Here is a 57,671-nt window from a genome sequence, read left to right as displayed (position 1 = left end):
GTCGCACCCGCTCGTCGCTGATGAGACCTGCCTTGAGTGGCGAGGGCGCAGCGGTGCCGTGCGTCGCCGTCGATCTCCTCTCAGAGTTTTGCGACCAGCCGCCGGGTGGCCTCACGGTCACCGCTGTGACCCGGCGCAATACCCTTTCTGATCTTGAATCCTGTGAACAGATCCACAGGCTGGAGCCCGGATCGGCCACTACATGATCATCGCGGCATATGAGGTCGAGTAGCTTCTCGCAGCTCACTTTGGCACCGACTCACTGCGGCGGATCGAGGACGGGTCCGCCGTCTTGTTCGACGCCCCCACATATGATGCGATCGCGGGACGAGCCGGGCCGACGCTGTGACAGCGGCTGTCCATCGGGCGGCCCGTCTTGTCCGCGACAATTTCCGTAAGGGGCTCCCGACGTACGTTCATAACGCACTTCTGATCGCGCCTATACCATCTGCCACGGTGGTATCGGGCATCGCCCGCCGTGGCGTGGAAGAGAGGACAAGTATGTCCAACGAGCATGAATGTGAGCCCCACATGGTGGTTGCCTCATGGCCGGACGAAGCCCCGCTAGCCCGCGAGAGGAACCGGGTCCGGCGTGGAGTCGTCGAGATGGACTTGATTGAAGACGCCGACGAATATGAACCGCCGCCGCCCGTCTTGCCGCCGCCCGTCTTGCCGCCGCCCGTCTTGCCGCCGCCTCCGCCGGTCGGCGGTCGTGACACGGTCGGCGAGTAGGCCCACGCCGTGCCGGACGGAGCCGCCCAGGTGCTAGTTTTCCTGTTTGGTGTGGCACCCGGCTATCTATACCATCAGGCGCTCAACAGACGTGTGACCCGGGACGAACGAACCGGGTTGCGGGAGGCGGCTGAGATCTTCTCCGCCGGCGCTTTCGCCAGCTCGGTCTCGACATTGGTGGTGCTGGGTTGCGCGCAGTGCACCACCGTGTTCATTCGGCTTGGGGATCTGATCCTTGGCATGGCCTACATCCGAGTCCATCCCTGGCAGCTCATTTGGTCCGGTCTGGCCGCAGCGCTGGTTGCGGCGGGCTTGGCCTGGCTCGCCGGCACGCTTCTTGCTATTACGGCCGCCCGGGGCATGGCGATACGGGGGGGAACGGTGTGGACGCGGGTGCTGCCCATGAGCCGTAAGGGCCGGCGTCCGTATCTCGCCGTCGAACTCCTCGATGGCCGCGTCGTCGAGGGATTCCTGCTTCAGGCGTCGATCGACGCGGATCACGAACGCCGTGATCTCGCTCTCCAGCCGCCGATCATGTGGTCGGCCCCGGGCACGGAACGCAGAGCAAGCCCGGCAGGATTCGTAGTTCTTCCTGGCCGGGAAATACGGGTGATTCAGGCAAGCTACCCGACTTTACGTCGTGCGTCCCCGAGCCCTCCCATAAGGCCGGAGGAACAATCTGGTGTCCCTGGTCCCCGATGATGAGTGGCTGGGTGTGATGTCGCCATCCAGTGATTATCGGCAACGCAACAGCGCCGGCCGAGCTACGCGTCCGTGTCCGGTTTATACATTCGCAGCGATGGTCGACTATTAGGCGCATTGACTATGTTTAATCCGTCTCGGACGTCAATTTTGGAGGTATATATGGTGCATTTTGTTCCTAAGCGAGCCCACCTGAGGATCAGTGGCAGTGAAGCGCTGTACACCTCGGCGGCGGGTTCAGCCATTTCCGTGAACGCGGGGCTTGCGTACCAGGCGGTCGAGGAGATATGGGAGGTCGAACGTCGCAGGAAGACGTTCAGACCGTCGTACTCGGCCATGCTGGAGTTCGGTTCGCAGCTGGGTAATTCGATGCTTGGGGGCGCTGCGGCTGCGGCGCTATTCGCTGATATTGAGAACGCGGAGTTGGCCGGCAGTCGTTTGCGTCTCGGCATAGAGATCGACGGTTCGGGTCTGCTCGATTTTCCCTGGGAAGCCCTCGTGCCTCCTGGAATGGATAGCCCGCTGGCATTACTGCCCAACGTCGAAGTTTATCGTAGGATCGGAGGTCGTGCCCGCATGCGAGCTGAACCTCCGACGTCGGGTGTGCTGCGGGTGGTCGTGGTCATTGCGTCACCAGAGCGGGGCGGCGGGCAGTTGCTCGACTATGAATACGAACTGGATCGAATCATCGATGCCCTGGGCTCGTTGCCGGAGAGAGGAATGATCGACCTCGAGATCCTGACCTGGGGGTCGCTTAACGCTATCAGGAATGCGCTCGCGGAGCGGCCAACGCACATTCTTCATATCTCTTGCCACGCGGCTCCGGGAACACTCTTCCTGGAGACAGACGCTGGTGATGTCGATCCTATCGGGCTTGGACCTCTAGTCGCGGCGTTCCCTTCGCACTACGTTATTCCGCTGACCATACTCGCGGGATGTTCAACAGCGATTGCCGGCTCCCAGCCCGGTTCGGATGCGACGGCTAGCGCAAGTGAGCTGCCCAGCCTCGCGCGCGGGCTCGTACGCCACAGCGAAACCTCTGTGATCGCGATGACGGCGGCCGTTGGAGACGCCTACGCGACGGAGCTCGTCTCCGGGATTTATCAGGCGGTCGCCGACTCGCCTTCCGTCGACACGCTCACCGCTTTCACCGCAGCCCGTCTAGGTGCCATGACGGATCATGCCCAAGCGGACTGGTCGGTTCCAGCATTCTTCTGCACCGACGAGCCTACAGTAATCGAAGCATCCACCGCTGATGCGTTTACTGATCGACCGAGGGTCAGACCAGCCAATCGCCCGCGTTCTACGTTCATCGGGCGGCGCGCCGAACTAAGGGCCCTGCATGGAGATATTAGCGCCTCGGGGCGACCAATCCTGCTAACCGGGATGGCAGGTTCGGGGAAGACGGCGCTGATCACGAAGGTTCTCGCCGGTTTGACTGACGAGAACGTCGTGGTCCTGATACGCGGTGCCACCGAGTCGACCGAGGTGATTGCCGTGGTTTTGAACCGGGTTGAGGAATGGTGTCGTGCCAGGAGCCGTGTGGACATGGCGGAGACGATTGAGAATCTGCGCGATCACGGACTCCCGCACTCGCGTCAATTCACTGCCTTGAATCGAATACTCGGCGACGTGCGTGTGCTACTGGTCCTTGATGAGTTCGAGGAAAACCTCAGGTTTTGTGGATCGGGGTTTGACATCCGTGATCAGAATCTTCAGGAGTTGATCATTGAATGGATGCGCCTAATTCCACGCACTGGCCTGATCCTGGTCAGCCGTTTGGCGTTCACGCTAGCCAAAGCGGGTGGCGACGAGTTCTTAGTCCGTCGTCTGGGACCATTGTCTGGCTCCGAAACTCAGAAAATGATCTGGCGTCATCCCAACATCATGTCCACGATCGACACCCATCAAAGCGACGTAACGTCCCGGGTTGAAGCCAGGGATCGCAGTCGCGGCCGCCGGATCGTGTTGGGACATCCGGGCGCGATCGTCCATCTCGAGGAGGATCTCGCTGCGGCCAAGCAACCAATTGGCGAAGCCGTGAGGCGAACGTTGGCGAGTTTGAGTGCGCGGTCCGGGTTAGACTTCCTACGCCAGGTTCTAGCGGTGCATCCGCTGGGCCGAAAACTGCTTGACGGTGCCGTAGCCTATCGCCGTCCCGTTCCGCTCCTAGCGTTGTACTGGCAGGTATCGGCCGTACCCGAGGCCCGAACGCTTGACCCGGAGTTACTTGCTCGTTTGGATGCGGCACTCACGACCGGTCCTGGTATCGCGCAAGCCGCGATTGATATTGAGGCGATTACCCAAGAGATCTCAGTGGCCAGGCGTCCTGTGCTGGACCCGGACTTTCTGGCCGCGGTGGAGTTCGCCATCGACCTCGGTCTAATCTGCCAGGTTGAGACCGGCGGCCAGGAACCCGAGTATGTTGTCCACGGCTGGATCAGAGAAGTGCTTCGCGTTGAAATGGCGGGGCAGGATGCCGTCGAGCATCATATTCGTGCCGGCAGGTACTGGGAATGGGTTTACGACGATCCAGCGGGTTATCTCAATGACCCGAATGGCTATGTCTGCTTACTTGACGCTTATCATCATTATTCGCTTGCGGATCCCGTCGCTGCGGAACGGCTCGTTCCGGATCTCGCCTTCACGCTTTTGGGTCTCAACAGAACCGAAGAAGCGGAAAAACTGGTACGGAATAGGGCCGGTTCGTGGTCAGCTGCCAGCCAGCGCATCGACGCTGACGGGATCCTCGCCCATATCCTGGTGAACCGAGGGGCCTTCGGAGAGGCGGCGGACGTGCTATCAGCCAGCTTGGCCGGTGGAGGCGAGGACGCTCCGGACGCCTTTCAGGCACTCAGCCTGAATCTGCTTCTCAGTAACGCGCTCCTTGGCGACGCAAGGCCGGACGAAGCTGTGATCGCGGTAGACACCGCGGGCCGTTGGGCGGACAATCTCGGCGACCTCGGCGCGAAGGCCGCAATATACAGAGCTCGGGCAGCGGTCAGCGTATCTACTGGCGATTACGTTTCTGCCCGCCGAGACGCAGGTCGGGCGGTGGCGATATGGGAGGACAATCTGTCGCGATTCAGGAGCGAGTTTCTTCAGGCAGCCCTGCGCTTCGACGTGCAGGTGCTGACTGGTTTTCGGGGAGCGCCCGGTCTGAAAGGTGTCGTCATCCGACACGGGCGTGCCGCCATGCTCGGCTTCGATGCCTATATCCAGGCCCAGATAATCATTGCGGCTCTTGCTGCGACCGCAGGGAAGTGGCAGGTTGGCGTGTCGGCGCTGGATCAGGCCATGGAGCAGGTCCTTCAGATGGGGCCCCTCCTGGCGTCGATCTACGAACCCGGAATACACTTGCAGCGAGCGGTGTTGGCGTTTAACTGCGGCACTCTCGATCAAGCAGACCGGAACGCGCGACGGGCGCTCGAGACGGCCGAATCGAGAGGTTCATGGGCCGAAGCCGCGAATGCCGCGCTACTGCTTGGGCAGCTTGCGGCGGTGCGAGGTGCGTACGATGTCGCGATACGGTGGTTTGGATACATATTTGCCATGCGGAACCCTCCTCCGAATATTCGGACTATGGCATTGCTGGCCCTAGCGGGTGTCGGTATTTCCGTCGGTGATGTTGCCCACACCGCTGACCTTCTCAAGCGAGCGAATAGGAACTCTCAAGCGACAGACAACCCCACATTTTTGATCATTGATAAGATGGTTCGCGGTATGCAGGCGTGCCTTGAAGAGGATCTCGATCGCTTCACGCGTTTCACCGACGAAGCGAAGGCAATCGCGACGGACGCTGGCTCGTCCGCACTGTTCGCTTTCTGCATGGTTCTGGACATAGTTGCACTACTCGAGGCCGGAGCGCCATTGCCCCAGACCCGCGACGAATGTGACTCCCTCATCGCCGTCGCGGAGCAAATGGATCAGCTTATTCTTCTCGCAATGGCCAAGCTGCTGTTGGCGATGGCGATCGTCGAAAGCAACTCTCCTGACTTGGACGAGGCGGAGAGCGCATGCAGGGAGGCTCAACGGCTGGCAGAGCATGCCGGAATGCACAGCCTCGTCGCTCAGTGCGCAGACACGCTGGGAGAGATCGCGACCCGAGGAGGTTTGCCGGCCAGCGAGGTCGTTGTCTGGCGCAAACTGTCGGTACTCGTCGGACGAAGAGTTGGTGACAGATCGTCAGAGCTTGGCGACCTCGTGACGCCGTTGTCCAAAGCTATCAGTCGAGGTGACGAAGCTGAGGCGGACCGCATATTTGCTGAGATGCGATTGAGGTCCAAAGCGAACAGCCGTGAGGCGGCGATCACAGGTCTTATTGCAGCGGGTCGCCTCGCGCAACGCGGGAACTGGCCGGAAGCCAACGATCGGCTTCTCATTGCCTTCAGAACGGCCCGGCTCGCCGGCGATCGCCAGCTGGCGGGTTACGCATCAATCGAGCTAGGCAGGATCGCTTACAGGATGAAGGATCTTGAAGGCGCGGAGAAGCATTTCATTGCTGCTGTGAAGGACCTCGGATGCAGCGATCTGGAGGAGGTCGCGAGGGTGCTCGCGTTCTTGAGCGTCGTCTTGTGCGATCGAGCGGTTGCCGACCCAGAATGGTGGAAGCCGCTGTTACATCTATCGAATCGGGTCGATGACCCTGGAATTCGAGCAGTCTGCCTGGAGCAGGCTGGACGAGTCGCACTTCTGCTGAAAGACTATGCCCGCGCTGAGCCGTGGCTCGCCGAAGCTGTTGATCTTGGCGAACTCAATCCGGCTCTGGGCTCTGACCTCAATGGCCGGAGGCGCCTTCTAGCAAATGTACTAATTAATCTCGACGGTCGGACAGTTGACGCCGCTACCAAATATATGATGAACGTACTCGACTCAGTATCCGATGACACGGAGCGGGATGTGCATGACGTTCTCGGGCTTCTTTCCCTGCGCCTGCGAGTCGGCGATGAACGCTTCGCCGCGATGACGCGCCAGATTCTTGGCATGCTCGTCGACGGTGAGGAGGTCGATCGGGCGGCCGAATTCTTCGAGAGTATCACGAGGTAGGCCGTTTCGCGCCTGACTAATCCACACTGAGCAATACCGTGCGTTGGAGATAATTGACTATCTTATGGTTGTCGAGAGCTGGAAGGTGTTCGCAAGCGCGATGTGGATAGCATCGGAAACGGCGATGCCGCCTGCCGCGAGCTCAAGCCGGAGTTGTCTAGTTAATTCGATCTTGTGTGTTCATTGGGCTGGCTGGCGCGTCGCCTTACCCCGTCCGACCTAGGCCGATAGGTGCGCCCTCGATCGACAATTTGGCCCTCATTGTGTATGACCTAAAGGTGGCCAGCCTCTACCCCAAGAAGGTCAACGGGAGTACCTACTACTACCTGCGGGAGATGGCCCGCATCGACGGCAAGCCGAAGATGGTCAGCGAACGCTACCTGGCCGCGGCCGCGGACATCGCCGCGGCCGTGGAAGCCCGGGAGGCAGCTTCCCTTCTGGAGCGGACTCGCCACCTCGCCTTCGGCGACGTGGTCGCGGTGTGGGGCGTGCTGACCCGCCTGGACGTCGCCGGCACGGTCGACGAGGTCGTCGGGGCACAGCGCTCGGATGCCGGGGCCAGCGTGGGCACCTACCTGGCGCTGGCCGCACTCAACCGCATCGTCGCGCCGTGCTCGAAGGCGGCGTTCGCCGACTGGTGGGCCACCACCGCCGCCGACCGGTTCACAAAGATCCCTACTCGGGTGCTCGACCACCGCCGGTTCTGGGACGCCATGCACGCGGTCACCCAGGCCGACCTGGCGACGGTCGAACGCTGGCTCGCGCTGCGGCTGGCCGACACCTACGAGATCGACATTTCCGCGGTGGCCCTCGACATGACCAACTTCGCCACCTCCATCGACAGCACCAACACCAAGGCGTCCCTGGCCCAGCGAGGCAGGGCCAAACAGAAACGCTATGACCTGCGCATCGTAGGCCTGGGCCTGGTGGTCACCCGCGACGGCGGGATCCCTCTGGTCTCCCACACCTACCCCGGCAACCGGCCCGACGTCACCCAGTTACCACCTTGGTCGACGAGCTGGTGACCCGCCACACCGCGCTCGCCGCCGCCCACGGCACCCCCACAGCCGACGTCACCGTGGTCTTCGATGCCGGACAGAACTCCACCGATAACTTCGCCCACCTGACCACCATTCTGCCCGGCAACACCCCGCCGGAGCACCGGCTCACCTGGGCCGTCGAGGGCGGCGCCCGCGCCGCCCTCGAGACCGAGGTGTTCGGCAAGCGGGTGCTGGTCACCGACCGCGACGACTGGCCGGTGGCCGAGGTGGTGGCCGCCTACCGTTCCCAATCCGAGGCCGAGTTCGGTTTCCGCCAGCTCAAAGACTCCTATACCGTCTCGTTCAGTCCTATGTACCACTGGACCGACCACACCATCCGCGTCCACACCTTCACCTGCGTGCTCGCACTGCAGGTCGCCCACCTCATGCGCCGCCAAGCCGAGCAGGCCGGGCTGCACCTGTCGGTACGCGACCTACTCGGCCAGCTCGCAGGCATCGGCGAGACCATGCTGATCTACCCCACCGCCGGGGGGCGACCCAAGGCCCGCCGTATGCTCACCGAGACGAGCGCCACCCAGGAGGACCTCGCCGATATCTTCGGCCTCGCCCGGTTGGCGCCCCGCTCTTAGAGGGCGTTTGATATGAGTTAATCGCGTCTTATATCCTAATACGTTCCTCGCCAGATTGGTGTCGTCTCGTCCGTTATGCGCTTGGCAACGTTGTCGATCATAGCGATATGGATCATTGATTCGGAGCTGACGGGCAAAGTCTCGTAGTCGCGGGCCAAGCGGCGGTGGAGCATGAGCCAGCCCAAGGTCCGTTCGATGATCCAGCGCCGTTTCACGACGTGAAAGCCGCGGGTTCTGGTTTTTCTGGGGACGACTTCGACATCGATGCCACGGGCGGCTCCGTGTTCGACCACGGTATTTTTGAAGCCGGTGTCGATCCAGGTTTTCGAGAGTGTCCGGTATATTTTCTTGGCCTGGTCGAGCAGGTGTATTCCGAGGGTGTTGTCCGACAGGTGTGCGGCGGTGACGGTCACGGCGAGCAGCAGGCCGAGGGTGTCGGTGACGATGCCCCGTTTCCGTCCGACGATCTTCTTGCCGGCGTCGATGCCTTGGCTGGCCTGGGGAACGTCGGTGGAGGTCTTGACGTTCTGGGTGTCGAGGATGCATGCGGTCCGGTCGGGCTTGCGACCCTGCGTGACGCGGGCCAGGCTGGTCAGGTCGTAGTTAAGGCGGGCGAAAACACCCGCGTCCCGCCAGGCCGCATAGTAAAAGTAGACGGTGCCGTGCGGGGGAATTCGTGGGGCAGGTATTTCCACGGAATGCCGGTCCGGTTGACGTACAGGATTGCGTCGAACACGTCGCGGAGGTCGACCTGGGCGGGCTGGCCGGTGGGCCGGCGGTCGAGCCGGGCCTGCCGCCAGGCGTGCAGGGTCGGAGCGATCAGCGCCCACCGGTCATCGGATAGATCGCTGGGGTACGGCTTACGCGGGCTCATGACAGACGCTCCTACCTGGCCTGCCTGGCCCTAAACCCGCCAGAGGGCCGGGACGTGGCTCAGCCGGAAGGGAGTTTTCGTCCCCTCGCTATATCAGACGGAATCCGGGCCGCATATGCGGACTAAACATGTGCCCCGATCGTCGCCCCCGGGGTGCGTGAATATGGTCCAGCATCGCGAATAGTATCAAAAGCCGCCGGTCCTATAGGCGACGTATCGTTACCAGGGCTACGTAAACGCCCTCTAAGGGTCTTGACCGGGCGACGAGGTACTGGCGGCGCTGACCCGGTCGGTGGCGATAGCGTCGCGACCATGAGCCGGACCCGCGGTGACCAGATCCGCATGAGCCCGCAGGAGATCGACGACTTCCTGCATGGCCACTGGAGCGCTGTGATCGGCAGCAACGGGCCGCATGGCATCCCGCATCTGGCGACGGTCAGTTACGGGCTGATGGATGGCCGGATCGTGTTCAGTTCGTACGCGAAGGCCCAGAAGATAGTGAACCTGCGCCGTGACAGCCGGGTCACCTGCCTGGTGGAGGACCTGGGCGAGAACTACGGTTCGGTCCAGGGCGTCTTGGTCTACGGTCGGGCGCGGCTCATCGATGATCCCGAGGAGATCCGTCCGATGATGGACGCGGTACTCACGCGGATCGCTGCCGCGGGCCGGGCCATCACGACCGACACGATGGCCGAGCGCGTCGTCGCGAAGCGGACCGCCGTGCTCGTCGAGCCCGACCGTGTCCTGTCCTGGGATCACCGTCGCCTCGACGGCGCCTACTGACGGTCGGGCGCCTACTGGCGGTCGGGTGCCTACCGAGAGTCAGGCCCCTACTGAGATTCAGGCGCGGATGGGGGCGTTGACCAGCGTGCGTGTGGTCGGCTGCGCGGAACCGCCGGCCGGCTCCGCGGTGACCGCGATGGCGCGGGCTGCCCCGGCCCCGGTGAGCAGGCGGTCCACCGCGACCGCGCGGCCGTCGGCGGTGCCGGCGGAGCGCACCCCGTCCGCGCCGACGAACCAGAACTGGTAGACCCGCCCGCCGGGGAGCGCAGGCAGGTCCCGCGCCGAGACCAGCGCGCTGTCGGCCACGGCCACCACGGCCAGGCTCCCGCCGCCGTCCAGCGGCATGCCCGCCGAGCGTGACAGCGCCACGGACGCGAGCGCGCTCAGGCGGTCGGCGCGTTGGCGCTCGTCGTCCAGACGCCGGTGCTGATCGGCCACCGTCAGGCCGGCCGCGGTGACGGCGACCACCGCCGCCGCGGCGGCCGCGGTTACCGGACGCAGCCAGCGCGGGCGGCCTTGCCTCTTTTGGGACCTGTCGGCCTGCGCCGGGAGCTGCGGGGTGGTCGCGATTCGCCCGAGCACCGCCGACCGTAGCGACGCGGGCGGTTCCAGTGCGTCAGCCTCGGTCAGGGCTGCGGCGGTCGCCCGCAGCCCGGCCACCTCCTCGGCGCAGAACTCGCATCCGGCGAGGTGCGCCTCGACCTGTGCCCGCTCGCCGGCGTCCACTGCGTCGAGGGCGTATGCACCGGTCAGCGCGTGGACGTCCGGGGGAGTCATCGTCCAACCCCCAGGCAGTCACGCAGCCGGATCAAGCCGTCGCGCATCCTCGTCTTCACCGTTCCCACCGGGACTTTCAGGTACTCGGCAACCTCACGGTAGGTGTATCCGCGGTAATAGGCCAGTGTGATCGATTCCCGTTGGATGCCGGTGAGGCGGTCCAGACAGCGGCGAACACGCTCACGCTCGAGTCTCGCCTCGACCTGTTCGACCACGTCATCGACGCCGTCGTCGTCCCGATAGTCGAGCAGGGCAACCCTGCGTTCACGGTCGGTCGACGCTTGTACCGAGCGGACGCGATCGACGGCCCGGCGGTGCGCGAAGGTGCAGACCCAGGTCGAGGCGCTGCCCTTGGCCGGATCGAAGCGGGCGGCGGTCCGCCACACCTCGACGAACACATCCTGGGTCACTTCTTCGGACTGCGCGGGGTCGCGCAGCACCCGCCGGACGAGCCCCAGGACCCGCGGGGCGAGCAGGTCGTAGAGGGTGGCGAACGCATCGGCGTCACCGCGGCCGGCGCGTTGGAGGAGGTCGTCCGCGCGTCCTGTGGCATCGGACCCGGTGCGCGGCGCGGCATCGGGCGCACTGCCCGGCCCGCTATGCGGTCCGATGGCTGGCGCGAGGCGCAGCACACGGCGTGGATTCTCGTCGGCTCGCATCGACACCCGTTTCCGGTGCTGTTCGGAGCTTTCCGGATCGCGCTCCGAACGTGTGATCGTGTTCTTCGCATTGTGCCGCTGGCAGTGTCATCGCGGTAACATCTAACTCATTGATCCGTATTGGGTCGGCTTCGGCGAGGAGATCATCACGTGGGAGCGCGGCTGGAGCTGGCGGATGCTTACCTGCACACTCCGGGCTCGGACCCGACGTGGAGCGAGAGCCGCTACGTCGACTTCTACGACGCCACCGCGCGGGTCGGCGGCTGGCTGCGGCTGGGGATGCGGCCGAACGAGGGGCATGCCGAGGTGTCCGCGTGCGTCTACCTGCCCGACGGCCGGGTCGCCTTCGCCTTCACCCGCGCGCCCATCGGTGCCAACGGTCTCGCAGCGGGCGGCCAGGAGTGGTCGGTCGGCGAACCATACGTAGCCGGGCGGGTGCGCGTCGCGGGCGAGGCTCTGCTGCTGGACGACCCGTGGCTGCTCACCGACCCCAGACGGGCGTACGCACAGTGCCCACGGATCGAGTGCGAACTGGACCTCGTGACGTCCACGCAGGGCCTGGCCGCGGTGATGGGATCCGATCAGGAGCACATCGAGAAGATCTTTTTGCCCGGTCAGGCCGACTTCCACTACCAGCATCTTGCTCACATCACCGGGACGGTCCGCGTCGGCGACATGATGTGGCAGCTCGACGGCCGGGGCGGCAAGGACCACTCGTGGGGCCCGCGTAACTGGCAGGCGAAGATCTACATGCGTTGGCTCATCTGTTCCCTGGACGACGACACCGGGTTCATGCTGCTTCGCGCTGTCGGCCCGACCAGGAGCACCCGTAGCGGACATGTCTGGGTGGGCGGTGAGTTCGCGGTCGTCGACGACTTCGAGATGCACAACGCCTACGCCGGTGCACCCCACCATGAGCTGCGGTCGGTGTCGGTACGGATCTTCGCTGCCGGCCGGGAGTGGTCCGCGAGCGGGCAGCCGGCGGCATGGCTGCCCGCTCGGCACCGGCGAACCGCAGCGGACGGCGTCGAGAGCATCCTGCGCATCGTCAAGTCACCGACCATGTGGACGTGGCCGGACGGGCGCGTCGGTGTCGGACACTGCGAGTACCATGACCTGCTCCAGGCGGGCGTGCCCGTCGGATTGGCCGACTGATGCCGGACGGGTCGCGGGAAACCCCGGGTCTGGCCGCGCGGGCAGTCGAGGAGTGGTTTGGCGAGCATGTCCCCACTGCCGCGGGACCACTTCGGTTCGACGTGGTCGTCGGAGGTGGCCACTCGAACATCATCTACCGGGTGACGGACTCGGGTGGCCGGAGCTTCGCGCTGCGTAGGCCTCCGCTGGGCGCCTACCCACCGGGCGCCCACGACGTCATCCGGGAGGCCCGGGTTCTCTCCGCGCTCGGGCCGAGCGCCATACCGGTGCCGCGGGTCCTCGCCGTGTGCGATGACGCTGAGATCACCGGCGCGCCGTTCGTCGTCATGACCTGGGTCGACGGGCACGTCGTGGCGACACCGGACGACGTCGAACGGATCATGCCCGATCCGTCCACGCGGCAGCGGGCCGCATGGGAGCTTGTTGACACCCTCGCCGACCTGCACGGGGTCGACGTCACCGCCGTGGGTCTGGGCGACCTGTCGCCGCGAGGGGATTTCATCGCGCGAGCGTTGCACGGGTGGTTGCGAGTCTGGGACCGCGTTCGAACCCGCGACCTGCCGGTCGTGACGGAGCTGGCCGACCGCCTCGGGCGGAGCCGCCCGCAGCGGTCCCGGACCGGTCTGGTGCACACCGACTTCCGTTTCGGCAACGTGATGCTCGGTTCCGACGGGCGCGTGGTGGCGGTCCTCGACTGGGAGCTCGCGAGCGTCGGTGACGTTCTGGCCGACATCGGCGTGCTGCTCAACAGCTGGGAGCTACCGGCGGACGCAACGCCGCCGGTGTGGATGCAGACGCCGCCGACCCGCGCGGCCGGATTCCCGGACCGCACGGCGATCATCGACCGGTATGCCGAGCGCACCGGGTTCGACCTGGCGGACGTGGCGTACTACCGAGCCTTCGCCTACTGGCGGATGGCGGTGATCGCCGAGGGCGTCAAACGCCGCTACGAGTCCGCGAGTCTGGCCGGTAGCCCGGTCGACTTCGCCCATCTCGACCGCCGGGTGATCGACCTGACGGAACTGGCCGACATCCATCTGCGGGCGTCTACCGCCTGAGGGGCCGAATTCGTCCGATTGATCTATTGACATGTGACGACGCTCACATGTTTTGATGTCCGTGCGGGTCATCCATGCCTGCGGGTCGCGACGAACCACCCTCGCGAGCACGCTTGGCCAGCCGAGCTCGGAGCCTGGTCGGCCGGAGCCCTGCCGGTCGGGGGTGCACCGTCCAAACGCTTTGTAACCATCCAAGGGGGAGAAGGCACATGCCCAGCAACACTGACGTCATCAACGGTGCGTACGAGGCGTTCGGGCGGGGTGACGTCGCCGCGGTCTTCGCAGCGTTCGCGCCCGACCTCGAGTGGACTACTCCGGAGGGCATGAAGGCCCACGGCATCGGCGGCACCCGCAAGGGGCACGCCGAGATCGGCGCGTTCTTCGGCCAGCTGCAGGCCGTTTTCGCCGAGCTGCGCCTTGAGCCGCAGGAATTCGTGGAGTCCGGCGATCGGCTCGTCGTGCTTGGCACCCACCACATGCGCGCTCCCGGTGGCACGATCGGCACAATCCGGTTCGTACACTCCTGGACCGTGGTCGACGGTAAGGCCATCCGGTTCGAGGAGTTCTACGACACCGCCGAGGTGAACCGCCTGCTCGCGAGCTGACCTGTGTTTGTCGCTTCGCGCGACGAGGCTGGCGTCTTCAGTGGTTACGCAGGCGTTCCATGGCGCGTCGGTCGTGTTTGGTCGGGCGCCCCGTGCCCCGGTCGCGGACAGCCACCGAAGCGGTAGCCTCGCGCGTCGGCGGTGGGCTCTGATCGATGAAGCATTCCCCGGCGACAGTGGCGCTGGTCCGTTTGCTGAGGATGCGGGTGACGACGACGATCCGCTCGTGCCCGTCATGGCGTACCCGAACCGTGTCCCCGACGCGCACCGCGTGGGCCGCCTTGACACGTTCACCGTTGAGATGGACGTGCCCGGCACGGCAGACGGCGGTCGCCTGCGACCGCGTCGCGAGCAGCCGCACAGCCCAGATCCAACTGTCGACCCGCGCGGTCAGTTCCTGCGACGCCATACCACGACTCTACGAATCCGGCGGCGACGTTGCGGTACCCGGGCGCTGTGTTGCGGTATCGGGCGTCGCTGCACAGCTATGGCGGACGCTGATTCTCCCGGCCGTAGACGGCGGCGGGGGTCAGGCCGCCGTGACCGGCGGTGCGGCGTCATCCGGTGCGGGGCGCGCCACCGGGCAGCCGCGCGGGAAGGTGCCGAGCTCGGCGATCTCGTAGCCGTCGGGGTAGCTGCGGATGTTGGCTCGCTGGCGGGTGTACAGCGGTTCGGCGCGTGGCGGCAGGAACCGCACCACCCGCCCGCGCAGCCGCACCGCCGCGGCGCACGCGGCCTGTTCGGCCCGGGATATCCGCGGGTAGCCCAACGCGGCGCGCAACGCGTCGTCCATCAGCCCCAGCGCGAACCGTCTGATCAGCGCGGCGGGTGCGTGTTGGGTGGGTGGGAACGTGGTGAACAGCCTGAGCGTGGCGTCGGCGACGGCGCGCCCGCCCGGGTCGGGGGCGAAGTGTTCGGCTTCGTAGGCGTCGAGATAGGCGGCGAACTCCTGGTAGGTCGCCGGGATTGCCGTCATCCCCATGTGCCGCCCGAGTTCGCGGTAGTAGTGGGCGTTCGCGACCTTCTCCGTCTCGCTCAGGCGCCGCCAGCCGAACCGGTCGATCCACCGGATCGGGACGACGACGAACGTGGACAGCACGTACACGAAATCGTCGTTGGCGATCGGGTAGGCGCCGTGCATCTGGTTCATGCGGCGGATCGCGGTGCGTCCCCCCGGGCCGGTGAAGCCGTGTTCCAGAACCGCGTCGAGGATGAGTGACGTGTCGTCGTAGCGCTTCTGGACGCGTTCGGTGAGTTCGCCCGTACCGGCGAGCAGGCTCCCGATGGATGGAACGGCGTAGGTGCGGAACAACGCGAATGACAGTGACTGGTTGTAGTCCCAGGGGAATTCGTGCGTGAAGCTGATCCGGTAGATCTCGAGGAAGTCCGTCGTCGGGTCGAGCTGTTCGATGCGGTGCAGCCAGTCGAAGCGCTTCATCCGGGCTCCTCCCATGGGGCCGAAAGAGGATGTGAATCTGATGCTGCTCCAGTAGCAGTGGATTCACATCGTTGAGAGCGCCCGAGGCTAGGGGCGTGGATCAAGGAGTGGGGCTGGGGTGCGTGCATCGCGAGGCGGACGGCTGGTCACGGGCCGGACAACGCCGGGGCGAGCGCAAGCAGCCTGCGGCCGAGCAGATCGTCCCCGGTGATGACGACGTCGAGGTCGTCGATCCTTCTACGGTCGCCGACGAGCAGGCAGAATTCCACCGTGTCAAGGGTGATCTCGGCTGCGGACGGTGTTCGCGCGGCACCCTCAGCGCCGCCGGCATGCGCGGCACCCTCGGCACGGTCGTCGGTGGCGCCGACGTGCACCAGCCAGGACCCTCCACCCGGCCCGGTGAGCGTCAGCTCGACGTCACCGGTCGGTGGCTCGCACGCCCCTGGGATGTCGAGGGTGGACAGCCCGTCGAGCAGCCGCGCGGCAAGGTCGGACATGACGTGCAGGTCGTGGGCGACCGGGTCGGGCAGACGCAGGCGCACGGCGTGGGCGATGTCGCGGGCGTGGATCCAGGTCTCGAAGGCCCGGGCGGTGAGCTGGTCGGCCACGGACAGCCCGATGCCACCGACCTGGATGGACCGGCCGGCGAGGTCCGGCTCGGCACGCAGCCGGGCAGCGATCGCGTCGATACCGTCGCGCCACAACGCGCGGGCATATTCCGCTGGTCGGGTGCGGGCATGGGCGATCAGCGCCTCGCTGTGGGCGACGACGTCCTGACGATGATCCACCGGCGGATCCGCGGGGATCCCGATCGCGGCGGCGAGCAGGCCGTCGGTGGCGGCGACGTGAGTGACCAGGTCGCCGATGGTCCAGCCGAGCACCGGGCTCGGCGCAGCCCGGGCAGCGCCGTCGAGTTCGGCGAGCGCGGACTCGAACAGACCCGCCGCCGCCGCGAACGGCGCGGCAAAGGCGGGTACCGACGGCGCCGGCCGGCGCCGCGCCAGCGCCGCGGTCAGGACCTGGGCGATCGGCGGTGGCGACTCGGCGTAGGCGTCCGCAGTGTCAGTGTCGGCGGTGTCGGCGGTGTCGGCTACCGCCCGGCCGGTGAGCGTGGCGAGTGCCACCGCGGCCCGGCGCAGCGTCGTCGCCTCCTGCGCACACGCCGCGCAGCAGTGGACATGCGCCGTCACCGCCGCGGCCTCCTCGGCGTCGCAGGCGTCGAGCGCCCACGCCCCGAGCAGGTCGGTCACGTGCCCACCGCCTGCGCTCACCTGCCCGCGCCCTCCCGTGTACCGACCTCGACCGTTACCTGGAGGGCCAAAGGCGATGCGATCGTGGTTCTGGCGCATCGCCGGAGGCGAAGTCCCCTGGCCACTAACGGTAGGTCCCGCCGCCGCCGAAAGCCAGCCGTGTGACATCCGGACATCGGGGACCTGTGATCGTTTAAACGATCATGAGGTCAGGTTGCGGTACTGATGCACGGCAAGCGGTGCGAACACCGCAGCGATGCCCACCGACCAGACCACCGACTGCCACGCCCAGTGGAGCGCGGGGCCGCCCTCCATGAGTGCCCGCACGGCGTTGATCGTGACGTTGGTCGGCTGCACCGTCGCGTAACCCTGCAGCCAGCCGGGCATGGTGCTCACCGGCACGAACGCCGAACTCGGGAACACCATCAGGAAGAACGGCAGGATCGAGGCGACCTGCGCCGTCTCGGGATCCTTCACGGCGAGGCCGATGGATGCGAACACCCACGACATGGCGTAACCGAACAACAGCACGAGCCCGAGCCCGGCGATGATCGCGGCGGCGGAGTTGTTGAAGCGGAACCCGATCAGGAGCCCGACCGCGATCATAATCGGCAGTACCACGACGGCGCGGCACAGATCGGCGACGGTCCGTCCGGCGAGTACGGCCGAGCGGGCCATCGGCAGGGCACGGAACCGGTCGATGATCCCGCTCTTGAGGTCTTCGGCCAGCCCGACCGAGGTCGCCGCGCCGCCGATGAGCGATGCCTCCACGAATATGGCCGGGACGATGTAGTTGACATAGACACCGCCGGGGACGGCAATGGCGCCACCGAGGACATAGCGGAACAGCAGCAGGATCAACAGTGGCTGGGCGCTGGAGATGAGGAGCAGCTGGGGCGTGCGCACGAGCCGGACCAGATTGCGCCGGGCGATCCCGGCGATGTCGCCCAGGGCGACGGTCGGGCTGAGCGACGCCGTGCGCGCCGCCGGTTGGTCGAGCGTGACGACGTTCATGCGCTCCTCCGCGGGGTTCCGGAGATCGCGGCTATCGGAGCTGGCGGAGCCGTTTCTGCCTGATCGGCCGCGCCGACCGTTTCTGCCTGACCGGCCGCGCCGACCGTGGTCGCGGACCGAGCGGCGGACCCCTCATCGGTCGGCTCGGTCGCGGCGTGGCCGGTCAGCGAGAGGAAGACGTCGTCGAGGGATGGACGCCTGATCCCGAGATCGTCCAGGGCGACACCGCCGTCGTCGAGACGGCGTCCCGCGGCCAGCAGGACCTTGGCCCCGCCGCCCGTCGGGACGGCGACCCGGCGTCGCTCGGCGTCCAGCTGGGGCGGACCGTCGCCGAGGTCCGCCAGGAGAGCCGCGACCCGTCCGAGGTCGGCGGGGTCGACGACCCGGGCTTCGAGCACGGCGCCGCCGGCGCGGGACTTGAGCTCGTCGGCGGTACCGGCGGCGACCACCCGGCCCCGGTCGATGACGACGATCCGGTGCGCGAGGCGTTCGGCCTCCTCGAGGTACTGGGTCGTCAGGACGACGGTGGTGCCGTCGGTGACCAGATATTCGATGAGCGTCCACAGCTCGTTGCGGGTCCGCGGGTCCAGGCCGGTGGTGGGTTCGTCCAGGATCAGTACGGACGGGTGTCCGACGAGGCTCGCGCCGAGGTCGAGACGTCGTCGCATCCCGCCCGAGTAGGTCTTCACCTGGCGGTCGGCGGCCTCGGTGAGCGAGAAACGCTCCAGTACCTCCTGCGCCCGTCGGCGCCGTTCGGCCTTTCCGACGTGGTAGAGCAGCCCGACCAGTTCGAGGTTCTCCCGCCCGGTGAGCATCTCGTCCACGGCGGCGTACTGGCCGGCTAGCCCGATCATGGACCGCAGCCGCTGCGCATCCCGCACGACGTCGTAGCCGGCGATCGTCGCCAGGCCGCCGTCCGGTCGAAGCAGTGTCGCCAGGATCCGCACCAGGGTGGTCTTCCCGGCGCCGTTGGGGCCGAGCAGCCCGAGGACCGTACCGGCGTCGGCCGTCAGGTCGACGCCTGCCAGTGCGTCGATGGACCCGAATCGCTTGGTGACCGCGCGTACTTCGATCATCGGCGTTGTCATCGTCCTCCCACTCTCCTCGTCCGGTGGCAGCCTTATCGTCGACGGCTCCCGGCCCGTTGTCTCCACCGGGCCGGGAGCCGTCGTGGGCCATCGAGCCGAAACCGCCGCAGAGCAGGCCACCGAGCGGGGTCACAGAGTCGGCGGCCGAGCGGTTCAGCCGACGGCCCGGGACGTCTGGAACATGGTGTCCAGGGTCACCGGTTCCAGCTTGCGGTCGGCGATGAGCTGCTGGATCTGGTCGAACAACCCGAGGATCGTCTGGTGGTTGGCGTGACCGATCATGATCGTTCCTGGTTGCAGGTAGCGGCGGGCCAGGTCCATGAGCTGTTCGGGGCTGATCAATGTCGAGTCGCCGAAGCTGCCGTTCCACAACAGGATCCTGGTGAAGCCGAGTTCGCCCACCAGGGCGTTGACATGTCCGTTGTGTGCACCGTAGGGCGGTCGGAACCAGGGACGGGAGGCGATGCCGAAGGTCCGCTCGATCCAGTCCTCGTTTTTGTCGATGTCCGCGCGGATCGCGTCGTCCGGGCGACCGAGCAGGTTCAGGTGGGTCCAGGTGTGGTTCGCGATCTGGACCTGGCCGGCTTCGATCAGCGGACGCAGCACGTCGGCGTGGCGATCCCAGATCGCCCGATAGGCGCCGTTGGGCGCGAACGTGATTGGAATGCCGGACCGCCGGGCGAACTCCACGTAGCCGGCCACGGTCTCCGGCGAATAGCCGTCGTCAATTGTGATCGCGATGCGTCGGGTCGGTGCGGGTGCGCCGAATACCACCGACGGGCTGCCGGGCCGGGCCGCCGGGATCGGCGGGAGTGCCCGCTGGGTTGCTGCTCCGGCCTGCGGCGCGGTGGTCTGAACCTCGATGGTCCGCCCGGGTGCGGATGCGGATGCGGATGCGGGTGCGGGTGCGGGTACCGGTTCCGAAATGGGACGCGGCCCGCCGGCAGCGCTGGGTTCCGGTCTCGCAGGGTCGGCCGAGCAGCTGGTCAGGGCCTGCGCCGCGCCGACGGCCAGCAGGGTGAACAGTGTCCGGCGATCCATGGCCGGAACGGTACAAGCAGTTCGAAGAGGGTGTAGTACCGCCGGCGTTCCCCGTGCCGCGGCGAGACGAAGACTTCATCATCGCTGGTCGGCTGGTCGGCTGGTCGGCCGTGGCCCGACGCGGGGTCCCTTGCCCCCGCTGAAGGCCATCTCAAGTAAGTAGTGCGGCTGGCGCGAGGCTGCTGCTATTGTGACGTGCGTCCCATACTTTATTGATTTCGACTCAATAAAGTCAGGCCACGTTCCCGGAGGAGCGCATGGACCGGCGCATGGACCGAAGGACCGGGCTCTACATCGACGGCCGCTGGCGGGCACCGAGCGGTGACGGGACGATCGAGGTCGTCGAGGCTGCGACCGAGGAGACCATCGGCGTGGTGCCGGCGGGCGAGGCTGACGATGTCGCCGCCGCCGTCACCGCCGCCCGGGCGGCCTTCCCGGCCTGGTCGACGAGCCCGATCGAGTCCCGAATCACGCTGCTGCGGGCGCTCGCCGACGGGCTGGACGCACGCGGCGGGCAGCTGGCGACGCTGATGAGCCGTGAGGTCGGCACGCCGCTGGTCACCTCCGAGCGGGTCCAGGTCGGCCTTGGCGTGTCGGTCATCCGCTCGATCGCGGACGCCGCCGAACGGCTGCCCGCCCAGGAGCGGATCGGGTCGTCGATCGTGCTGCGGCTCGCCGCCGGAGTGGTCGGTGCGATCACGCCGTGGAACTACCCGCTGTACCAGCTGACCGCCAAGGTCGCGCCGGCACTCGCGGCCGGATGCACCGTGGTGGTCAAGCCGAGTAGCGTTGCGCCGCTGGCCGCGTTCGTGCTCGCGGACATCGCCCACGAGATCGGTCTGCCCGCCGGTGTCCTGAACATCGTGACGGGCCGTGGGGCTGTGGCCGGGGAGACCCTCGTCAGTCATCCCGAGGTCGACCTGGTCAGCCTGACCGGGTCGAGCGCCGCGGGCGCCCGGGTCGCCCAGCTCGCCGCGCCCGGTATCAAGCGGCTGACCCTGGAACTCGGCGGCAAGTCCGCCTTCATCCTCTGCCCGGACGCCGACCTCGACCGCGCGGTGGACAGCGCCGTGCGCGGCTGCTTCGTCAACAACGGCCAGACCTGCTCGGCGACGACCCGGCTGCTGGTCCCACGCGAACTGCTTGACGAGGTGGAGGAGCGCCTGGTCGCTCTGGTCGGGGCGCACGTGGTGGGCAACCCGCTGGACCCGGCCACCACGATCGGGCCGGTCGCCTCGGCCGCGCAGGCGCGTTCGATCGCGTCCTACCTGGATAAGGCCGCGCACGAGGGCACCGTGCTCGTCGGCGGTCCAGGCCCCGTGCCCGGACTCGACCGCGGGTACTTCGTGCGTCCCACCGTGGTGAGCCGCCTCGGCAACGACGCCGTCCTCGCCCGCGAAGAGATCTTCGGCCCGGTGCTCGCGGTCATCCCGGTCGCGGACGTCGACGAGGCTGTCACCGTCGCCAACGACTCCGACTACGGCCTGTCCGGTGCGGTGTTCGCCGCGGACGACGCCGCCGCGGTTGCGGTGGCGCGCCGGTTGCGCACCGGCCAGGTCGCGATCAACGGCGGCCGGTTCAACGTGCGCGCCCCGTTCGGCGGCTTCCGGCGCTCCGGTGTCGGACGTGAGCTGGGCGAACATGGCTTGGCGGAGTACTTCGAGCTGATGTCGCTACAGCTGCCGGAGGATGCCGGCCGTGCGTCGGGACCGGCCGTGGCATGACCGACGGCGAGTTACAGCATGGGGTTGGGGTTCTCGGCGTGGTACGGGCGCACCCGGGATGTGAGGCCGCGCTCGGCGCGGCGCTCCGGGCCCTGGTCGAGTTCGCCCGCAACGAGCCCGAGACCGTCCTGTTCGCCCTGCATGCCGTACGCGACCGGCCGGGTTCATACGTCCTGTTCGAGCGGTACCGCAACGAGCAGGCGTGGCTGCGTCACCGGCGCAGTTCCGCGATGGAGAGCTTCAAGGACGACATGGAGCGGCTCGTGGCCGAACGTGAGATCACCGTTCTCGTTCCCGACGCCACCTTCGGGCTACCCGACACAGGTGCGCCGAGCAAAGGAGGGGTGCAGTGACCACCGTCGAGGTTCTGCCCGACCTGGCCGAGCTCGCCCGTCAACTGCGTATCGATCTCGTCCGTGCCACCGCCCGCGCCGGTGCCGGGCATCCGACCTCCGGCGCGTCGGCCGCGGACGTGATGGCCGTGCTCAGCTCCCGTTTTCGGTACGACGTCACCGATCCCGCCCACCCGGGCAACGACCGGTTCATCCTGTCGAAGGGCCACGCGTCCACGCTGCTCTACGCCTGGCTGAAGGCGATGGGGGCGATAGACGACGACGAGCTGCTGACCTACGGCCAGCCCGGTAGCCGCCTGGAGGGGCACCCGCGGCCGGTCCTGCCCTGGGTGGACGTCGCGACCGGCTCGCTGGGCCAGGGTGTCGCCGCAGGCGTCGGACTGGCGCTGGCGCTGGCCCGCCTTGAGGCGAGCCCGGCGCGGGTGTTCGTCCTGTGCGGGGACAGCGAGCTGGCCGAGGGCTCGGTATGGGAGGCGTTCGAGCACGCCGCTCACTACCGGCTTGACAATCTCGTCGTCATCGTCGACGCCAACCGGTTGGGCCAGCGCGGCCCGACCATGGTCGACGGCGACACTGCGGTGTATGCACGGCGCGCCGAGGCGTTCGGCTGGCGGGCCGTCGAGGTCGACGGTCATGATCTGGCAGCGCTTGACCAGGCGTTTGGTGAGGCGTTGTCGCCCGACGGCCGCCCGGTGGCGATACTCGCGCGTACGGAGAAGGGCCACGGCCTGGGATCCGTCGCCGGCGCGAACGGTTATCACGGCCGTCCGTTGGCCGACCCCGACGCCGCACTCACGCTGCTCGGGAACTCCCCGAACGCGCGGATCGTGCCCCCGCCGCCCGGCGCGGTGACCCGGGTCACGCGGCGGATCGGGGCTCCGACGCTGCCGCGCTACGAACCCGGCTCGGTCGTGCCCACCAGGCTCGCCTATGGTCAGACTCTTGTCGCCCTTGGTGATGCCCGCGACGACATCGTCGTGCTGGACGCGGAGACCAACAACTCCACCTACGCCGAACTGTTCGCCGTGGCGCATCCCGACCGCTATTTCGAGATGTTCATCGCCGAGCAGCAGATGCTTGCGGCGGCCGTGGGATTCGCGGCCCGCGGCTTCACCCCGTTCGCGTCGACCTTCGCGGCCTTCACAACCCGCGCGTTCGAGTTCGCCCGGATGGCCGCCATCGGCCGGACCGCGGTACGGCTGTGCGGCTCGCACGCGGGGCTGTCGGTAGGCGAGTCCGGCCCGTCGGGGATGGGTCTGGAGGACATCGCGTGCTTTCGCGCGGTGGCCGGCTCCACCGTGCTCCAGCCCTGCGACGCCAATCAGACCGCAGCACTTGTCGCGGCGGCTGCGGACATCGCCGGCTTCACCTACCTGCGGACGACGCGGGGTGGCACACCTGTGATCTACGCTCCCGGTGAGGTCTTCCCGATCGGTGGCAGCAAGGTTCTCGCCGCGGGTCCGGCTGACGCGGTCACCCTTGTCGGGTCCGGAGTGACCGTGCACGCGGCGCTCGCGGCCCGGGACATCCTGGCGCGCACCGGTGTGGCGGCCAGGGTCGTCGACTGCTATTCGATCAAACCGATCGACGCCGCGACCCTTACCCGCGCCGCGAGCGAAACCCGGTTGGTGGTCACCGTCGAGGACCACTACCGCGAAGGCGGTCTGGGTAGCGCCGTGGCTGACGTCCTGGCCACGGCGGGATCGGCGACCCCGCTGCGGATCCTCGCTGTACCCGAGGTCCCCACGTCCGGGCCGGCCGCGGCGCTCACCGCATGGGCAGGGCTGGACGCCGCCGGCATCGCAGCCGCGGTCGTGGCCTCCCTGGCCGCCGCGGAACAGACGGTGAGCTGATGTCGGCAGACAACAGCGACAACCAGACGCCGGGCACGGTCGTCGTGACCGGAGCGGCCCAGGGCATCGGACGCGCGTTGGCCCACCGCCTCGCCCACGACGGCCACACGTTGGTGCTCGTCGACCTCGCGGCCGAGTCGCTGCACCGTGTCGCCGATGATCTCGGCGCCCGCGCGGTCGTGCTCGACGTCACCGATGCGGACGCGGTCGCATGCCTGGTGCAGGCCGCGCCGGACTGCACGATGCTGGTGAACAACGCCGCCCTCGTCATCGAAGGCGCGCTGGCGGACACCAGGGCCGCGGACGCGCGCAGAGTCCTCGACGTCAACGTCGTCGCGCCGTTGCTGGTCTCCCAGACGCTGGCGCCGATCATGGCGGCCCAGGGCGGCGGCAGCATTGTGAACCTCTCCTCGGTCACTGCCCGTTACCACCCGCCCGGGACCGGGCTGTACAGCGCGTCCAAGGCCGCGCTGGAAGGGCTGACCCGGGCACTCGCGGTGGAGCTCGGGCCGCTGGGTATCCGCTGTAACGCGGTGGCGCCCGGCACGACCCCGACCCCGGGGTCCGACGTCCACTACGGCGACGAGAACGCGCGGATGCGGCGGGCGGCGGTGCTGCCGCTGCGCCGGCTCGGCACGGTCGACGACATCGCCGAGGCCGTGGTGTTCCTGCTCTCGCCGCGCGCAAGCTATGTGACCGGCGAGGTTCTCGCTGTCGACGGTGGCTACACGGTCGCGGGCGGCCACTTCTTCCGGCTTGCTCGGTCCACCCGAGATGGAGACAGCAGATGACCATCGACGCCCGGTCGTGTCCGTTTCCCGGGCTTGACCTGTCCAGCCCGCAATTCCTCGCGGCGCCGGAGGACTGGTACGCCCGGATGCGGGAGCAGGCACCGGTCTGCTTCGCGCCGGGCAACGGCTGGTACGTCGTTGCCAGCGCCGAACTCGTCCGCGAGGTCCTGCGTGACACGCAGACCTTCTCCTCCGCGGGCCTGAGCAAGCATGCACCGCCGCCGCCGGAGGTCGCCGAGGAGGTGGCCGCGATCCGCGCCCGCGGCTGGCCCTACGTTCCGGCGCTCGGGACCAATGATCCGCCCCGGCACACCCAGTTGCGCAAGCTCGTCAACAAGGCGTTCACCCCGCGGGCGCTGGCCTGGATGGAGCCGCTGGTCCGCCAGACCGCCGATAATCTTGCCGCTGCGTTACCCGACGGTGAGCAGGTCGACTTCTACGCCGCATTCGCGGAGCCGCTGCCGGCCTGGGCGATCTGTCGGGTGCTGGGGCTGGCTGACTCACGCCGTGGCGATGTCCGACGGTGGACGCTCGCGGCCACGGCGACGATCGGTGCCCGGCCGGACGCGGCAGGCTGGATCAGTACCGAGGAGGACCTCCTCGACTACCAACAGGCGATCGCCGCCGAGGTCGACCGGTGCCGCGAGGAGCCGGGGGAGGGACTGCTGTCGCAGCTGGTGGTCGCCGCCGACGACGTCGGACCCGGCGAGGAGCCGATCGAGCTGGCGAACCTGCTCACGTTGGTACGTGAGCTGCTGGTCGCCGGGAACGAGACGACCGGTCGGCTGATCGCGGCAGCGGTGTACCTGCTGGACCGGCACCCGGGGGAGTGGGATCGGCTGCGGGCCGACCCGCAGCGGGCGGGCGCGATCGTGGAGGAGGCGTTGCGGTGGTCGACCCCGACCCAGGTTGCCTACCGCCGCGTCACCCGGAACGTCCGGCTCGGCGGTGTCGACATTCCCGCCGGATCCCGCCTGGTGGTGTCCTTCGCCTCCGCCAACCGGGACCTGCTGGCTTTCGTCGATCCCGACGGTTTCGATCCCGACCGTCCGGGCGCACGGGCCCATCTGGCTTTCGGCCAGGGCCCGCACATGTGCGTGGGCGCCGGGCTTGCCCGCATCGAGGGCGTGACGGCCCTGCAGGTACTCGCGGAACACGTCGACTCTCTTGCTGTGGTCAACCCCGGGCACCTCAGTTACACCCCGAGTTTCATGGTGCGGGGCCTGGACTCGTTGCCCGTGATCGTGCGCCGCCGCCACACCCTGCGGGATGCCGCGCAGTGACCGTCTCCTGGTACAGGTGTCCTCGTCCCGCTATCGTGCCCATTATCTGTATGTGATGTAAAGAAACTTCGTGGCTTGACCATGTTCTCGAGGAGGGGGTCCGCATGTCGACCCGACGTCCGTTCCGTTTCGCTGCCCAGAGCTACCGGGCGGCTGATGCCCGGGAATGGAAGGACACGGTCCGCCGGGTCGAGGAGTTGGGCTATTCGGCCCTGCACGTCTGCGACCACTACATCGGGGCCGGGCCGGCGATGGATCCCACCGGTCATCGGCCGGTGACGCTCGCGCCGGTGCCGGCCATGGCCGTGGCCGCCGAGGTCAGCTCCGTGCTGCGGATCGGCTGTCGCATGTTCTGCGTGGGTTACCACCAGCCGGTGGTGCTGGCCAAGGAGATCGCGACGCTCGCGGTCCTGGCCGAGGGTCGGATCGAGGCCGGCCTGGGCGCCGGCTGGCTGGAGGCCGAGTACGTCGCGATGGGGGTGCCCTTCGACAGCGGGGCGCACCGGGTCGACCTCCTGGCCGAGGTGCTGGAACTGCTCGACATGTGGTTCGCCGGCAAGGATGTCGCCGTGGACGGTGGCCAGGTGCGGGCAGCGGGCTTCGCCCCGCTACCCGTCCCGAAGCTGCGGCCGCCGCTCATGGTCGGCGGCGGCTCGCCGCGGGTGCTGCGCCTGGCCGGCGAGCGCGCCGACATCGTCAGCATCAACTTCGACAACCGGTCCGGGGTCATCGGACCGGCCAGCATCGCGGGTTCCGGGCCGGAGCAGACCCACCGCAAGCTGGCCTGGGTCCGCCAGGGCGCGGGAGAGCGGTTCGACGACATCGAGCTGGAGACCGCGGCCTACTTCGTCGCGATCGAGGGTGCGGCGGGAACGACCGAGGCCGAATTGTCGGCCCAGACCGGCCTGGACGCGGCGGGTCTACGCGCGTTCCCGCACGCGTTGGTGGGTTCGGTGGACGAGATCTGCGACCAGCTTGAGCGACGGCGCGAGGAGTACGGCTTCTCCTATATCACCGTCGGCGACCGGGTGCTCGACGCTTTTGCGCCCGTGGTCGCACGGCTGACCGGTTGCTGAGAAACGGACTCACGGGTGCAGAACGCCACGGTTACCGTCGGTCCAGATGCGGGTGAGCTCCCGGCGGGCGAAGCGCCAGCCCTCGGGCGTGCGGCGCAGCTGGTCGTCATAGCGCGCGGCGATGGTGTAGAGCTCGCCGTCGGGCGCGTCGTGCCGCACGTGCTGGGCGTGGACGTAGGCGGTGTGCTCGGCGGTGTCGCCGTGCACCCGCACCACCGAGTTGGTGACCTGATGCTGGGTGGCGTCCAGCGGTTCGAGCACGGACCGCAGCGATTTGATGATTGCGTTCTGGCCGGTCAGGTCGCCGACGGACCCGCCATAGGTGCACACCGCGTCGTCGGTGAACAGGCTGTCCAGGGCTGCCCAGGTCCTGGTGTCCAGGGCGGTGGCATAGGCCGCCACCACGTCGAGGATGGCGACCCGGTCGGCGAGTTCGGTGATCTGTCGGGCGAGCGCTGCTGGTGCGGGGCCTGTTGTCATGGTGCCCGACCGTACCGCCGGTCGGCATAGTTTGTCATGGGTGAATACAGAAAGTCCATCCAGATAAGATCTTTTCCGATGAAAGCGAGGACGCCGATGGTGACGCCGCCGGTACGGGGCTGGGAAGATCTCTCCGCTTTCACGCTCGACGACGACGGCGAGGCGGAGCTGCTCGCGCAACAGACGGAGTGCACCGTGGTCTGGGTGAACGCGACGGGGCATCCCCTCGGCGCGGTGGTCAACTACATTTTCCGCCGGGGTCGTTTCTGGGTGACGGCCACGGACTGGCGGCCGCGGGTCGCAGCGATGCGCCGTGACAACCGGGTTTCCGTCGTGGTGAGTAGCAAGGGCTCCGGCATCCCGCAGCGACGCTCGCTGACCTGGCGGGGGTTGGCCGTCGTCCACGACGACCGTGCGACCAAGGACTGGTTTCTGCCGGAGTTCGCCGCGGCCATGCGGCCCGGTGAGCCGGCCAAGCAGGCGGAGTTCGCCCGGTTGCTCGATTCGACGGCCCGGGTGATCATCGAGGTCGTCCCGCAGCGGCGTACCGGCTTCGACGGGGCGAAGATGTGGGCCAGCGCACCGCAGGCGGCACCCGACGACCTGGCCACCGGGTGAGCGCGGGCCTGGACGCACCCGCGCCGGACGATCTTGACGGCGTGACGCTGTCTTTTCATTCACTGCCGCCGGTGGAGCTGCGGCGGCGGGTCCGGGTGGCGCGTGCCGCCGGTTTCACCTCCATCGGCCTGAGCCTGAGCTGGCTGCGCGGTTGGCTCGCGGACGGGCACGACCTGGCCGAACTGGAGGACCTGCTCGGCGAGTCCGGCGTCATGGCCGGGGAGCTGGAGACGTTGCGCCCGTTCGGCGTGCGGCCGGATGCGGCCGAGGACCTCTGTTGGACGGTCGCGGAACGACTGCGGATTCCCTACGTCGGGGCCATCGGTTCCTACGACGGTGGTTGGGACGACGCGGTGGCCCGGTTTGCTGCGCTCTGTGACCGGGCGATGGGCGTGGGCGGGGGAGTCGTGGTCGGGATCGAGTTCCTGCCGTTCACCAATCTGCCCGACGCGGCCACAGCGGCGTCGTTGGTGCGCACCGCCGGTCGTCCCAATGGCGGGGTCTGTGTGGATGTCTGGCATGTCTACCGTGGCGGCCAGACCATAAACGATCTTAACGGCAGCCTGTGGCCATCCGTCGTGCGGCTGCAGCTGTCCGACGGACCGTTGGTGGCCGAGGACGACGACTTGTTGGCCGACTGCCTGGCCAACCGGCGGCCACTGGGTGACGGCGAGTTCGACCTGACTGGCCTGCTCGCGGCCGCAGCCCGCCATTGCCCGGAAGCGGGCTTGTCGGTCGAGGTCATCTCGTCTCGGCTGCGGGAGGAGCCGCCCGAACAGGTCCTACCGTTACTCGCCGGCGGGCTGCGATCACTGTTGCGGGGCCGCGATCAGCCCACCCCGGCTTGATCGTCCATTGTTGATTATTTGTTACTTACTGTTGACAATCTATAGTTTCTTGGCTGTGATGGGTGACCCAGGATGCGCGGTCCGGGAACCTGGGCCTCCGGCGGTGCGGAGGATCATGATCGCACCTCCGTTGGCCGTTTAGGAGGTTGGCGAATTGGCTAACGGTTCTGTCAGCGCACCGTCCGGTGCTGATGGCGGGGCGTCCGTCACGGTCGTCACCGGCGGTGCCAGCGGTATCGGCGAGGCCACCGCCCGGCTGCTCGTCGAGCGCGGTGGCCGGGTCGCGATAGCCGACATCCAGGACGACCGGGGTGATGCGCTCGCGCGGGAGCTCGGGGAGCGGTATCGGGGTGACGTGGCGATGTATCTGCACTGTGACGTCACTGCGGAGCCGGACGTGGCCGGTGCGGTCGACGCGGCCGTGGCGCGCTGGGGCCGTCTCGACGGCATGTTCAACAACGCGGGCATCGTCGGCGCTGTCGGACCGCTGGAGAGGACCCCGGTGCAGGAGTGGGACTTCACCATCGCCGTCCTGCTGCGGTCGGTCTTCCTGGGCATGAAGCACGCGGCGCGGGTGATGAAGCCCGCGGGGCGGGGCGCGATCGTCAGCACGTCCAGCGTCGCCGGAGTCATGGGCGGGTTGGGGCCGCACGCCTACGCCGCGGCGAAGACGGCGGTGGTCGGGCTGACCCGCAACGCCGCCGCCGAACTGGGCGCGTACGGCATCCGGGTGAACGCGATCGCTCCCGGTCGGGTCGCGACTCCCCTGGTCGCCACCCTCCACACCCTGGGTTCGGGCGAGGAGACTCCTGATCCCGACCAGCTCGCCCAGACCCGCGAGACTCTCGCGCAGAAGTCTCCGCTGGCCGGCCGGGCCTGCCTGCCCGAGGACATCGCCGCCGCCGCGGTCTGGCTGCTCGGGGAGGAGTCCGGGTACATCAGCGGCCAGACGATCGCCGTCGACGGCGGCCTGACCACCGGCAGCCCGCCGGCGGCGCAGGCGGGCTCCCACCGGTTCGCCCAGCGTGTTCCCCTGATTCGAGAAGCTGGAAGGCGAGGACTGTGACCGCGATGTCGCCATCGGCTCCCTCGGCGGTCATGACCCAGGCGTTGGAGGTCGGGATCGTCGTCGCCGACCTGGCCGGTATGGTCCGCTTTTACACCGAGGCGCTGGGATGTAGCGAGGTACACCGTTCCGATGTCCCGGCCGAGCTCAACGCGCAGCTGGGCCTGGGCGGGGCGACCACGGTGGTCTGGCTACGCACACCGTGGGGAGAACGGATCAAGCTGGTGCGTCCCGCCGCCGACACGGCTGCGGTCACACCTGCCGTGCCGATCGCCACCCGCCGCGGCCTTGCCTACCTGACCTTGTACGTCACCGACGCCGCAGAGGTCGCCGAGCGGATGCGCCACGGGGGAGCGAGCCCGCGCTCGGACCCGGCGCTGGTCGAGGCGAGCGGGCGGCGGATCGCCTTCTGGGCCGATCCCGAGGGTAACGTCATCGAGCTGGTCGAGGATCTTCGGCAGGCCCGGTGAGCCCGGCTGCGGGGAGTCGGGCACGCCTCCCGGACTTTCTGTTGACAACACATAGTTAGTGCCATGTAATGGCCGTCACATCAATGACGGCCATCACATGGTTGTCCGTACTGACGCCTGGCGTCAGGTGAGAAGGGACGCGTCGTGCAGAGCTGGGTCGCAGACTGGGAGCGCAGCCCGCGGCTGCCCCATTACACCAGGGCGAATGCGGGCGAGACGCTGCCCGAGCCCGCGAGCCCGCTGGGCTGGACGCTCGCATATGTGCACGTGCTGCGGGCCTGGCGGCAGGGCTTCATCGACATCGGCGTCTACCGCGAGGATGAGCTGTCGATCGACCGGCCCGAGATCGCGGGGCTCTTCGGGAGCTACTTCTACCTGAACCTGTCCCACATGAGGCTGTTCTCCCTGCGCCTGGGCATGCCGGTGGAGCAGACCGACCTGGCCTTCGTCGGCCAGCGCCCCGACATCCCCCCCTACGTTTCCCATCCCGACCACGTGGACGCCGAGCGCTCGGCGGCTGCCGGCGCCTCGGTGCAACGGTTGCTCGCGGCCACGGAGTTCACCGATGCTGTGGCGGACCGCGAGCGTGTGCTGGCGATGCGCCGTGACCGGCCCGACCTCACGGCCCTGTCCGACGCCGAGCTGGTCGTCCGGGTCCGGGCGCTGCTCGACGAGAGCGAGAAGAGCATCTTCTACCGGCACCTGGTCTCCACCCTCCCTGCGAGCTTCGGGCCCGGCATCCTCGGACCGCTGTGCGAAAGCGTGGGCCGCGGTGGCGATCTGCTCGATCTGATCAGCGGCATCGGCGACATCGACTCCGCTTCGCCGGCGGTGGGGTTGTGGAACCTGTCGCGCATCGTGGTGGGGTCCGGCGAGCTGGCCGCGTTGTTCGACAAGGGCTCGGCCACAGTGGCCGCCGCGCTGGACGGGGATGCCACCGGCGACGTCGGCGCGTTCCGTGACGCCTTCGCCGTGTTCCTCGGCGACTACGGTGATCGTGGCCCCAACGAGTGGGACATCCATTCCCTGCCGTGGGAGGTGGATTCGACCGCGGCGCTCACCCTGGTCGACCGGCTTCGCAACAGCCCGGACTCGCACTCGCCGGCCGTGCGCCACGAGGCGCTCGCCGCTCGCCGGGCGCAGACTGCGGTGGAGATCCGCACGGTGCTCGCTGACAACGCCGAGGCGCTGGCCACGTTCGACGTGGGCATGCAGGCCGTCGACGTCTGGATGCCCGCGCGGGAACGCACCAAGGCCAACTGTGTCGCCGCCCTGCACGAGATTCGGATGGCGATCCGTGAGCTCGGGCGCCGCGGTGTCGTGGCCGGCCGTTTCGGTCGGCCCGAGGACGTCATGATGTTGCTCGCGGATGAGCTCGACGCCTACCTCGCCGACCCGGGCCGGTTCACCGAGGTCATCGCGCGGCGGCTGGTCGAATACGGCGAGCTCGCCGAGCTGGAGCCGCCGTTCTTCGTCGCGGAGGACCCCGATATCGACAGCTGGCCGCGCCGGGACCGGGAGCGTCCGGAGCCGGCGGTCGTGGGGGATGTGTTCACCGGCGTCGGAGGCAGCCACGGGACCTACACCGGCCGCGTTCGGGTGGTCACCGATCTGGCCGAGTGTGACGCTCTCGAACCCGGCGAGGTCCTCGTCTCCCCGATCACGGACGCGGCGTGGACGCCGCTGTTCCTCGTGGCCGGCGCGGCCGTGGTGGACGTGGGCGGGCTCAACAGCCACGCGGTCGTGGTCTGCCGGGAGCTCGGCATACCGTGTGTCATCTCGGTGGGGGACGGCACGTCGCGGCTGCGCGACGGTGTCGAGGTGACGGTGGACGGCAACGCCGGCACTGTCACGGTGCTCTCGGCCGCCGCGGCCACCACCGAGGTCTGACGCCCGTCCGCGAGCCTGTCCGCCCGCGAACCCGTCCGCGTTTCATCGTCCACCCGCCCGCATATCGGGTCTGTACTCCTGAACCACTCGCAGTGGGTGATGTACCGCAGCCCTGGGTGGACAGAATCGGTGACGGAGAAGCTCCGGGCTGATGTCGCACGGCTCGTGGTGGTGCCGCTCGCGCACACCATCACCGATGGGCGACAGGGCGACGGACACGGTCGCAGACGACAAGGTGGCGGATGATGGCTGATCAGGAATATGACCGGGGATTCCAGCCCAGTCGAGGACTCCTGATAGGCGGGGGTCTGCTCGTCGGGATCGGTGGCCTGTTGGGGGCCACGGGCATGGTTGTGCTCAGCGTCGCGGTGGTGTCGGCGACCCGGCGGTGGGCGGAGCAGCTGGAGGTGCCGCCCAGCGAGATCGCGAAACTCAAGGTGGCGCAGGCCAGGGCGGCCACCTCAGCGGCCACATCAGCCGGCGCCGACGCCTGGCGCGGTGGAACTTCCGGCGGCTCGCCGTCTTCGCCGTCCTGACGCTCCCGGGAAACGATGTGAATCTGATGCTATGGGAAGAGCATCAGATTCACATCGTTCAGAGCGCCCGGCAATAGAGGTGTGGATCAAGGAACGGGACTGGGACGCGTGGATCGCGAGGTGCGAGGTCGGATGACCCGTCGTGCTCGCGACAGTGGCGCTTGGATCTCCCAATCGGGACTTACCGTCGGGAACCGTGAGTGTCTATGCTCAATCCCGACGCCGAGTGGGAGAGTGCATGGCCGATCAGATCATGCTGGGCAAGACGGCCCGGGTCACCGGGACGATCATGCCGGGTGTGGTGGGCGAGGTGATGGTCTCCGTGCGCGGGGGTGCGGAGGCGTTCCACGCCTACGCGGCTGAGGATGGTGTGACGATCGCGGTCGGAGCGCGGGTCCTCGTCGTGGAGTATCACCCGCCCCGTACCGTTTTCGTCACCAGATTGTGAATAGGCCTGTGCTGTTCCCGCTGTTCCCGCCGGGCCGGCCGGTGTATTCCCGTAATCTCGGCGGTCCATGATCTCAACAGAGGAGATCCAATGATCCCGATCCTCATCGCAGCGGGTGTGGGCATCATCTTCGTCGTGGGCATCGTCAAGTTGATGTGGCGCGTGGCGGAACCTAATGAAGCCTTGATCATTTCAGGTTTACGAGCATACCGGAACCCGGACAATGCCGTGGCCGAAAGCCTCGGTTTCAAGATTGTGACCGGGAAGGGGGTCCTGGTCATGCCGGGCGGACAGAATGTCCGTCGCCTCTCCCTGGACCTGCAGGCCGCCCAGTTGAGCGTCGACTGCGTCACGCAGCAGGGAATCCCCGTGGGTGTGCGCGGTGTGGTGATCTTCAAGGTCGGGGACGATTACGCGTCGATCGCCAATGCCGCCCGCAGGTTCCTCGACCAGCAGAACAAGATGGAAGCCCGGGTGCACAATGTGTTCGCCGGTCATCTGCGGGCGATGGTCGGCCAGCTCACCATCGAGGATATGATCAGGGATCGGGAGAAGTTGACGGCCCTGACCCGGGCGAGTTCCGGCACGGAGATGCAGAAACTCGGCCTGATCGTCGACTCCCTGCAGATCCAGGAGATCGACGACCCCACCGGCTACATCAAGAACCTCGGGCGTCCTCATGTCGCCGCCGTGGCCTCCCAGGCGCGGATCGCCGAGGCCCAGGCCGATCGGGAGGCGACCGAGCAGGAGCAGATCGCCGCCGCGCTCAAGGCCGAGGCGGCCCGCAACAGCGCCATCAAGCAGTCGGGTTTCCAGGCTGAGGTCGATGAGGCCGCCGCGCGGGCGCAGCAGGCCGGCCCACTGGCCGAGGCAACCGCCCACCAGCAGGTGGTGGTCGAGCAGACCAAGGTCGCCCAGCTGGAGGGTGACCGGGAGGAACAGCGCCTGCAGGCGACGGTCCGCAAGCCGGCGGACGCCCGCGCCTACGAGCAGACCACCCTGGCGCGTGCCAGTCGCGACGCACAGATCAGCGCGGCGGAGGCGAGCGCCCAGGAGACAACGCTGGTGGCTGCGGCGCAGGCCGAGTCGACCCGGATCGTCGGCGATGCTGACGCTCATGCCCGGCGCGCGATTGGTGAGGCTGATGCCGCTACCCTGGCGGCGAAGGGACTGGCGGAGGCCGAGGCGATCAGAGCCCGAGCGGACGCCCTTTCGGTGAACCAGGATGCGGTGATCGGCCAGCAGCTCGCCGAGCAGTGGCCGGCCATCGTCGAGGCGGCGGCGAAGCCCTTCGGTGACGTCGACCAGATGATTCTCCTCAACGGCGCGACCGGTATCGCCGAACTGCTGACCCAGGCATTATCCCAGGGCAGCGCTGGCTTTCAGCTCGCACGGTCGCTGCTCTCGGGCCAGTCACAGTCCGGCCAGTCACAGTCCGGCCAGTCACAGTCCGGCCAGGCACCGGCCGGTCGTTCACCGGCCGACAACGGATCCGTGAGCATTCCGGCACCGACATCCGCCCCACCGGCAGGCGAGCCTGACAAATAGAAAACCATAGACAACTGCAGATTATCGGGGACAGAAGATGGATAAATGGCGGCGGGATCGCCTGCGATGCTCGCGGGGAACGATGTGAATCTGATGCTGTGGGAAGAGCATCAGATTCACATCGTTGAGCCGTTCGGGTCGGCAGACATCAGGCCCCGACGATGCGCTCGGCCAGCGCGGCGGTCTCCCGCAGGAATCGGCGCTGCCCGAGCCCTTCGAGGACGGCGTCCTCGGCCAGCCAGGATGCCGCCGCCGTCTCGACCAGCGAGAGCAGACCGGTCGCCATCACCCCGGCTTCCGCGGGCCGGATCCGTCGTTCGGGGGACGTCCTCGCGCCCACCGCCTGGGTGAACAGCTCCATAAGCTCGACCCGGGTCTCCCGGCGCAGCGCCTCGGCGGCGAGGTTCGCCCCGGACGAGGTCACGAAGTAGACCGTCGCCGCAGGTCGGTGCTGCTCCAGCCAGCCCAGCAGCCCGGTCAGAAGGCCACCGATGGCCTCGTCGTCACCGGACCTGGCGGTGACCCGGGCGTCCAATTCGGCGACAAGAGCCCTGCTGAAGGTGTGCATGGCCTCGAGTAGAATATCGATCTTGGATGGGAAATGGTAGTAGACCGCAGCCGAGGTCATCCCAGCCTCGTCCGCGATGTCGGCGACGGTCACCGTTTCCAGACCGCGCATGGCAAACAGTCGCGTGGCGGCGTCGATCACGTCGCTGCGTCGGGACGGTCGGTGAGCGGGCCGTTTGGGGCTACCGTTCCCGTCGGAGCTATCAGTCATGTGACGCCGATTCTCCCAACCGGCTGGTGGCCCCGGGGGCTCCGGGATCTGTTGGGTCATCATGGTCCGGCCGGTGCGGCATCGTGTCAGGAGGTTCGCTGTGACCGAGCTTGCGGAGCTGCCGGAGCGGGGTAGACAGCCCGCACACCGTCCCTCCAGGCGCCAGTCGATCGTTACCGCCGCCATCGGGGTTTTCGCCCGTAAGGGCTTCGACGCGGCCGGCATCCAGGATATCGCCGAGGCGGCGCAGGTCGTCCCGACGGCGGTGTACTACCACTTCTCCGGCAAGGAGGAGCTCTTCGACGTCGCCCTGCGTCGGGTTGTGGGCGCGATCAACGCCGTTGTCGCGCAGGCACGGTCCGACGACGAACCGGGCGACATCATCGCGCTGCATCGGGTCACCGACGCGGTCTGGGACTGGATCGAGGCGCATCCCGACGAAGCGCGCCTGCTCTACCTGCACATGCCCGGCGCCACCCAGCAGGCCCGGGTGTTGCGGCGGGACTTCGAGGAGCTGCACATCCAGCGGTCGTTCGATTACATCGTCTCCTCCCGGATGCCCACGACGCGGCGCTCCGCCGCAGCCAAGCACGCGACCCAGACGCTCGCCGTGCGTACCCTCACCCATCTGCTGATGGCCATCCATCCGATGCGCATGGATGACGGTCCGCTCAGCCGCCAGCCACCGAAGGCCCTGCGCCGGGCCTTGGACGCCATGTCCGAACGGATACTCACCGTCGACTGAGAGTCGAGTCGTCGACTGAGTGCCGCGTTTCAGCGCGCCCGGCCCCGCACCCGATGCGACCAGATGTTGGCGCGGCGGGCGACTCCAGTTACTGTTGCCGCCATCACAAAAGTAACTCCAGAAAGAGCGCCGTGCCCTCGGTCGCTCTCAGACGAGGAGTCGGATGGTGGCTACTCCCGTGCTCCGCGTGCGACGGCTGTCGAAGACGTTCCCCGGGCAGCGCGCCCTGGTGGACGTCGACATCGACGTCGAGCCCGGTGAGATACGTGCGCTGGTCGGTCAGAACGGCTGCGGCAAGTCGACGTTGATCAAAATATTGGCCGGCTTCCACGAGCCGGATGCAGGCAGCGAGGTCATGGTCGCCGACCGGCCGCTGTCATTCGGTGACCCCGTCTCCTCGGATGCCGCCGGACTGCGTTTCGTCCACCAGGATCTCGGTCTCGTCGCGGCCCTTGACACGGTCGACAACCTGGCGCTCGGCCACGGCTACGAAACGGGCCGGCTCGGCCTGATTCGCTGGCGCCAGGAACGGGCCGGGGCCCGGACGGCAGTGCGCGACCTCGGCTACGACTTCGACATCAGCCGGCCCGTGGGTGCTCTGGCGGCGAGCGAGCGGACCGCGGTCGCGGTGGCGCGCGCGCTGTCGCGGCACGCCACACCGCCGCGGGTGCTCGTCCTCGACGAGCCAACGGCCAACCTGCCGGCCGCCGAGGCGCAGCGCCTGTTCGCGCTCGTCCGCAGCGTGCGCGATGCCGGCGTCGCGGTCATCTTCGTCTCGCATCATCTGGACGAGGTCTTCGGGCTCTGCGACACCGTGAGCGTGCTGCGCGACGGCGCTCTGGTCACCACCCGGCCCACCGCCGGGCTCGACGAGGCCGACCTGGTCGAGCTGATGATCGGCCGCAAGCTGGCGCAGTACGACGTGCCGCCGGCCGATGCGGCCCACCAGGGTGAGGTGGCCCTCGACGTCCGCACCCTGGAGACCACCGCCCTGCGCGGGGTCGACCTGACCGTGCACTCCGGGGAGGTCGTCGGCATCGCCGGCCTCACCGGCTCCGGCCGTGAGGAGTTGGCGCTCGCGCTGTTCGGCGGCTGTGCGCGCGGTGGGGTCGTGGCCGTCGCGGGCACGACCGTTCCGCAGCTGCGTCCAGACCTTGCCATGCGCTATGGCATGGGGCTCGTGCCTGCCGAGCGGCACGCCAACGCGGCGTTCCTCGAGGCGGACCTGCAGGAGAACGTCGTGGTGGCGAGCCCCACCGCGTTCAGCCGCCGAGGCGTGCTTCGCCGGGGCAGCGAGCGGTCGGACGTCGCCCGCTGGCTGGACCGGTTGAACGTGGCGCCGGCCGATACCGAACGGGCCATGTCGACGCTGTCCGGTGGCAACCAGCAGAAGGTCGTCCTGGCCCGTTGGCTGCGTCGCGAGCCTCGGGTCCTGGTCCTGGACGAACCCACTCAAGGCGTCGACATCGGGGCGAAGGCCGAGATTCATGCACTGGTCGACCGGGCCGCGGCCGACGGTGCGGCTGTCGTCGTGGTCTCCACCGACCATGACGAACTGGCGCGGCTGTGCGGACGCGTGCTCGTCCTCGCGGGCGGCCGTGTCGTGGACGAGTTACACCGCGCCGACCTGCACGCGGACCGCATCACGGCCGCAGCGGTCGGTCACACCCTCAGGAGCGCGTCATGACGACAGAAGCAGCGCAACCAACGAATGCCGCCGGGGTCGCCGGCACCGCTGTCACTGCCGGGGTCACCGCTGCCGGCCCGGACCCGCAACCGGGCGCGGTCAGCCGCCGGCTGCCAAGGCCGAAGTTCGGGCTCGATCGGTTCAGCGGTCTGTATGTCTGGCTTTTGATCATCATAGTGTTCGGCAGTTGGCTGCCGGACACCTTCCTCAGAAGCGACAACTTCCAGATCATCGCCGGGGACCAGGCGATAACCGCGATGCTCGCCCTGGGATTGATCGTACCGCTGGCCGCGGGCGTGTTCGACCTGTCCTGCGCGGCGACGCTCGGGTTCGCCGTCGCGGTGGTCACCTGGCTGCTCCAGCAGGGGGTCAACCCCGTTCTCGCGGTACTGCTCGCGATCGGCTCCGGCGCGTTCATCGGGTTGATCAACGGTCTGGTCGTGGTGCGGCTGAACGTGGACTCCTTCATCGCCACGCTCGGCATGAGCAGTATTCTTGCCGCCGCCGCCTACTGGGTCACTGATGGTGAACAGATTGTCAACACCGCATCGAAGACCTTCCTTGACGCCGGTAGCACCCGGTTGTGGGGGATCTCGCTGCCCTTCTACTACATGGTGCTGCTTGCGGTGATCCTCTACGTCGTCATCGACCACACACCGGTGGGCCGCTACCTCTACGCGGCGGGTGGCAACCCGCAGGCCGCTCGCCTGGCCGGGCTGCGGGTTGCCCGGATCACGTGGGGTGCGCTCATCATCTCGGCGACGATCGCGGCGCTGACCGGCGTCATCCTCGCGGCCAAGCTGGGCTCCGCATCCCAGGATGTGGGGCCCCCGTACCTGCTGCCGGCCTTCTCGGCGGTGTTCCTCGGCTCTACCCAGATCAAGGCCGGGCGGATGAACGTCCTCGGCACGCTGGTTGCGATCTACCTCCTCGCGACCGGCGTCAAGGGCCTGCAGCTCGCCGGATCGCCGTCCTACGTCAACAACCTCTTCAACGGGCTTGCGTTGATCATCGCGGTGGCGCTGGCGGCCCGTACCCATCGGCGGCGTTGATCGGCGGCGCTGACGAGCGAGGCTGGCAGGCTCCGCGGTGGCCGCTCGATGCAAGTAACTTGACACGCTCCTAAGTAAGTGAGAGTGTCCGCCGTCACATCACATTTTGATGGGTTACGGCCGGTAGGTCGCGCTTGATAGATCACGCCGATCGCCCGGGGGGGCGCGTCCACCCGGCCGTCCGGCACGCGAGCCCCCGACGCAGACGACGGCAACAGGAGGAAAAGGTTTCATGAGAACGACTTCCCGCACGAGGGTCGGGGCCGTGGCGGTGGCTGCGGCCACAGCGTTATTCGCCGCGGCGTGCGGCAGCAGCGACTCCTCGTCGACCTCGTCGACCTCGCCGAGCGCGACGCCGTCGCAGCAGCAGGCAACCGGATCGACGGGTTTGAGTCAGGCAAAGGCCACGGTGGACGCGAGCCTGGCGAACCCGAGCGGTATCCTTCTTGACACCGCGCTGTCGAAGAAGCCGCCCACGGGCAAGTATGTGATCACAGTGGAAACCCCGGTCCCGGTCACCAAGGTGCGCGACGACGCCTTTGCCGAGGCGGCCAAGGTGTTCGGCTGGCGCTATGAGCGGATCGTCCCCGGCAGCGGTCCCGAGGATTACGGGAACGCGCTCACCCAGGCGATTTCCAAGCATCCCGATGCCATTCACGTCTCCGGCACGCCACTGTCGCTACTCAAGACCCAGTTGGATCAGGCCAAGGCGCAGAACATCCCGGTGGTCTCCGAAAGCGTCGGTGGCGCCTTCGACCCGCCGGTGATCTCCAACAGTCTCGACGGTGACGATCAGGTCGCGGCCTGGGGCAAGATGGTCGCGAGCTATGTGGTGGTCAACAGCGGCGGCAAAGCCAACGTCGCGCTGTTCACGATCAAGGCTTTCCCCATCCTGGGTGTGTTCGTGGACAGCTTCAAGAGCACCCTGTCCAGCACCTGCCCGGCCTGCTCGGTCAAGGAGGTCAACCAGCAGCTCGCCGATCTGGGTACCAAGACCCCGTCCAGCGTGGTCAGCACCATCCAGCAGGACCCAAAGATCAACTGGGCCATCTTCACCTTCGGTGACCTGAGCCTGGGCGTGGACGCGGCGCTCAAGGGCGCTGGTCTGAACGGCAAAGTCAACGTCGGTGGTGAGACGCCCAGCCAGGCCAACCTGGCGGCGCTCAAGGACGGCACCGAAAGCGTGTGGACCGGCTTCTCCGCACCGATCCTCGGCTGGCGCCTCGCGGACATGCTGGCCCGACACTTCAACGGCGATGATCTGGCTGCAGCGAACAAGGTCCTGTTGCCGACCCAGCTCATCACCAAGGACAACGTCTCCTCGGTCCCTCTCGACTCCACCGGGTACTACGTCGGTTTCCCCGGCTACCAGGATGCCTTCAAGAAGCTCTGGCAGGCACAGTAGCCGAAGCGCTCGGCTAGCCCGGCCAAAGGGTGCGCGATCATGGTTTTTTGCGCACCCGGAGGCCTCTTACAAGCCGGCCCGGCCAAAGGGTGCGCGATCATGGTTTTTTGCGCACCCGGAGGCCTCTTACAAGCCGGCCCGGCCAAAGGGTGCGCGATCATGGTTTTTTGCGCACCCGGAGGCCTCTTACAAGCCGGCCCGGCCAAAGGGTGCGCGATCGTGGCTTTTTGCGCACCCGGAGGCCTCTTACAAGCTAGGCACGATCAGGTAGCGCAATCTCGGGTCGGGGATGGCACTGGGCCGTCTCCGACCCGAGGAGGGATCGGGAGACGCAATGCTTGCAGGACTGCGCGGTAAGTCGGTGGTCGTCACGGGCGGTGCCGGCGTGATCGGGTCGGCGGTCAGCCGGCGGCTCGCGGCGGAGGGAGCGCTGGTCGTGGTCGCGGACCTCGACGCGGACGCGGCCAGCAACGCCGCTGAACTGATCGGTGGTGATGCCATCGGCGTCGGTGTCGACGTCACCACGCCGCTCGGCGCACAGGCCAGCGTCGACGCGGCTGTCCAGGCTTTCGGAAAGCTGGACCTTTACCATGCCAACGCGGGCGTGGAGTGCATGGTGCGGACGGTGGCGGACTTCGACCCGGCTGACTTCCATCGGGTCTTCGGCGTCAACGTGCTCGGCGCCTTCCTGTCGGCGCAGGCCGCGGTGCGGCAGCTGTCGGCCCAGGGCAACGGCGGTTCGATTCTTTTCACCGCATCAATCGCGGCCCTGATGGGGACCGGTGGCATGTCGATCTACAATGCCTCCAAGCACGCCGTGCAAGGCTTGGCGCGTTGCCTGGCGTTGGAGGTCGCGGGCACTGGAATCCGTGTCAACTCCCTGGCCCCGGGCGTCGTCGAATCCCGCATGATGGATTCGCTCGGTGCCGGGCTCGGGGCATTGGCAGGGGCGGACGGGACCACTTACAAGGGTCGTATGCAGGGTGCGGTACCGCTCGGCCGGTACGCTACTCCCGAGGAGATCGCGGCGACTGCGGCATGGATCCTCAGCGACGAGGTGCCTTATCTGCACAACGAGTTCATCACCGTCGGCGGCGGCATCGCCCCCTACTGACGGCGCTCTACTGACGGCCGCCTGCAGACGGCCGCCTGCAGACGGCGCTGTGCTGACAGGGCACTCCTGGCGGCCCGCGGCGGATAATCGTGCCGTACTGCTGATTGCCACATGGCGACAGTTGATGGACAGCTGACGAAAGGTGACAGGTCGTGGATCTTGGACTGGCGGGACGGCGGGCACTGGTGACAGGGGGCAGCCGAGGTCTCGGCCGTGCGATCGCGGCGACGCTGGCACAGGAGGGCTGCTCGCTCGCCCTGTGCGCACGCGGTGTCGAGGGTCTGGAGAAGGCGGCGGCCGAGTTGCGCGCCGACGGCGTCCAGGTGTTCGCCGAGCCCTTTGACGTCAGCGACGTCGACGCGCTCACAGCCTTTGTCAACCGCGCCGCGGCGGAACTGGGCGGGCTGGACATCGTCGTGTCCAATGTGTCCGCCGGCCCGGCCAAGGACGCCGGTCAGTGGCAACGCAGCCTGGACGGGGACCTGCTGCCGTTCGTCCGGTTGGCCGAGACGGCCGTGCCGCACCTCGCCGACGGCGGTGGGTCGATCATCGCGATCGGCACGACGAACGCGTTCGACACGGTGCGGCCGGCCTCCCCCAATGCCTATTCGGCCATCAAAGCAGCTGTGCTGCACCATTCCGCGGCGCTCGCGCGGACCCTCGCGCCGCAGGGGATCCGGGTCAACACGGTTTCCCCCGGGCCGATCGAGTACCCCGGCGGGGACTGGGAGAAGGTCCGCGAGCACCGGCCGGAGGTCTACGCGGAGGTTCTGGCCAAGATAGCGGTCGGCCGGTACGGCCAGCCCGAGGACGTCGCGGCCGCCGTCGCCTTCCTGGCAAGCCCCCGGGCCGGATTCTGCAACGGCGTCAACCTCGTGGTGGACGGCGGGCTCGTCACCCGCGTGCAGTTCTAGAACCGGCGGTTGCGACCCATGGCGGGACCAGCCGGCCGGATTGACGCCGTGCTCGTATGCGGCGGGCGTTGGCATGACTTCGATTTCGCGCGGCTGCAGCTTCTTGAACGCCTCGGGCGACACGAGCGGGTACGCACCCGGGTCTTCGAGGACTACGCCCGCACCGATGCGATCGGGTCGGCTGACGTGCTTGTCACCTATACCTGTGACCGGCGTCCCAGCGCTGAGCAGCAGCAGGCCCTGGTGGACTTCGTCGCGCGTGGTGGGCGGTGGCTGGCGTTACACGGAACCAACTCGGCGATCGATGCGCCCGCGCCGGGTACGCCACGCCTGTTCACCACGCCGCGGGTGCTCGGGGAGGTGGCCACGGTGCTGGGCAGCCAGTTCCTCGGCCACCCACCGATCGCGCCCTACCAGGTCGAGATCACCCAGGCGGATCATCCGCTCGTGGTGGGGATCGACCCCTTCGAGGTCAGTGACGAACTGTACGTCAGTGAGCTGCATCCCCCGCTCGACGTGCTGCTGCACACCCGCTACCGCGGGCCAGCCCGGGGCTTCACCGAAGGGCATGTCGCCGATTCCGCGGACGACGTCCAGCCGGTGCTCTACCTGCGCCGCCACGGCGACGGCGAGGTCTGCTACTTCACCCTTGGGCACTGCCGCGGCCGATTCGACGTCCAGGACCTCGGCGTCGACGACCTCGGCCGGACCGACCGGGGGAGCTGGACCGCGCCGGAGTTCGCCACGGTGCTCGACCGCTGCCTGTCCAGAGCGATCTACGGCGCCAGGTAGCCACCGGTATCTCAGCGTCCAGATCAGGCGTCGGGGTCGAGGCGGATGAGCATCTTGCCGACGTTGTCACCCCGCAGCATCCCGAGGAAGGCGGTGACCGCGTTGTCCAGGCCGTCCACGACCGTCTGCCGCGATACCAGTTCACCGGTTCGCAGCCAGCCCGAGATCCGTTCGGTGAATTCCGCCCGCAGATCCTCGTGGTCGCGGACGATGAACCCCCGCAGGGTCACCCGCCGCAGCACGGCCTGGATGAGATGGTCGATGCTGGGCCGGGGGGTCTGCGAGGTGAACTGGGAGATCATGCCGCACAGCGCCACCCGACCGCCGACCCGCAGCGCGTCGAGCGCGGCGACCAGCTGGTCGCCGCCGACGTTGTCGAAGTACAGGTCGATGCCGTCCGGCGCGGCCCGCCGCAGCCCTGCCTCGACCGGTTCGGCGCGGTAGTCGATGGCGGCGTCGAACCCGAGTTCCGTGGTGAGCAGCCCACATTTGGCCGCACCGCCCGCGCTACCGATGACCCGAGCGGCACCGAGCAACCGGGCGATCTGACCAACCGCACTGCCGACCGCACCGCCGGCCGCGGAGACGAAAACGGTGTCCCCCTTTGCCAGCTCGCCCGCACGCAGCAGTCCGGTATAGGCGGTGAAACCGGTCTGGCCGAGCATGCCGAGCCATGTCGAGGGCGCGGCGTGCTCGGCGTCGACGACGGCGAACGAGGCCGGGTCACCCGGGGTCGCGTCGAGCACCGCGACGTCGCGCCAGCCCAACCGGTGGCGCACCCACGCACCTTCGTCGATGCCCGGAGCGCGGCTTTCCAGAACCCGTCCGACAGCGGACCCGTCCAACGGCTCGCCGATGGTGAAGTTCGTCGTGTAGTGCTTCTCGGTCTCCTCGAGGCGACCCCGCATCGACGGATCGACGCTCATGAAGGCGTTGCGCACGAGCAGCTGGCCCTCGCCCAGCGCGGGCACGGGCCGTTCGCAGAGCGCGAAGTCGTCCAGGGTCGGCCCGCCGGGCCCGGGACGGCGGGCCAGCGTCACCACCCGGGTGCGGCGGCCGGCCGCGCTCATGCCGGGGTGTTGCGGTCTGAGCGCCGGGCCCGGCGGCCGACCCAACCGGCGACCTGCAGGTCGGCATGGCGGATCTCGCCCGACTGCCAGCGCGCGTCGGAGTCGAACAGGCCGCGCTGGCCGGTCGTCGGGTCGTAGACCTCGACCAGACCGTTGTCCGTCAGCGTGTACACCTGCTTGCTGATCGGATGAGTCACGCTCATCGGATTGGTACTCACTGCACGCTCACAGCTCCTTCCTTTGGTCCTTCGGTGACCAGAAGTTGTGGCCGCCAGGCCCTACAGGCCGTGTAGTTCCTCCACGCGGCGTACACCACGTTTGGCTACCACGACCGGGCCGGTCACGCGTAGTTGGCAGGCAAGTCGTATTCGCTCGTCCGCCGCCGAACCGATCGAGGCCAGCCCCTCCCGCTCAAGGTCGCCGATCGGGCCGCAGTGCTCCGCACCGTCGCTGACTCGTAGGACACAGGTGCGACACGTGCCGAGGCCACCGCAACTGGTCGGCCACCAGTATTCGCACCGGCGAGCGGCGGCGAAGACGGTCTCGGTCTCGGCTACCGCCAGCACGATGCCGGACGGCGTGACCGTCACCTGTGCGGTCAGCGTGACATCCACATGTCGAGCAGATAGTGGAAATGCCGGATGCGGCTTTCCTGATAGCTCGCGAGGGTGATACCGGGCTTGCGCGTCGTCTTCAGGCCCTGCTGCACGAACGGTAGGTTGGCGATGTCCTGGTCGAAGACCGGACCCAGCAGGCCGAGTTCGGGAACGTCGGCCATGTCCACGTCCTCCGGTACCCATCGGATTTTCGCCGGGGCGGGGCGCGGGGTGCCCTTGGGCCATCCGGACAGGAAGAAGATTTCGGAGATGCAGCGGTCGGGGTCGTTACCGTAGGGCCGGAACCGGTAAATGATGTTCGATTTCTTTCCGGCCCAGGGGTGGAAGTTCGGAAAGAGAATGTAGTTGATCGCGTCCAACAGTTCGCTGTCGGTGATTTCCGCGTAGTTCTCGCCGGACAGCGCGTTCAGTTGGTTGCGCATCTGGTCGGCGAGCACCGCTCGGGCCGTGCTGCCGGCTGGGATCTCCGGCAGCTTGTCGCCGGACGGCGTGAGGTCCCGCCCCTGGGTCGAGGCGTAGAAACCGCGCGAGAAGTAGAAGCTCTCCAGGACCTCCTCCTCGGTGACGCTGCCCGCCAGGTGCGGGCTGGGCACACCCTGCGGAGTGATCGTGCGGTCCCAGTTGGTGCCGGCGACGACGTCATACTGCGAGTTGGCATCGCCCATCCAGGCCAACAGCTGCGGATGGGTGCTGATCACATGAAAGGCCTCCATGAAGGCCTCCTGCCCGATCTTCCAGTTGCAGGGCAGGATCTTCGCAATGTGCAACGAGGTGTACCGGTCGTCAAGCGGCCAGCGGGTGAAATGGTCCGGCAGGTCACCGGCGAAGGTCTCGAACGGCTCGCAGTCGGGATCCATGTTGATGAAAACGAAGCCCCCCCAGGTGGCGACCTTCGCCTCCGGAAGGTTGAACGTCGCCGGGTCGACATGGGGGAAGTCCCAGGCACACGGGATGCTCTTGAGAGTGCCGTTGATGTTCCAGGTGAAACCGTGGAACGGGCAGCGGAACTCTGGCACGTGCCCGCCTGCGGTGCGCAGCTTGCGCCCGCGGTGCAGGCAGGCGTTCACGAAGGCCCGGATCTCGGTCGGGGTGGTCCGCACGATCAGCAGCGAGTCGTCGGCTATCTCGTAGATCTCGTGATCACCGACCTCGGGGATGGCCTCCTCGCGGCAGGCGAACTGCCAGACCCGCCGCCAGAGCTTCTCGACCTCCATGCGGTGCCAGGCGGGTGAGATGTAGCGCTCGACGTCGATGTCGTCGTCGCCGAGGTACTCGTTGACGCTCACCCGCAGGACGTCGGGTACGGGCCGGGTGTCCGCGGCGAGGTAGTCCTGCGCGGAGGGACCGGGGCAACGGGCACGGGTGTCGGGCTCCTGCGTGACCATGGTGCCTCCCGAAGTTTCTGGTGTCTGGCTATAGTAACCGGCCGTCAGGCGTGACGGGTGAAGTCGCGGTGTCCGCGGTGCAACCTCGGCTTGCCTACCAACCTCGGCTTGACTACCAACCTCGACCGTGACTACAGCGCCAGGACCGTCACGGTGCCGGTTGAACCGTCGACCTCCAGCAGCGTCCCGGTGGGGATGCGCCGGCTCGCCGCCGGTACGCCCGCCGCGCACGGGATGCCGAGTTCGCGGCTGACGATCATCGCGTGGCTGCCCATCGCGCCGACGTCGACGACGGCGCCCGCCGAGACCATGAACAGCGGTGTCCACGACGGGTCGGTCTGCGGGGCTACCAGAATCTCGCCGGGTGCCAGGTCGCCGGCCGCGTCGATGGCGGTCACGACCCGCGCCCGGCCCCGGGCCACGCCCGCGGCCGCACCGACACCGCGCAGTACCTCACCCGGTTTGACGGGACTGATCTCGGCGTCGACGCGTCGTCCCAGCGATGCGATGGGCGGCAGGGGCCTGGTGCCGTCGATGAACACCGGTAGGTCGAGGCCGAACAGCCCCCGCCATTCCCGCTCCCGGTCGGCGAGGGTCGCGCTCAGCGAGTCCGGGTCCAGGGCGAGCGTTTCCAGTTCGGCGTCGGTCGCCATGAAGATCTGTCCGGGGTGGTCGAGATGACCGTGCTCGTGCAGGCGCCTACCGAGCTCCACCAGCGGCATCCGCGCCTCGTGCAGGATCTTGATGCAGGTGGTCTTCGCGCGTTCCCGCCAGGCACCGAAGCGGCGCGCCGAGGCGAGCGCGCCGTGGCAGGTGGCCTGCGCGGTGGCGTCCCCGCCGAGGCGAGCGAGCGCCTGCGTGAGCGCGGCCTCGGTGTCCACGGCCTGGCTGCGCGCGCGCAGGACCGGGGATGCGTCGTCGTCGAGGTGGCGCAGCCGGTCGAGCAGCGCCAGCGGCAGCTCGGGCCTGGTCTCCCAGGTTTGCGAGCCCAGGTCCCACTCGTTGGGGCCGCGGTAGCCGAAGTCCCGCAGGAAGGCCGCGAACCCTGCGTGGAACGCGGGATGGACGTCGGCCAGGCGTGTGACCAGGCCGTTCACCCCACCGTCGAACGCGGCTGCGAGCCCCGCGTCGCCGCGGATGATCCGGGAGAGGTCCCAGAGCGCGAAGGAGGGGGCGGCCGAGTCGACGTCCCCGGCCTTGCCGATGAGCCGGACTACGAGGGCGGTGTCGCCGCCGAGGAGCTGGCCGAGCACGCCCGGACCGACCGCGCTGCTGTTTGAGGCGATCACCTCGCCGCGCCACGCCAGCCGTTCCAGCGACAGCACCGACCGGGCTCTGGCAACCAGGGCCAGCGCGCTCATCGTCGCCAGGTTGGGACGCTGCTCCCGTAGCGTGTCAGCGATCGCGCGATCCTCGTCGAGCTCCGGGAACGTCGTCGTCGACAGCACCCACCCCGCCCGCGCCGCGATGGCCGCGGACCGTTCCTCATTGACGTCGTCCGGTCGGATGACGTGCGCCGGCGGCTCACCGCCGCCCGCGAACCACATGGCGTCCACCGCGTCGGTGCTGATCCCGGAACGGATACCGGTCAGCCGTGGCAACGTCATGTTGACGTACAGGTGGCCGTAGAAGAAGGCCGCGTTCGGGGAGACGTCGACCGACTGCTCGGCCAGGGTGAACGCCCCGAAGGCGGCCACACCCGTGTCCCAGCCGGGAAGGATGAACGGGATCCAGCCAAGGCTTGCGCCCAGCGGCGTGATCGGATCCGCCAACACGTCGTTGGCGTTGAGCCGAGTGTAGATCGGAAAGCGCTGGCTCGGCTGTGTGTCGATGATCCACTGCTGGCTGGTCATGCGTCCCGCTCCTCCTGGTCCGTCCGACATGGACCGACGTTGGCTGGTGTATCTGTGACGTGCAACACTCCTACGGTAGAAACTGTAGTGCAAGCAAACTAAGTGGCTGATGTTTCGGTTCGCAGGTCCCCAGGTTCGTGATCATGGTTCTGTTTGCGCGCCTGTCGACCTCACGCGCTCCCAGGAGGACGTATGCAGCTTGAAGGCAAGGTCGCGGCCATCACGGGAGGGACGGCGGGTATCGGCCGCGCCATCGCCGAGGCGTTCCTCGCGCAGGGGGCGTCCGTCGCGATCAACGGTCGGTCCGTGGACAAGGGGGAGAAGACGCTGGCGGCACTCGGGGCCGGCACCCGGGCGATCTTCCGCGCTGGTGACGTCACCCAGCAGGCCGAGGTCGAGGGCTTCATCGACGCGACCATCGAACACTTCGGACGTGTCGACATCCTGGTCAACAACGCCGGTGGAGCCAGCGGCCTTCAGCCGACCGTCCTGCTCAGTGACGAGACGTGGGACCTCACGATGAAGTGGAACCTGTACTCGACCTTCTGGGCCACCCGGCGCGCCCTGCCGGCGATGATCGAACGCAAGTGGGGGCGGATCATCAACATCTCCTCGGTGGAGGGCAAGCACGGCAAGCCCGTCCTGACCCCCTATGTGGCCGCCAAGCACGCCATCAACGGCATGACGAAGTCGATCGCCCGTGAGGTCGGAACCGACGGGGTCACCGTCAACTCGATCTGTCCGGGTCTGATCATCACAGACGTCGTGAAGGAGAACGGGCCGGCCACGGCGGCGGCCATGGGGATCACCTTCGACGAGATGGTCGAGCTGTTCGCCAAGGAGTCCTCGATCAAGCGGCCCAACACGGTCGAGGAGGTCGCGGCTATGGCGGTGTTGCTCGCCTCGCCCGCGGGCGCGGGTATCACCGGCGCGCTGCTCAGCGTCGACGGCGGCACCGCCTCCTACTGACGATCGCCGGCCCTGTCGCCACGTTTCGTCACGGCCGGTGGTCGATGAGGATCGGTTCCTCGGTGACGGTGATGGTGTCTCCCGGTTGGACGGCGGTTGTACTGCCGTCCAACCGGGAGATCGTCTCGACGCCGCTCAGGCGAGCAGGGTGCGGCCGAGGTGGTCGGCGGAGTCCCGGGCGCCGGGGAGGATGAAGAAGTAGCCGCCGCCGGTGGGGCTGATGTAGTCGACCAGCGGCTCGTCGATGAGCCTGGTCTGGGTGGCCTCGAACTGGCGGGCGATGTCCTGCTGGTAGCAGCAGAAGACCAGACCCATGTCGAGGTTGCCGTTGGCGTCGATGCCCCGGTCGTAGTTGTAGCCACGGCGCAGGATGCGGGACCCCGCGGTCTGCGCCGTGCGGGGGTTGGACAACCGGATGTGCGCGTCGAGAGGAATGATCTTACCGTCGGTGTCACCGGCGTAGTCCGGGATGTCACGTTCGGCCGTACCGTCCAGCGGGGCGCCGGTGTCCCGCCGCCGGCCGATCATCATCTCCTGTTCGTTGAGAGAGACCCGGTCCCAGAACTCCACCAGCATGCGGATGACGCGGATGACCTGGTAGGAGCCGCCCGCGGTCCAGGCGGGCTCGTCGCCGCCGGGTACCCAGACCAGCCGGTCCATCTCGGCGGCGCTGGTCACGTCCGGGTTGGCGGTACCGTCTTTGAAACCGAGCAGGTTGCGCTGTGCTCCCGACGGCCGGGGTGGGTTCTGGAAGCCGTCGACGCGCCAGCGCAGCTGCATGCCGCCACGGGTGTGACGGGCGATGTCACGCAGCGCGTGCAGCACGGTGTCGCGGCTGTGCGCGCACAGCTGCAGGCTGAGGTCGCCGTGGCACTGCGTCGCGTCGAGGTTGTCGTTGGGGAACGTACGCATCGGTGTCAGGTGGAGCGGCCGTCGGTCGGCCAGCCCGAACCGGCCGTCGAACAGCGACGCGCCGACCCCGACGGTGACGGTCAGCGAATCGGAGGGCACGGTGGGCCCGACGATGCCGCTGTCCGACGGTGGGGCGGTGCTGCCGAGGTCGACCGGGACACCGCCGGCGGTCAGGAACCGCGCCCGCTCGGTGATGGTCCGCAGCAGCTCGGCCAGGCCGGCGCGGTCCGGCGCGATCACGTCGAAGGATGCGAACATCGCCGCCGTGGGTGGCGGTGTGACGATCCCGGCCTGATGGGTCCCGTGAAAGGGGACCCTCGTGTCCGAGCTCGTGTCGGTGGTGTCGCCTTCGCCGGTGGTGGCCAGCGCCACCCCGCCGGCACCGACACCGGCGCCGACGGCTGCACCCGCGGCCAGCGCGCCGGCGAGAAACGACCGGCGCCCGAGCGCAACGCCGGGGAGTCCGGCGCGGCGCCGGGGTGCCGGGCAGCTGGACGTGACGGTCGGGTCTGCCTGCTGCCGTGGCAGCGACGGCTCGGATGCTTCGGTCATCGGTGGCTGCTCCGGGAGGTCGACGGGGTCGCGGGCGGGAATGCCGGGCTCGCTCATCCGGTGTTCCTGATTTCGAGGACGTCGGGGATGGGCGCGAGGGTCTCCAGCAGCGCACCGAGGCTGCCGTTGAGGCGCTGCCGGTCAGCGAGGGGGAGACGGTCCGGGGCGATCCAGGTTCCGGCCGGGTCGGCGGTCTGGCGCAGGAGCGTCCCGAATGCGTCGAGCTGGCGTTGCGAGGCAGCCAAGGTCGCCGGCGCCCGGGTCGTCAGCAACGGCGCAATGATGGTCAACAGCTCGCGGGTACCGTCCACGTTCGCCGCCGCGGTCGCCAGCGCCGTGCCGCTGCCCTGGTCCGCGGACCCGGTGAGCTGGAACTCGATGGTGTTCTCAAGAATCTCGTGGGTGCGCAGGGCCAGGTCGTTGGAATCGAACTCCTGGGTGGGGAATGCCTTGGCGAGCTCGGCGACGGAATCGGCGAGCGTCGCCACCGGTGCTTTCAACGAGTCCACCGACTCGCCGTGCCACAGCCCGTACTCGACCCGGTGGAAGCCGGCGAAGTCCGGGTCGCCGACGCCGCCTGGCAGACCGGCGGGCCGTCCGTTGATCGACGCGTCGAAGTCGCCGAATGTGCCGTAGGCGGCGCCGAGGCGTTCGTAGTCGAGATGAGCTGTCAGCCAGTCGCGACGGGCTGCGTCGAGGTCGCCGGCCTCGACGTCCGCCCGCAGCGTGTCGGTGTCACGTGCCAGCGTGGCCAGCCCCGCGCTGACGAAGGCCCGGTAGGCGTCCACCGGCGCGCTCATGGTCTCGTCCGTCACCGGAATGATCGCCAGGCCGCCGTCGCCCGACCCGGCCACCCGCCGGCTCGCCGAGACGACGGGATCTCCACCATCGGGCAGGCATTGCCAGGCGTAGGTACCGCCGCCGATGGTCGCCGACAGCGGCCGGCTGGTGCCCGGCGCGAGCAGTTCGATCTCGGCGTGGATCGCTCCGCTCGCCGGCTCGATGAGGCGGACCTCCATGGCTTTCGCGCCGGTGTTGCGAACGGTGAAGGTCACCCGGCCCGGTTGCGGCGCGTCCCAGGCTGTGACGCAGGAACCGGACGTCGCCTCGATCATCGTGTCACCGCTGCCGGCGGCCGGGCCGAGCGCCAGGATGGCGGCGCCGGCGGCGACGGCGGGTACGGCGATCATGGTCACCGGAAGCACCCAGCGCGGCACCCGCCGCGCACCACCCGGCGCTGAGGTCGGCTCCGGCGCTGCTTCGGCCGGGGCCGGCTGCTTGGGAACCTCGGCGGCGGGCAGGGCCGCGGGCGCGTCGGCGGGTGCCGGACGCGGGGGGCGGATACCCCGGACGAACAGGGCCATCACCGGGATCAGATAGGCGAGGTAGCCGACGAGTTGGAGCACGGTCATCCGGGTTGTGATGTTGAAGATGCCCTCGACGAGCCGGGCGTACCACGAGCTCGGGTCGACGCTGGTGCCGAGGTCGAACGCGGTCGTGCCGATGCCGGGCAGGATGGTGCTCTCCTGCAGATCACGCAGGCCGTACCCGGTCACACCGGACGCGATCACAATCAGCCCGATGCCGGTGAACGTGAAGAAACGGGTCAGATTGATCTTCACGGCCCGGCGATACATACCGACGCACAACGCAGCGGCGAGTGTGAGCCCGGCTGCGGCCCCGACCAGCGGACCGACCGATTCGCCTGCGCCGCGGGTGGTCGTCCAGACGAACAGGGAGGTCTCCAGACCCTCCCGGGCCACCGCGAGGAACGCGGTGAGGACCAGGATCCCGGGGCCGAGCGTCAACGCGGCCGTGACCTTCCCGCTGATCTCACCGGACAGCGCTCGTGCCGACCGCCGCATCCAGAAGATCATTATGGTGACGAACCCGACGGCGATCAGGCTCAGGATGCCGCTGAACCCTTCCTGCGCTTTGGTCGACATCGAGGCGGCGGCGAAGGTCAGGACCGCGCCGAAGCTCACCGAGAGCGCCGCCGCAGCCAGTACCCCCGTCCAAACCTGGGGGAGGCGCTCGCGTTGGTCGGCGCGAACAAGCGTGGCGACCAGGATCGAGACGATCAGACCTGCTTCGAGACCCTCGCGTAGCCCGATGAGCAGGTTCGGGACAACGTCGCTCCACACGTCCGGTACCTCCGTGATCGCCAGTATTAGTTTAGGGAAGGTATCAGAAGTATAAGTAAACTTCACCTAATTTACTGATAGTAAAAGATCATGCCTGGACGGTGAGGAAGCCGATGAGGGTGGCAATCCACCAACCGGCCTGCGAAACCGCGGCGCTGATCCCCGCCCGTACGAGCAGTAGTCGGCCGGGGCGCGTGGACCGCACCAGCCGCTGGTGGACCGACCAGACGTGCAGGCCGTTGAAGGCGATGACGAGTACCAGCAGAAGTTTCACCCGAGTGAGGGGTGCGGACAGGTCGGGATGCAGGAGGACGCCGCTGAGGATGAGGCCGGCCAGGCCGCCCCAGATCGCCAGGTGTAGGCCGCTCGCCACGGCGAGGACTTCGCCGAGCCGGCGCCGGCCGAGAAGCCACAGCAGCCCGAAAAAGTCGATCGCAAGGACCGAGCCGAAGCCGACCACGAGTGACGCCAGGTGCCCGAAGAGTGCCACCGCGTGCAGAGTCGGGTCCGCTTGGAGGTGGGTCGCGGTCCACACCGCCGCTGCCCAGCCTGCGGCGACCACGCCACCAGCTCCGAACAGCGCCCACGTCGGCAGGTTCCGACCGGTGTCGCCGGACATCGTGATGATGACTGCCGGGACGGATCGCCGCGGGTCCGCTTGCTCGCTGTTCGGCTGGATTGGCGTCAGCTCGGGGAACGGGGCACGCCAGGACACAGGTTCTCCTTTGATGCGGGACAAGAGAAGGTTATATAACCCATAATTTAGGCTTACCTAACCTTCTTATCGACGCCGCGTCAATGTGGATCATGTTTCGACCTGTGGAGGCGGACCGCCCGGCCCCTCAGTGCCGGACCGGGCGCTCGTAGCCAGCCTGGGTTTCTGGCTTGAGCTCAGGAACGACTGCCGAGCAGGTGGCCGGTTTCGTTCGCGGAGTGGACGACGATCCGGCCCGACGAGAGCTTCTCGACCCGGGACACCGAGGTGTACCCGGCGTTGAACCAGAAAAGGTCGCGGGTACCGATGACCCCGGCCAGAATGGCGTTGATGATCCCGCCGTGGCCGACGGCCACCACCCGGCCGGACGGCCAGCGCTCGAAGAGCTGCTCCAGGCAGTCGTGGGCACGGGCGATGAAGGCGGGTTGGTCGAGCTCCGGGACGAAGTCGTTGTAACGGCCTTCGACGGCTGCTCGGGCGCGTGGGTCGTCCGCGGCCATCTGTTCCACCGGGGTGTAGACCTCGTTCGGTTCGTGGGGTTCCCACTCGCGCAGGTCGGGGATCTCGACCGGGACGAATCCCAGTTCCGCGGCGAGTACGGCCGCGGTCTCGCGGGCCCGCCGCAGCGGGCTGGTGGCCAGGGCGTCCACCTGCTCGGCGGCCAGCCACGCAGCCAGCCGCTTGGCCTGGATCATGCCGTCCCCGGCCAGGCCGGGATCGGCGACGCCGTTGACGGGCAGGCCGTGGCGGACGAACAGCACCTCAGTCATGGGTTCACTTTCCAGATCCCGGCCCGGAGGCCGTGGGTAGGTATCGGCCGAAGGCGGTGAGGGCGAGGGCGGGGGTGAGGGTTGTTTATCCGGCAATGGTGCGTTCGGTGTCCCAGTAGGGACGCCGCAACGCCTTCTTGTCGACCTTGCCCATGGCGTTGCGAGGTAGTTCCATGATGATTTCATATGATTTCGGGCATTTGTATGCGGCGAGTGAGGCCCGGCAGAACTGGTCGAGGTCTCCGCTGTCCGGTGCCTGGCCCGCAGGCACGATCAGTGCCCGCAACGCCTCACCCATGTCCGTGTCGGGTACACCGATCACGGCGACATCCGCTACCTGGGGGTGGTGCGCGAGGACACGCTCGCTCTCGGCCGGGTAGAGGTTCACTCCTCCGGAGACCACCATGTCAGCTATCCGGTCGGTGATATGAATGTAGCCGTCCGAATCGACATAGCCGACGTCACCGAGCGTGAACACATCGGGCGCGAGGTAGGCGGCCGCGGTCTTGGCCGGGTCGTCGTGGTACCGCACGCCCCGGTCGGCCGGGGCACGGAAGCCCAGTACCCCGACCTCGCCGGCGGGCACCGGGGCATTGTCGGTGTCGAGGACCACAGCCTCGAACGGCGGCACGCAGCGGCCGACCGAACCGGGTCGGACCAGCCACTCCTGGCTGCTGATCCGGCAGAGCGTGCCCACCTCGCTGCCGCCGTAGGATTCCACCAGCACCGGCCCGAACCAGTCGATCATCGCCCGTTTGACGTCGGGCGGGCAGGCCGACCCGGTGTGGGGCAGACTGCACAGACTCGTCACGTCATAGCGGGCGCGCACGCCGGCGGGCAGGGCGAGCAGCCGGGAGAAGTGCGTCGGGACCATCACCGCCGAGGTCACCCGGTGGCTCTCGATGAGGCGCAGCACGCGCTCGGCGTCGAACCGCCCGAGGACGACCACGGGCTGTCCGGACAGCAGGTGGCGCAGGCTTGTCAGGGGAGCGTTGTGCTGGAGCGGCCCGACCACCAGGTGTGGTCCGGCGGGGAAGCCCGAGCGGGCGGCCAGCGCCTCGGCGTAGGCCACCGCAGTCCGCGGTGTCGGCGCGGTCCAGCGGACCTCGGTACCCCGTGGTCGGCCGGTGGTGCCAGAGGTGTAGACCAGCGGTGGTCGGGCGGGCCGGCCGGCAACATCCGGCATCGCACGGTCACTACCCGTCCAGTCCGTCCAGGCCGTCTGGCTGCCAACGCCGGTACCGGCACCGTGGACGACGACGACGCGTAACCGTGCGGGTCCGGCGGCGGCGGTCACACCGTCGTGGCTGGCCGGCCCGGTGACGGCTGCCACCGCGCCGGCGTCGAGGAGCAGGTCGGCCAGCTCTCCGGCGGTGAGCTGGCGGGAGACGGCCACGGTTCCGACGCCGGCGAGGATGCCTGCGGCGTGCGCGACCAGGGTGGGGATGGAGTTCTCGCCGGAGACCGCGACCCGCTCCCCGTTGCCACCCGCTACCGTCAGCATCTCCGCGGCGACTCCACGCACCTGGGTGGCGAGTTCCGCCCACGTCAGGTGGCCGGTGTCGTCCACCAAGGCGACGCCGGTCGGGTCCTGCCGCATCCGATCATCGATCCCAGCGAGCCGCAACGGACCTCACCGCCCTTTTCAAGGTCTGACCCCTGTTGCCCGTCCACCCCGGATGACTGTAGCCACATAGCTGTAGACAGCGTCAAGAAACCGGGTTGATCGAAGTCGGCGAAACCGGGCTGGGTGGGGGCAGCGCGAGCCCGCTGCCCGCGGTCACCCCGCCGTCGACCGGGATCGCCGCGCCGGTCACGAACGAGGCCGCCGGCGAGATGAGGAAGGCGATCACCTCGGCCACCTCCCGCGGGTGTCCCCACCGCTGCAGGGGCACCGCCCGCCGCAGGGCCTCGAAACGTTCGGCGTCGGCGGCTTCGAGACGGCTGGTCATGGCGGTGCGCACCGGACCGGGACAGACCGCGTTGACCCGGATCCCGTACAGCGCGAGGTCGATGGCGGCCGATCGGACCAGGTTGATCGCTCCGGCCTTGGCCGCCGCGTACGGCCAGCGCCGGGGTTCACCACCCAGGCCGGTGACGGACGAGGTCACCACGACCGCTCCGCCGCCGGCGCGGCGCATTGCCCCGATCGCGGCCCGCAGGCCCAGCACCACCGCGCGCAGGTTCACCGCGATGGACTCGTCGAAGACGGCGAGATCGGCGCTTTCCAGATCTCCCGACCGTGCGATCCCGGCGTTGAGTACCACGGCATCGAGCCGTCCGAACCGCTCCTGTGCCGTTGCCACGGCCGCGGTGTTGACCGCGGGGTCGGTGACGTCGCCGGCGAGTGCGACAGCATGATCCGTCCCGGTGAGCCAGGCCAGCGCCACGGTGTCGCGGTCCACGCCTACGACCCGCCCACCCCGTTCCAGCAGCAGTTCGGCGGTGGCCCGCCCGATGCCCGACCCGGCTCCGGTGATGACGGCGACCTGACCGGTGGTCGTCATACCTGCCCGACCCGGGGATCGAGTCGGACCGGATTCCTACGCGCCCATGCGTGTGCCTCGGACGAGGCCACCCAGGCCAATGCGTTCGCGATCAGCTGTCGGTAGTTCGCCAGCGCGAACGTGCGGGCGCAGTCGCCGGGCAGCAGGTAGACCAGTGGACTGCGCCCGGCGACCTTCGCCCAGGCCAGAAGGTCGCTCGCGGGCGGGTGCCCCGAGCAGTCGGGCGCCTGCCGCTCGCCGAACATGACGTGTTCATAGGCCGAGCGGAAGCGGCTGCCGTTCAGGTCGGCGTCGGTCCGCAGCAACGGGACGACGTCGGCTTCGAACACCGGGCAGCAGTACAGCTCGTCGGTGACGGTGAACTCGGCGACGCCGGCGCAGACCGGGTGGGCGGGCGCCGCCACGCGCACGGGGTATTCGCCCACCCAGCTGCCCGACGACGGCCACATCCGGCCGCGTAACCGGGCTGGCGCGTAGTGGAACCGACCGCCCAGCGCCTCGGCCCAGCCCTCCCAACCAGGCCAGCCGGCCAGCGAGTGGTGGGTGACGACAAGCCCCTGGCCCATCTCAAGCAGCTCGACGAGGGCACGGGCCACCTGCGGATCGGGGCCTTCGGGCCCGGGCGGCGAGCCCCGATGCAGGCGCAGACCGGGGATGTCGTGGCAGAGCAGTGCGTCGAAGCTTCCGGCATGCTCAGGCCGCAACCACGCCTGCGCGCAGGGCTGGACTGCATGCGCCCACAGCCAGTCCCGGTCGGCACAGATGTCGGCGACCATCCCGAGGAAGGCGTCAAGGTCGACACGGTGACCGCCGGTGAGAACCAGGACCCGCATGGGTTCATCTCCTTGACTTAG

Annotated in this window: 52 protein-coding genes and 1 pseudogene; 30 read left to right on the top strand and 23 right to left on the bottom strand. The window is 68.1% G+C overall.

Features of this window, described 5'->3' with window-relative positions; genetic code table 11:
* The first annotated feature begins 741 nt into the window (after positions 1–741).
* From U9978_RS10615 to U9978_RS10600, 4 genes are all read left to right on the top strand, one after another.
* Positions 742–1,434, top strand: a complete 693-nt coding sequence (locus tag U9978_RS10615) for a DUF6338 family protein (protein ID WP_322760918.1) — start codon at positions 742–744, stop codon at positions 1,432–1,434.
* 162 nt (positions 1,435–1,596) lie between these two features.
* Positions 1,597–6,480: a CHAT domain-containing protein gene (locus tag U9978_RS10610; protein WP_322760917.1), complete on the top strand. Its 4,884-nt coding sequence runs from the start codon at positions 1,597–1,599 to the stop codon at positions 6,478–6,480.
* 278 nt (positions 6,481–6,758) lie between these two features.
* A complete protein-coding gene (locus U9978_RS10605; RefSeq protein ID WP_322760916.1) occupies positions 6,759–7,505 on the top strand; it encodes a hypothetical protein in 747 nt (248 codons plus the stop codon).
* Positions 7,502–8,110 (top strand): hypothetical protein, encoded by a 609-nt coding sequence (locus U9978_RS10600; RefSeq protein ID WP_322760915.1) that lies wholly within the window; start codon positions 7,502–7,504, stop codon positions 8,108–8,110. The genes U9978_RS10605 and U9978_RS10600 overlap by 4 nt, the downstream gene beginning before the upstream one ends.
* Before the next feature lie 35 nt (positions 8,111–8,145).
* Here the strand turns inward: U9978_RS10600 and U9978_RS10595 are convergent.
* A pseudogene (locus tag U9978_RS10595) lies at positions 8,146–8,984 on the bottom strand (IS5 family transposase).
* A gap of 312 nt (positions 8,985–9,296) precedes the next feature.
* Here U9978_RS10595 and U9978_RS10590 point away from each other — a divergent pair.
* Complete coding sequence (locus U9978_RS10590) at positions 9,297–9,767, top strand: pyridoxamine 5'-phosphate oxidase family protein (protein WP_322760914.1); 471 nt, start codon at positions 9,297–9,299, stop codon at positions 9,765–9,767.
* Positions 9,768–9,824: 57 nt separating this feature from the next.
* On the opposite strand, the gene U9978_RS10585 is transcribed toward U9978_RS10590, so the two are convergent.
* Together U9978_RS10585 and sigK are read right to left on the bottom strand one after the other, a co-directional pair.
* Entirely contained in the window at positions 9,825–10,544 is a 720-nt protein-coding gene (locus tag U9978_RS10585) for an anti-sigma factor (protein WP_322760913.1), read from the bottom strand.
* Positions 10,541–11,203 (bottom strand): ECF RNA polymerase sigma factor SigK, encoded by a 663-nt coding sequence (gene sigK / locus U9978_RS10580; RefSeq protein ID WP_322760912.1) that lies wholly within the window; start codon positions 11,201–11,203, stop codon positions 10,541–10,543. The genes U9978_RS10585 and sigK overlap by 4 nt, the downstream gene beginning before the upstream one ends.
* Before the next feature lie 150 nt (positions 11,204–11,353).
* On the opposite strand from sigK, the gene U9978_RS10575 reads away from it, so the two are divergent.
* The 3 genes from U9978_RS10575 (at position 11,354) to U9978_RS10565 (ending at position 14,021) form a co-directional block, all read left to right on the top strand.
* Positions 11,354–12,358 (top strand): hypothetical protein, encoded by a 1,005-nt coding sequence (locus U9978_RS10575; RefSeq protein WP_322760911.1) that lies wholly within the window; start codon positions 11,354–11,356, stop codon positions 12,356–12,358.
* Complete coding sequence (locus U9978_RS10570) at positions 12,358–13,416, top strand: phosphotransferase family protein (RefSeq protein ID WP_322760910.1); 1,059 nt, start codon at positions 12,358–12,360, stop codon at positions 13,414–13,416. The genes U9978_RS10575 and U9978_RS10570 overlap by 1 nt, the downstream gene beginning before the upstream one ends.
* A gap of 209 nt (positions 13,417–13,625) precedes the next feature.
* Positions 13,626–14,021, top strand: coding sequence for a nuclear transport factor 2 family protein (locus U9978_RS10565; RefSeq protein WP_322760909.1), 396 nt, complete (start codon positions 13,626–13,628; stop codon positions 14,019–14,021).
* Positions 14,022–14,058: 37 nt separating this feature from the next.
* On the opposite strand, the gene U9978_RS10560 is transcribed toward U9978_RS10565, so the two are convergent.
* From U9978_RS10560 to U9978_RS10535, 6 genes are all read right to left on the bottom strand, one after another.
* Positions 14,059–14,430: an RNA-binding S4 domain-containing protein gene (locus tag U9978_RS10560; RefSeq protein WP_322760908.1), complete on the bottom strand. Its 372-nt coding sequence runs from the start codon at positions 14,428–14,430 to the stop codon at positions 14,059–14,061.
* 120 nt (positions 14,431–14,550) lie between these two features.
* On the bottom strand, positions 14,551–15,459 hold the full coding sequence (locus U9978_RS10555) for an oxygenase MpaB family protein (RefSeq protein ID WP_322760907.1): 909 nt from the start codon (positions 15,457–15,459) through the stop codon (positions 14,551–14,553).
* Positions 15,460–15,605: 146 nt separating this feature from the next.
* Complete coding sequence (locus tag U9978_RS10550; RefSeq protein WP_322760906.1) at positions 15,606–16,730, bottom strand: maleylpyruvate isomerase N-terminal domain-containing protein; 1,125 nt, start codon at positions 16,728–16,730, stop codon at positions 15,606–15,608.
* Between the two features lie 180 nt (positions 16,731–16,910).
* Positions 16,911–17,723, bottom strand: a complete 813-nt coding sequence (locus U9978_RS10545; protein ID WP_322760905.1) for an ABC transporter permease — start codon at positions 17,721–17,723, stop codon at positions 16,911–16,913.
* Positions 17,720–18,811 (bottom strand): ATP-binding cassette domain-containing protein, encoded by a 1,092-nt coding sequence (locus U9978_RS10540; protein WP_322760904.1) that lies wholly within the window; start codon positions 18,809–18,811, stop codon positions 17,720–17,722. Before U9978_RS10540 ends, U9978_RS10545 begins: the two co-directional genes overlap by 4 nt.
* A gap of 153 nt (positions 18,812–18,964) precedes the next feature.
* On the bottom strand, positions 18,965–19,852 hold the full coding sequence (locus tag U9978_RS10535; protein WP_322760903.1) for a polysaccharide deacetylase family protein: 888 nt from the start codon (positions 19,850–19,852) through the stop codon (positions 18,965–18,967).
* Between the two features lie 269 nt (positions 19,853–20,121).
* Here U9978_RS10535 and U9978_RS10530 point away from each other — a divergent pair, with 269 nt between their 5' ends.
* From U9978_RS10530 to U9978_RS10505, 6 genes are all read left to right on the top strand, one after another.
* Positions 20,122–21,576 (top strand): aldehyde dehydrogenase family protein, encoded by a 1,455-nt coding sequence (locus U9978_RS10530; RefSeq protein ID WP_322760902.1) that lies wholly within the window; start codon positions 20,122–20,124, stop codon positions 21,574–21,576.
* On the top strand, positions 21,573–21,929 hold the full coding sequence (locus tag U9978_RS10525) for a putative quinol monooxygenase (protein WP_322760901.1): 357 nt from the start codon (positions 21,573–21,575) through the stop codon (positions 21,927–21,929). Before U9978_RS10530 ends, U9978_RS10525 begins: the two co-directional genes overlap by 4 nt.
* A complete protein-coding gene (locus U9978_RS10520; protein WP_322760900.1) occupies positions 21,926–23,782 on the top strand; it encodes a transketolase in 1,857 nt (618 codons plus the stop codon). Before U9978_RS10525 ends, U9978_RS10520 begins: the two co-directional genes overlap by 4 nt.
* Positions 23,782–24,573, top strand: coding sequence for an SDR family oxidoreductase (locus U9978_RS10515; protein WP_322760899.1), 792 nt, complete (start codon positions 23,782–23,784; stop codon positions 24,571–24,573). Before U9978_RS10520 ends, U9978_RS10515 begins: the two co-directional genes overlap by 1 nt.
* Positions 24,570–25,856, top strand: coding sequence for a cytochrome P450 (locus U9978_RS10510; protein WP_322760898.1), 1,287 nt, complete (start codon positions 24,570–24,572; stop codon positions 25,854–25,856). The genes U9978_RS10515 and U9978_RS10510 overlap by 4 nt, the downstream gene beginning before the upstream one ends.
* A gap of 104 nt (positions 25,857–25,960) precedes the next feature.
* On the top strand, positions 25,961–26,932 hold the full coding sequence (locus U9978_RS10505; protein WP_322760897.1) for a TIGR03621 family F420-dependent LLM class oxidoreductase: 972 nt from the start codon (positions 25,961–25,963) through the stop codon (positions 26,930–26,932).
* Between the two features lie 9 nt (positions 26,933–26,941).
* On the opposite strand, the gene U9978_RS10500 is transcribed toward U9978_RS10505, so the two are convergent.
* Positions 26,942–27,412: a nuclear transport factor 2 family protein gene (locus U9978_RS10500; RefSeq protein ID WP_322760896.1), complete on the bottom strand. Its 471-nt coding sequence runs from the start codon at positions 27,410–27,412 to the stop codon at positions 26,942–26,944.
* 96 nt (positions 27,413–27,508) lie between these two features.
* Here U9978_RS10500 and U9978_RS10495 point away from each other — a divergent pair, with 96 nt between their 5' ends.
* The 8 genes from U9978_RS10495 to U9978_RS10460 all read left to right on the top strand — a co-directional run bounded on the left by U9978_RS10495 (position 27,509) and on the right by U9978_RS10460 (position 34,836).
* Positions 27,509–28,030, top strand: a complete 522-nt coding sequence (locus tag U9978_RS10495; RefSeq protein WP_322760895.1) for a pyridoxamine 5'-phosphate oxidase family protein — start codon at positions 27,509–27,511, stop codon at positions 28,028–28,030.
* The gene (locus tag U9978_RS10490) at positions 28,027–28,878 is read left to right on the top strand and encodes a sugar phosphate isomerase/epimerase family protein (protein WP_322760894.1); all 852 of its coding nucleotides are present in this window, start codon (positions 28,027–28,029) and stop codon (positions 28,876–28,878) included. Before U9978_RS10495 ends, U9978_RS10490 begins: the two co-directional genes overlap by 4 nt.
* 154 nt (positions 28,879–29,032) lie before the next feature.
* Positions 29,033–29,944: an SDR family oxidoreductase gene (locus U9978_RS10485; protein WP_322760893.1), complete on the top strand. Its 912-nt coding sequence runs from the start codon at positions 29,033–29,035 to the stop codon at positions 29,942–29,944.
* 5 nt (positions 29,945–29,949) lie between these two features.
* Positions 29,950–30,414 carry a VOC family protein gene (locus U9978_RS10480; protein WP_322760934.1) on the top strand — a complete coding sequence of 155 codons (465 nt, stop codon included), beginning with the start codon at positions 29,950–29,952 and terminating at the stop codon, positions 30,412–30,414.
* Between the two features lie 144 nt (positions 30,415–30,558).
* Positions 30,559–32,304 (top strand): PEP-utilizing enzyme, encoded by a 1,746-nt coding sequence (locus U9978_RS10475; protein ID WP_322760892.1) that lies wholly within the window; start codon positions 30,559–30,561, stop codon positions 32,302–32,304.
* Positions 32,305–32,549: 245 nt separating this feature from the next.
* Positions 32,550–32,840, top strand: a complete 291-nt coding sequence (locus U9978_RS10470) for a hypothetical protein (protein ID WP_322760891.1) — start codon at positions 32,550–32,552, stop codon at positions 32,838–32,840.
* Between the two features lie 238 nt (positions 32,841–33,078).
* A complete protein-coding gene (locus U9978_RS10465) occupies positions 33,079–33,288 on the top strand; it encodes a hypothetical protein (protein WP_322747041.1) in 210 nt (69 codons plus the stop codon).
* A gap of 90 nt (positions 33,289–33,378) precedes the next feature.
* Entirely contained in the window at positions 33,379–34,836 is a 1,458-nt protein-coding gene (locus tag U9978_RS10460) for a flotillin family protein (protein ID WP_322760890.1), read from the top strand.
* 148 nt (positions 34,837–34,984) lie between these two features.
* Here the strand turns inward: U9978_RS10460 and U9978_RS10455 are convergent, their stop codons facing one another.
* Positions 34,985–35,614 (bottom strand): helix-turn-helix domain-containing protein, encoded by a 630-nt coding sequence (locus U9978_RS10455; protein WP_322760889.1) that lies wholly within the window; start codon positions 35,612–35,614, stop codon positions 34,985–34,987.
* A gap of 100 nt (positions 35,615–35,714) precedes the next feature.
* Here U9978_RS10455 and U9978_RS10450 point away from each other — a divergent pair, with 100 nt between their 5' ends.
* From U9978_RS10450 to U9978_RS10420, 7 genes are all read left to right on the top strand, one after another.
* Complete coding sequence (locus tag U9978_RS10450; RefSeq protein WP_322760888.1) at positions 35,715–36,359, top strand: TetR/AcrR family transcriptional regulator; 645 nt, start codon at positions 35,715–35,717, stop codon at positions 36,357–36,359.
* A 163-nt stretch (positions 36,360–36,522) separates the two neighbouring features.
* Positions 36,523–38,046, top strand: a complete 1,524-nt coding sequence (locus U9978_RS10445) for a sugar ABC transporter ATP-binding protein (RefSeq protein ID WP_322760887.1) — start codon at positions 36,523–36,525, stop codon at positions 38,044–38,046.
* Positions 38,043–39,098, top strand: a complete 1,056-nt coding sequence (locus U9978_RS10440; RefSeq protein ID WP_322760886.1) for an ABC transporter permease — start codon at positions 38,043–38,045, stop codon at positions 39,096–39,098. Before U9978_RS10445 ends, U9978_RS10440 begins: the two co-directional genes overlap by 4 nt.
* A 232-nt stretch (positions 39,099–39,330) precedes the next feature.
* Positions 39,331–40,503, top strand: coding sequence for a sugar ABC transporter substrate-binding protein (locus U9978_RS10435; protein WP_322760885.1), 1,173 nt, complete (start codon positions 39,331–39,333; stop codon positions 40,501–40,503).
* A 334-nt stretch (positions 40,504–40,837) separates the two neighbouring features.
* Complete coding sequence (locus U9978_RS10430) at positions 40,838–41,617, top strand: SDR family NAD(P)-dependent oxidoreductase (protein ID WP_322760884.1); 780 nt, start codon at positions 40,838–40,840, stop codon at positions 41,615–41,617.
* A gap of 152 nt (positions 41,618–41,769) precedes the next feature.
* On the top strand, positions 41,770–42,531 hold the full coding sequence (locus U9978_RS10425) for an SDR family NAD(P)-dependent oxidoreductase (RefSeq protein ID WP_322760883.1): 762 nt from the start codon (positions 41,770–41,772) through the stop codon (positions 42,529–42,531).
* Between the two features lie 18 nt (positions 42,532–42,549).
* Entirely contained in the window at positions 42,550–43,323 is a 774-nt protein-coding gene (locus U9978_RS10420) for a ThuA domain-containing protein (RefSeq protein ID WP_322760882.1), read from the top strand.
* A 23-nt stretch (positions 43,324–43,346) separates the two neighbouring features.
* On the opposite strand, the gene U9978_RS10415 is transcribed toward U9978_RS10420, so the two are convergent.
* The 5 genes from U9978_RS10415 to U9978_RS10395 form a co-directional block, all read right to left on the bottom strand.
* A complete protein-coding gene (locus tag U9978_RS10415; protein ID WP_322760881.1) occupies positions 43,347–44,393 on the bottom strand; it encodes an NADP-dependent oxidoreductase in 1,047 nt (348 codons plus the stop codon).
* On the bottom strand, positions 44,390–44,611 hold the full coding sequence (locus tag U9978_RS10410) for a hypothetical protein (protein WP_322760880.1): 222 nt from the start codon (positions 44,609–44,611) through the stop codon (positions 44,390–44,392). The genes U9978_RS10415 and U9978_RS10410 overlap by 4 nt, the downstream gene beginning before the upstream one ends.
* 60 nt (positions 44,612–44,671) lie before the next feature.
* Positions 44,672–45,007, bottom strand: a complete 336-nt coding sequence (locus U9978_RS10405; RefSeq protein WP_322760879.1) for a 2Fe-2S iron-sulfur cluster-binding protein — start codon at positions 45,005–45,007, stop codon at positions 44,672–44,674.
* Complete coding sequence (locus tag U9978_RS10400; RefSeq protein ID WP_322760878.1) at positions 44,992–46,395, bottom strand: aromatic ring-hydroxylating dioxygenase subunit alpha; 1,404 nt, start codon at positions 46,393–46,395, stop codon at positions 44,992–44,994. The genes U9978_RS10405 and U9978_RS10400 overlap by 16 nt, the downstream gene beginning before the upstream one ends.
* Before the next feature lie 131 nt (positions 46,396–46,526).
* On the bottom strand, positions 46,527–48,248 hold the full coding sequence (locus U9978_RS10395; RefSeq protein WP_322760877.1) for a PEP-utilizing enzyme: 1,722 nt from the start codon (positions 48,246–48,248) through the stop codon (positions 46,527–46,529).
* 192 nt (positions 48,249–48,440) lie between these two features.
* On the opposite strand from U9978_RS10395, the gene U9978_RS10390 reads away from it, so the two are divergent.
* On the top strand, positions 48,441–49,217 hold the full coding sequence (locus U9978_RS10390; RefSeq protein WP_322760876.1) for an SDR family NAD(P)-dependent oxidoreductase: 777 nt from the start codon (positions 48,441–48,443) through the stop codon (positions 49,215–49,217).
* A gap of 135 nt (positions 49,218–49,352) precedes the next feature.
* Here the strand turns inward: U9978_RS10390 and efeB are convergent, their stop codons facing one another.
* The 7 genes from efeB to U9978_RS10355 all read right to left on the bottom strand — a co-directional run bounded on the left by efeB (position 49,353) and on the right by U9978_RS10355 (position 57,650).
* The gene (gene efeB / locus U9978_RS10385) at positions 49,353–50,681 is read right to left on the bottom strand and encodes an iron uptake transporter deferrochelatase/peroxidase subunit (RefSeq protein ID WP_416210920.1); all 1,329 of its coding nucleotides are present in this window, start codon (positions 50,679–50,681) and stop codon (positions 49,353–49,355) included.
* 53 nt (positions 50,682–50,734) lie between these two features.
* On the bottom strand, positions 50,735–52,825 hold the full coding sequence (gene efeU, locus U9978_RS10380; RefSeq protein ID WP_322760874.1) for an iron uptake transporter permease EfeU: 2,091 nt from the start codon (positions 52,823–52,825) through the stop codon (positions 50,735–50,737).
* Between the two features lie 88 nt (positions 52,826–52,913).
* Positions 52,914–53,540, bottom strand: coding sequence for a hypothetical protein (locus tag U9978_RS10375; protein ID WP_322760873.1), 627 nt, complete (start codon positions 53,538–53,540; stop codon positions 52,914–52,916).
* Between the two features lie 176 nt (positions 53,541–53,716).
* On the bottom strand, positions 53,717–54,310 hold the full coding sequence (locus U9978_RS10370; RefSeq protein ID WP_322747064.1) for a histidine phosphatase family protein: 594 nt from the start codon (positions 54,308–54,310) through the stop codon (positions 53,717–53,719).
* 85 nt (positions 54,311–54,395) lie between these two features.
* The gene (locus tag U9978_RS10365) at positions 54,396–55,910 is read right to left on the bottom strand and encodes an AMP-binding protein (RefSeq protein WP_322760872.1); all 1,515 of its coding nucleotides are present in this window, start codon (positions 55,908–55,910) and stop codon (positions 54,396–54,398) included.
* Positions 55,911–56,019: 109 nt separating this feature from the next.
* Positions 56,020–56,817, bottom strand: a complete 798-nt coding sequence (locus U9978_RS10360) for an SDR family NAD(P)-dependent oxidoreductase (protein ID WP_322760871.1) — start codon at positions 56,815–56,817, stop codon at positions 56,020–56,022.
* Positions 56,814–57,650: a ThuA domain-containing protein gene (locus U9978_RS10355; protein WP_322760870.1), complete on the bottom strand. Its 837-nt coding sequence runs from the start codon at positions 57,648–57,650 to the stop codon at positions 56,814–56,816. Before U9978_RS10355 ends, U9978_RS10360 begins: the two co-directional genes overlap by 4 nt.
* Positions 57,651–57,671: the final 21 nt, after the last annotated feature.

Origin of the sequence: Protofrankia sp. Cr2 (assembly GCF_963555885.1) — a bacterium.
Taxonomy (GTDB): domain Bacteria; phylum Actinomycetota; class Actinomycetes; order Frankiales; family Frankiaceae; genus Protofrankia.
Note: the sequence above shows the minus strand (reverse complement) of the source record. Positions and strands in the feature narration are given on the sequence as shown.

Excerpts from the sequence above, each read along its gene's own strand:
- U9978_RS10415 (WP_322760881.1), bottom strand. The coding sequence starts at position 44,393 with ATGAGCGCGGCCGGCCGCCGCACCCGGGTGGTGACGCTGGCCCGCCGT.
- U9978_RS10465 (WP_322747041.1), top strand. The coding sequence starts at position 33,079 with ATGGCCGATCAGATCATGCTGGGCAAGACGGCCCGGGTCACCGGGACG.
- U9978_RS10525 (WP_322760901.1), top strand. The coding sequence starts at position 21,573 with ATGACCGACGGCGAGTTACAGCATGGGGTTGGGGTTCTCGGCGTGGTA.
- U9978_RS10505 (WP_322760897.1), top strand. The coding sequence starts at position 25,961 with ATGTCGACCCGACGTCCGTTCCGTTTCGCTGCCCAGAGCTACCGGGCG.
- U9978_RS10555 (WP_322760907.1), bottom strand. The coding sequence starts at position 15,459 with ATGAAGCGCTTCGACTGGCTGCACCGCATCGAACAGCTCGACCCGACG.
- U9978_RS10365 (WP_322760872.1), bottom strand. The coding sequence starts at position 55,910 with ATGCGGCAGGACCCGACCGGCGTCGCCTTGGTGGACGACACCGGCCAC.
- U9978_RS10545 (WP_322760905.1), bottom strand. The coding sequence starts at position 17,723 with ATGAACGTCGTCACGCTCGACCAACCGGCGGCGCGCACGGCGTCGCTC.
- U9978_RS10540 (WP_322760904.1), bottom strand. The coding sequence starts at position 18,811 with ATGACAACGCCGATGATCGAAGTACGCGCGGTCACCAAGCGATTCGGG.
- U9978_RS10460 (WP_322760890.1), top strand. The coding sequence starts at position 33,379 with ATGATCCCGATCCTCATCGCAGCGGGTGTGGGCATCATCTTCGTCGTG.
- U9978_RS10515 (WP_322760899.1), top strand. The coding sequence starts at position 23,782 with ATGTCGGCAGACAACAGCGACAACCAGACGCCGGGCACGGTCGTCGTG.
- U9978_RS10500 (WP_322760896.1), bottom strand. The coding sequence starts at position 27,412 with ATGACAACAGGCCCCGCACCAGCAGCGCTCGCCCGACAGATCACCGAA.
- sigK (WP_322760912.1), bottom strand. The coding sequence starts at position 11,203 with ATGCGAGCCGACGAGAATCCACGCCGTGTGCTGCGCCTCGCGCCAGCC.
- U9978_RS10530 (WP_322760902.1), top strand. The coding sequence starts at position 20,122 with ATGGACCGAAGGACCGGGCTCTACATCGACGGCCGCTGGCGGGCACCG.
- U9978_RS10445 (WP_322760887.1), top strand. The coding sequence starts at position 36,523 with ATGGTGGCTACTCCCGTGCTCCGCGTGCGACGGCTGTCGAAGACGTTC.
- U9978_RS10435 (WP_322760885.1), top strand. The coding sequence starts at position 39,331 with ATGAGAACGACTTCCCGCACGAGGGTCGGGGCCGTGGCGGTGGCTGCG.
- U9978_RS10495 (WP_322760895.1), top strand. The coding sequence starts at position 27,509 with ATGGTGACGCCGCCGGTACGGGGCTGGGAAGATCTCTCCGCTTTCACG.
- U9978_RS10400 (WP_322760878.1), bottom strand. The coding sequence starts at position 46,395 with ATGGTCACGCAGGAGCCCGACACCCGTGCCCGTTGCCCCGGTCCCTCC.
- U9978_RS10355 (WP_322760870.1), bottom strand. The coding sequence starts at position 57,650 with ATGCGGGTCCTGGTTCTCACCGGCGGTCACCGTGTCGACCTTGACGCC.
- U9978_RS10470 (WP_322760891.1), top strand. The coding sequence starts at position 32,550 with ATGGCTGATCAGGAATATGACCGGGGATTCCAGCCCAGTCGAGGACTC.
- U9978_RS10590 (WP_322760914.1), top strand. The coding sequence starts at position 9,297 with ATGAGCCGGACCCGCGGTGACCAGATCCGCATGAGCCCGCAGGAGATC.
- U9978_RS10610 (WP_322760917.1), top strand. The coding sequence starts at position 1,597 with ATGGTGCATTTTGTTCCTAAGCGAGCCCACCTGAGGATCAGTGGCAGT.
- U9978_RS10535 (WP_322760903.1), bottom strand. The coding sequence starts at position 19,852 with ATGGATCGCCGGACACTGTTCACCCTGCTGGCCGTCGGCGCGGCGCAG.
- U9978_RS10440 (WP_322760886.1), top strand. The coding sequence starts at position 38,043 with ATGACGACAGAAGCAGCGCAACCAACGAATGCCGCCGGGGTCGCCGGC.
- U9978_RS10570 (WP_322760910.1), top strand. The coding sequence starts at position 12,358 with ATGCCGGACGGGTCGCGGGAAACCCCGGGTCTGGCCGCGCGGGCAGTC.
- U9978_RS10360 (WP_322760871.1), bottom strand. The coding sequence starts at position 56,817 with ATGACGACCACCGGTCAGGTCGCCGTCATCACCGGAGCCGGGTCGGGC.
- U9978_RS10420 (WP_322760882.1), top strand. The coding sequence starts at position 42,550 with ATGGCGGGACCAGCCGGCCGGATTGACGCCGTGCTCGTATGCGGCGGG.
- U9978_RS10370 (WP_322747064.1), bottom strand. The coding sequence starts at position 54,310 with ATGACTGAGGTGCTGTTCGTCCGCCACGGCCTGCCCGTCAACGGCGTC.
- U9978_RS10480 (WP_322760934.1), top strand. The coding sequence starts at position 29,950 with ATGTCGCCATCGGCTCCCTCGGCGGTCATGACCCAGGCGTTGGAGGTC.
- U9978_RS10430 (WP_322760884.1), top strand. The coding sequence starts at position 40,838 with ATGCTTGCAGGACTGCGCGGTAAGTCGGTGGTCGTCACGGGCGGTGCC.
- U9978_RS10560 (WP_322760908.1), bottom strand. The coding sequence starts at position 14,430 with ATGGCGTCGCAGGAACTGACCGCGCGGGTCGACAGTTGGATCTGGGCT.
- U9978_RS10510 (WP_322760898.1), top strand. The coding sequence starts at position 24,570 with ATGACCATCGACGCCCGGTCGTGTCCGTTTCCCGGGCTTGACCTGTCC.
- U9978_RS10565 (WP_322760909.1), top strand. The coding sequence starts at position 13,626 with ATGCCCAGCAACACTGACGTCATCAACGGTGCGTACGAGGCGTTCGGG.
- U9978_RS10395 (WP_322760877.1), bottom strand. The coding sequence starts at position 48,248 with ATGACCAGCCAGCAGTGGATCATCGACACACAGCCGAGCCAGCGCTTT.
- U9978_RS10455 (WP_322760889.1), bottom strand. The coding sequence starts at position 35,614 with ATGACTGATAGCTCCGACGGGAACGGTAGCCCCAAACGGCCCGCTCAC.
- efeB (WP_416210920.1), bottom strand. The coding sequence starts at position 50,681 with ATGACCGAAGCATCCGAGCCGTCGCTGCCACGGCAGCAGGCAGACCCG.
- U9978_RS10585 (WP_322760913.1), bottom strand. The coding sequence starts at position 10,544 with ATGACTCCCCCGGACGTCCACGCGCTGACCGGTGCATACGCCCTCGAC.
- U9978_RS10390 (WP_322760876.1), top strand. The coding sequence starts at position 48,441 with ATGCAGCTTGAAGGCAAGGTCGCGGCCATCACGGGAGGGACGGCGGGT.